We start from the raw sequence: 57,671 nt of genomic DNA, 5'->3' as shown, positions 1-57,671 counted from the left end.
CACGCGAGCACCCCGACGTGAAGCGGATCGTGCTGGGCCACAGCATGGGCGGCGGCATCGTCTTCGCCTACGGCGTGGATCACCAGGATCGTTACGACCTGATGGTGCTCTCCGGGCCCGCGATCGCCGCCCAGGTGGGGCTGCCGTACGTGCTGACGCTGATCGCGCCGGTGGTGGGACGCCTGATGCCCGGGTTGCCGGTCACCGAACTTGATGTCAACGCGATCTCGCACGACCCGGCGATCATCGCCGCGTACAACGCCGACCCACTGGTGCACCACGGCCGGGTGCCGGCGGGGATCGGGCGGGCGCTCCTGGGCGTGGGGAAGACGATGCGCCAGCGCGCGGCGGGTTTGAAGCGTCCGGTGCTGACCATGCACGGCAGCGATGATCGGCTGACGGCGCCCGAAGGCAGCGTATGGCTGTCCGAATCGGCGCCCGATGCCACGCTGAAGATCTGGAACGGCCTGTATCACGAGATCTTCAACGAGTTCGAGAAGGAGCTCGTGCTCGATGAGGTCGTGGGCTGGATCGACGCCCGGCTCTGACGCTCCTCTGCGTTGACACGCCGTGTTCTGCGCCGCTTACTCGACGAATGCGTCAATAGACGGCGTGTCGGCGCAGTGGGGGTGGGTCCGCTAGCGGCGCATAGCCGAGAGATCGCGGAATTCGTGGGTATGCGCACCGGACTGCCAGTCGATCCAATGTTCCCAGCGCCGCATCTTGCCCCGCTGCCAATGCCGATCCACGGCGGGGGCGATGTGGCGGGCAATCTCTACCGCGGCGACGAACGGCGCGCGTGCGACGAGTGCCGCAGTTCCGATCCACCCGTTGGGAATCCGGTAGAGCCTGCGGTTCCACGGCAGCATAAAGAGCCTCGTGAAACCTGCCTGCAGCTGCAGATGAAATAGCCCTCGGAGCCGATTGGCCGGTGACGCGCCGGAACTCGGTGTGAACGAAGGAACGAACGACTCCACCAATTCGCGGGAGGCGTGCCCACCGTCATAGGCGCGGGTGGCATCGAAGTGGTACAGGATGCGCACGGCGTCCGCGACCGTCTCGGGGTAAATGTCATCACAGCGGACGCCGAGTAGGTAGCCCAAGTATCGACAAAAGTGCAGGGCGGCAATCATTTCCGATCGTGTGGTGAGGTATCCGACGGCCCATAGCCCAAGGCCGGGGGCCACACTGCCGGCGATCAGTGTCAGCAGCATCTCCGATTGGCTGATTGGCTCACCCCATTGCTCGCGGCGCCATTCGGGGTGTTTGCGAACTCCGCGACGCACCGAAACGTGCATGACGCGGATCTTCATGGTGATCTGTCGCGCGACGGAGTATCGATCTAGCGTGGCCCCGGGTCGCGCGCACTCCAGCCACCACCGGCTGGTTTCAAGATGGCGGTGCATCGCACCTTGACCTGCGTAACCGCCCGCCAGTGAGAGCGGAGTCGCTAGCCAGCCTTCGGTGTAGGTATCCATGGTGCCCGCGTTCGCGATGGAGCCCATGTCGTAGCCCCACCGCCTCCACACGGCGGCCCCGGCCTCGATGAGCTGCGGGTCGGCCCAGGACGGCAACGTGTCGAACTCGGCGAACAACGCCCGCATCGATTCCGGTGCGTCGTCGACGGCGTGGATCCCCTCGGTCAGGGCTCGGTCGAGCAGTGCGCGGCCGCGTTCGGGGCCGATGTCGCCGTAGTAGACCTCTTCGACGAATCTCTCGGCGACCGGATCGGTTATCCACAGGCCCGCGCCGTACTGGCGTACCACCTCCTCGGAAGGCATGAGATCGAAGCCGGACCACCGCCGCAGGGCGTTCCGCACTTTGGTGTGCGCCGGTGCCGGGTTCGCCAGATTCTCCGCGTATGCCGCAGGTAGCAGGGCGTTCTCTTGCAGGGTCACGCGGCCTCCACTGTCTGCGCATGGCTGGTATCGGGGATATCGAAACACAATGCGGCCAACGTGACAATCAATGTTGTCAGAAATTCTGAGCATGCTGCTCGCGCAGGTATGTCGCCGCTCTGGCCTAACCTGGCTTTCGTGACAGAGGACAAGCAGCTCTCGCGGATCGCCGCCCTGCTCCGTCAGGCCGAAGGCACCGATAACGCGCACGAGGCCGAGGCCTTCATGGCGGCGGCGCAGCGGCTCGCCACCGCAACCTCCATCGATCTGGCGGTCGCCCGGGCGCATTCGGTCAAACGTGATGCGCAGGCGCGGCCCACCCAGCGCACCATCACGATCGGCGAGGCCGGCACCCGGGGCTTGCGCACCTACGTCAACCTGTTCGCGCTCATCGCGGGCGCCAACGACGTCACCTGCGACGTCGCGTCAAACTCCACCTACGTGTATGCCTACGGCTTCGCCGAGGACATCGACGCCGTGCACGCGCTGTACGCGAGCCTGGTGGTCCAGATGGTGCGCGCCTCGGACACGTACATCAGTTCCGGGGCGCACCGTCCCACCCCGACCATCACGGCCCGCCTGAACTTCCAGTTGGCATTCGGAACCAGGGTGGGGCAGCGGCTGACAGATGCTCGCCAGGAGGCGCGCGCCGAGGCCGTCAAGACCGAGAAGCGGGGCACGGGAACCGAACTGGTGCTGCGCGACAAGGAAATCGAGCTGCGTGACTTCTACAAGGGCGCCTCGACGGCGCGGGGTCGCTGGCGTGCGGTGAGTGCTCAGGCGGGATACTCCTCGCATGCCCGCCGTGCCGGTGATCGTGCGGGCCGGCGAGCCAGGCTCGGTGCGAGTCCCGAGTTGGCGGGGGCTCGAGCGGCATTGGACAAGAACTGAGCGATCAGCCGCGCCCTCGGGACACGCAGCGCGCCAAGGTGTACGCCGCGGAGGAATTCGTGCGCACCATCTTCGAGCGGGCGGCCAGTCACAGTCAACGGGATATCGACTTCTTCGGTACCCGGCTGACCCTGCCGCCCGAGGCGCGTTTCGCGTCGGTCGAATCGGTGCAGCGTTACGTCGACGACGTGCTGGCGCTGGTGGACAGTAGATGGCCCGCCGGGCCCGTCACCGTGCGCGCGCGGCGCGGTGCGACAGCGGCACACTACGAGCGCGACGGGGAAAGAGCGGCCATCGCCGTTCCCGATGACCGCAACGGAAGCGCTTGGGCCATGCGTGAACTGGTGATTCTGCACGAACTGGCGCACCACCTGTGCCCGTACGACGGCCCGGCGCACGGACATGATTTCGTGGTGCTGTATCCCGAGCTGGCGGGACTGGCGATGGGGCCGGAGGTCGAATTCATGCTCCGGACCGTCTATGCCCGCGAGGGTGCGCGCTAACGCACCACCGCGATCGCCAGGCCGTCCCAGCCCTTGACACCGACCGTCTGCAGCGCGGTGGCATCGACGCGGGGATCGGAGCCCAGTCGTTCCAGCGCTTCCCGGGTACCTTCGGCATTCGGGCCTTCCGCCGAGATCCAGCGGATGACGTTGTCCACGACAATGACGGCTCCAGGCTGCGTCAGGCGTAGCGCCCAGTCCAGATAGCCCGGATTGTTGGACTTATCGGCGTCGATGAACACCAGATCGAACGGCCCCTCGACCGCGGGCAGCGAGTCCAGCGCAGCCCCCACCAGTACCTGCACCCGATCCCCGAAGCCCGCCTCGGTCAGGCTCGCCTGTGCGACGGCGGCATGGTTGGGATCGAATTCGAGGGTCACCACCGCACCCTGGGGCCCGACCGCCTTGGCGAGCCATGCGGTGCTGTATCCGCCGAGCGTCCCGACCTCCAGCACCCGGCGAGCCTTGGCGATCGTCGCCAGCAGGTACAGGAACTTGCCCTGCGTCGCCGAGACCGCGATATCCGGAAGACCACCGTCCTCCTGCGCCTGCCGAATATGGTTCAACTCGGCGGCGTCGGTAGCGACGGTGCGCTCCAGGTAGTCGTCGATCTCTATCCAGCGGGTGTCTGCATCGGCCATGATTCGACACTACGCCGCATCGAGGCCGTGGCGCCCAACGTAATTCGTGTCAGCCCCGTAGCGCGGAGATGAAGATGCGGGGGACTTTCAGCAGGCTGGGCTTACTGGCGAAATTGACCAGTAGTTCGCCAGTGCCTGCCGCTGTGGCATTGCTCACGAACCACGGCGGCTTGGGGGACAGGGCCCATTCGCCGTGTGCCACCGACCGCGGGAACGGCCGGAACGGTCCGCGCACCACGGTGCGTTCCGGCTTTTCCACCAGGAACCCGTTGTGCACCACACCGATTCCGCTTTGCACGTCGTTGAGGACGTGGCCCGGGTACGCGCCCCAGGTGGCAGCGGGAGTCAGGTAGCCCACGCCGGTCCAGGCGTTGATGGCCACGGTGCCGTACCGCAGGTCCTCGACCAGGGTGTCGAAATCCGATCCCAGCGCCTTGATGCTGTCCGGGTGCGCGAGCACGTTCACGCCGAGGGTGCCGACGAATTCGTCGTTGGCGACCCGGGTGGCCTCCCGCAGGAACTCCGTTCCATCGGAATCCAGTTCGATGACACCCAGGACCGGTCCGAAGTATTCGGTGCGCAGCAGGGCAGTGCGATCGTCGGGATCGACCACGAGCACTCGTGCACCGTTTTGCCCGTGACGCTCGGCATCGGGGTAGGACCGCTGCGCACCCGCCACCCGATCATCGGAACCGGGGTAGTAGGCGGGACGTGCCGGTGCCTCGTCGAGGGCCTTACGCAGTGCGGTGAGGAATTCCTCGCGCTGCGGCCACGCCTTGGACAGCACCACGACCTGCGAGGCAATGCAGTTGTAGCCGTTGTTGTGCAGTCGCTGGGTGGCGATGTGGCGGGTCTGGAACTCGATATCGGACGCGTTCCATTCCCCGGGCACCACGATGGTCGGCGAGACGCCGCCCAGCTCGCTGGTGATGGCCTTGTCCAGGACCGGCTGGTTGGCGGCCTTGCGCTGGGCACCCTCTTCACCGGTGCCGAAGACGATCGCGTCGTGGGTGATCGCACTGCCGGTCATATGAACGTGGTCGACCAGCTGGTGGTGCACCAGGTAGGTGCCCACGTCGGCACCGCCGGTCAGGATTCGAACCGCACCGATTTCGATGAACGGCTGCAGCACCTTGGTGAACACCGGCAGCAGCGGATCGGTGATGGGGTTGAGCTTGAGTGCCACCACGCGGTTGTTGGCGAACAACTCGTACAGGGTGTCCAGCGGCGCGATCGAGGTGATGTTGCCGGCGCCGAGTACCGCGCCGACACCGTGCGTGTGGCTGGGATCGCGCTGGGCCAGGCCTGCGGTGCGCAGCGCCTCGGCCTGGTCGACACCGGGCTGCAGCCACAGCTCGGCGCTGAACCCGGACAGCAGTAGGCTGTCGAAGACGTTGAGCGGCAATACCGAAACGGTGGTGCGGCCGCCGGGGGTCACGCCGAACTTGGCATCGCGCAGCGGGCTGTGTCCGGCTTGGAGCTGCTCCAGGCTGGCGATCAGGGCGGCAAGGGCGCCCGCGACGGCGTAGGGACCCGAGATCCATTCCTCGCCGACCAGCGGAGACTGCGGATCGAGCTTTTTGATCTGGAAGGCCGCAGCCTGGACCCACTGCTGCGCGTTGTCGATCACGCGCTGGCGGGTATCTGCCAGCAGTTGCAGTCGACCGGCCAAAGATGTCTTGGCCCAGGTTTTTTCACCTTCAGCCAAGTCCTGCAGTGCCTGATCTACCGGGGATTCGATCTGTACATCGGTCATATTTGTGGCTCTATTGCCATGAATGTGGATGACCTCATGTGTGGTATGGGAGTTCGAGGGTCACCGGTCCGCAGACGAGCATGATCATGGCGAGCGCGTTCTCGGCGTTGTGGAAGCCGTAGGCCCTGCGGATGATCAACCGGACCTTGTTGTTGAGCCCTTCGTGGCGGCCGTTGGCCAGTCCGCGCTCCACCGCGGCTTGGATGCCATCGAGGTGTTTGTTGATGGTTCGGCCGACCTTGACGAACTGCGGGATCCGGCACCGCTGCGCCCATGAGCACCATTTCCCGAGCATGTCGGTGACGGTGTCGGCGTCAAGATCCCCGGCGAACACCGCCCGCAGCGATTCCTTCAGTTCGTAGGCGCGGACCAGTGCGCCGCCCTCGCGTTTGAGCTGGGCGAGGGTGGCTTTCTGTGTGTCGGTGAGGGATTCGGGGTTCTTCAGCAGCGCCCAGCGGGCTCCCTTGTAGGTTTTGGCGATCTGCTTGTCCGACAGTTTGCGCGCGGACTGCCATACCTGACGGCGAACGTCGTCGAGGGCGTCGGTGGCTAGTTTGACGACATGGAACGGATCGAAGCAGATCACCGCCTGCGGGGCATGTGCGCGAACGGATTTCGCGAATGCCGGCCCGAGGTCCATCGACACGGCCTCGATCTTCTTCGCGCCATCGGCGGGTAGGGCCGCGGTGAAGAACGCGTCGAGAGTGGCTGCCTTCTTGCCCGGCGCACCCCACACGATTGTGCCGGTGTCGTGGTCGGACACCAAAGTCAAATACTTGTGGTGCTTGCGCCAGGAGATCTCATCGACGCCGATGTCGACCAGCCCGGCCAGCCGGTCGGGGTCCAGTTTCTCGGCCACGACGCGCGAACACATCGCCCCGACGGTGCGCCACGTGACGCGGCAGAACGTCGACACCGTCTTCTTGTCACACTTGGCGGCCAGCCAGACCGCAAGGTCCTCGAAGTCGCGGGTGAACCCCGATCCCGGCCGCGCGAACGGCACTGACTCGGCCAGGACACCGTGCTCGGGGCAGCGCAACCGACGTCGCCGCAGTTTGAGCACACATACCCGCCCACTGAGGTCCAGGTGCCGCCACGCCGAATCCACCATCCGTGTGTCGTAGCGGTGCCGGGTACGGAAATCGCAATGCGGACAGGACATCACCCGCTGTTGCGGGCGCACCCACACCGTCACCTTGTCGCCGCACTCGACGTCGCGGACCGTGGTCTTCGGCAGGTCGAGGACACGGTTGAGTAAAGTGGTCGCGCGCACGGGCAAGCTCCTTGGTACGAGGTGTAGGAGCTTTCGAACCTATGAGCTACCCGTGCGCCCAGACCACTCCGCCACGCGAGACATAGCACACCCCACCCGACCCACATTCATGGCAATAGAGCCATATTTGTCAGCTCACGCTCTTGTCGAATTCGAGGAGTGCGTCATGGTGGTTGTGACGGTACGGGGTGGGACCAGAGCCCTGTTCCCGCTTCGCCAGAATCTGAGCGTACTGCTCAAACGGGGTGATCTTGTCAAACTCCTTGCGGGCCTGCTCCGGGGTGTAGGTGACCGGGTTCTTGGCCGGAATGTCCTGCAGCACCGGACCCAGAATGGCGGTGGTGTGCGGAGTGGTGAAGTCCAGGATTGCCAGCTCGAGCTGCGGGCGCGACGCGATTAGCCTCAGGAAGGGGCGCACCACCGCCCGGGCGGCCGCGTCTTGCCAGCGGCGCTGCGGGATTCCGCCGAGCAGACGCATCCAGTCGGGCATCGTCGCGATGATCGCGCGGCGCATCGGGATGTTGAACAGTCGGCGCAGCCAGCTCGGAACACGTTCCGGCAGGATGTGATAGCCCAGGTCAACGAGGTAGTTCATCATGCGCTGAGCGACCTCGGAGCCGACCAGATCGGGCCGGAAGCCCTCGAAGTAGGCGCGGATGCCCTCACGGGTACGTGGCACGTCGTCGGGGTTGATGGTCTGGAACTCGGCGGCCCGGGCACATTCCTCCCAGTACTGGGCCTCCTCGGCTTCGGACAACTTGCCGGGACCGAACATCTCGAAGGTGTAGAGGATCGAATGCCACGCCGTGAGGTGGATCCACAGCTGCGAGTGCGGATCGTTGGCATCGAACGGGCGCTTGGTGATCGGCTCGGTGCCGACGGCCTTGGAATGGATCTTCACCAGAATTTCGGCTGCGTCGAGCACGGACTTTGCATCGCCGAACGCCACCAGCGCGAAGTACTGCATGGTGCGGTCATAGCGCAGCCGGGTGCGGGCGTAGACCTGGCCGGTGGCGTCCACCGCGGCGGCCAGGAAGGGATCTAGGTGCTCGATGGTGACGGCGCGGGAGAACCCAAGCAGCATCGAAGTGGGGTAACTCCAGACCTTCCAGGTGACCGAGCCCGGGCCGAAAAACCCGTAGTCCTCGGCGGGCGGCAGGGGCTCGGGCGCAGCGGGCAGCCCGGCGGCTCTCCGGAACGTGGTTACCGCATCCATCTTTGGACGCTCCCTTCAATTCACATGGTACGCGCCGTACCAGTGGCAGATCGTACGTGATGTACCACTTGATTGGCTAGAGTGAGGCACGTGCAACCGGACGGTCAGGACGTCACTCTCAGCAGATGGAGCGGGCAGCGAGAACGCCGCCGCGCCGAGTTTGTCGACGCGGCCCTGGTGGCGATCGCCGAACACGGGCCCCAGACGTCGACCGAACAGATCGCGGTACACCTCGGGGTCACCCGCACCAAGCTCTACCGGCACTTCACCGACGCTGCCGACCTGCAACGCGCCGTAGCGCAGCGGGCCAGCGACATGTTGATCGCCGACCTGGCTCCGCTATGGGAGCCGCATGGGTCGATGGCGCAGATCATCGATGCCGGTGTCGGCGCTCACGCCCGCTTCCTGGTCGGGCACCGGAACCTTTATCGGTACCTGGCCCATTGCTCGTTGGCGGAGAATTCCGAGGCGCCTGATGCGATCACCGACATCAAGCTGTCAGTTGGTACTCATCTGGGGCAGGTTTTCGCGCTGTATCTGGACGCGTTCGGTGTCGGAGTCGAATCCGACATCCTCGCGATGGGCATCGTGGGCATGGTTGAAACGGCAACCAGCCACTGGCTGGACTACCCGGGGACCACATCGCAGGAGCGCCTCATCGCCGATCAGGTCCGGTGGATCTGGCTGCTGGTCGACGACACCCTGCGCGCGGAGGGTGTTTACGTGGACCTGCACGAGCCCCTGCCGCCACCGGATGAGATCGCCCGGAGCGCGGAGCAATACCGCGACCCGGAGCGAGTTACGGCGAACGGTCGTTGACGCACTGCGGTGCGATCCGGAACTGATTGCCGCCGTTGCGTTTAGCTTCATACATGGCGATGTCGGCGCGGCTGATTAACGACTCGATCGCTGATTGCGGGTCGGCGGCGGTCACCGCGATAACAGAATCAGTCGCGATGCCAATACTGGCGGTGACAGCCAGGTCCGTAGGGGCACATGTTGCGATGCGATCACCTAACGCACGGGCGAGATCGGATATCGACTCCGCCGCGCACAAGGTGATCACCAGGAACTCATCGCCGCCGGAACGTCCGACAATCGTCCGCGAATCATGTTGTTCGGAAAGGGCTTCCGCACATTCGATGAGGACTCTGTCGCCGGCGTCGTGGCCGTGCGTGTCGTTGACCAACTTGTATCGATCAATATCGACGGTGGCGACCGCAACGACTCTTCCGTGGGCAATCTCGTCACCGGCGACGAGCGCTCTATGTTTGCGTTGCCATTCGTCGAAGATTCCGCGCCGATTGAAGATCCCGGTCAAGGGGTCGCGCCATGAGGCCATGGCCTGCAGCCGGACCATGGCGATGCCGAACTGAATGACCACCGGCACCAGTACGACTACCAGCATCTGGCAGATCGCCATGGCGATTACTCGCGCGACGATCTCAGCGGGCCCCGGTACGGCAAGAGGAACGGCCAGGGCGCAGATCACGGTGATGCACCAGATGGCGTGCGCAAGAAGCTGTCTGTTCCCAAGGAAGAAGCTCACGTACGCACCTATCGGGGTGAACAGCATGGCCGTGCCGAGGGAAAGATCGGTCGACAACTGAGATGCCGATGCGGCGATACCCACATCGGCAAAGGCCACAAAGATCATCGACTCGGTGCGGCTGGCCCAGGACCCGACAAACCAGCGCAATGCCCAGGCGAGTGATCCTATTGCGCACACCCCGACCACTGCCCGGCCAAACAGCGTTGTGGGAGCCGCGTTGCTGAACTGCGCCACTACGCATATGGCTGCGAAAACCAATGCATACCAGCCGATGAGGGTGCGAAGTGACCGATCTAGCCCGTTTGCTTCGAGGTAGCTCTGTAGCCACCCGGGCGGAACCGGCTCGGTCCACCATTTCCGCAGAAATTCCATCCACGGACTGTTGGCCGCACGATCGTGTGGCCCTGGGTGCGCCGGCCCGCCCATCGGAGCGGGGCTTACCCGCAGACCGCTCCGACTGCGGCCGACTGCACCAGCTTGGTGTACTTCGCCAGCACGCCGGTCTTGTAACGCGGCGGCAACGGCTCGAATCCCTTGCGCCGCTCGGCGATCTCCGCCTCGTCGACCAGGAGGTCGAGCTTGCCATTGGCGACATCGAGCCGGATGCGGTCACCGTCCTTGACAAAGGCGATGGGTCCGCCGTCCACAGCTTCCGGTGCGATATGTCCGACACACAGGCCGGTGGTGCCCCCGGAGAAGCGCCCGTCGGTCATCAGCAGCACGTCCTTGCCCAGGCCGGCACCCTTGATCGCGCCGGTGATCGCCAGCATCTCGCGCATGCCGGGGCCGCCCTTGGGGCCCTCGTAGCGGATCACGACGACATCGCCGTGCGTGATGGTGCCGTCCTCCAGCGCATCGAGTGCGGCGCGCTCACGCTCGAAAACCCTTGCTGTGCCCTCGAATACATCGGAATCGAAACCAGCCGACTTCACCACCGCGCCCTCGGGGGCCAACGATCCGTGCAGGATGGTGATGCCGCCGGTCGGGTGGATGGGATTGTTCATGGCGCGCAGTACCTTGCCGTCGGGATCTGGCGGGGCGATGTGGGCCAGGTTCTCGGCCATGGTCTTGCCGGTGACCGTTAGGCAATCACCGTGCAGCAGGCCGGCATCCAGCAGTGCGCGCATCACCACGGGCACCCCGCCGATCTCATCGACGTCTTTCATCACGTGGCGGCCAAAGGGCTTCACATCGGCCAGGTGGGGCACCTTGTTGCCGACGCGGGTGAAGTCCGCCAAGGACAGTGGCACCTCCGCTTCGCGGGCGATGGCCAGCAGGTGCAGCACCGCGTTGGTGGATCCGCCGAACGCCATCACCACGGCGATGGCGTTCTCGAAGGCTTCCTTGGTGAGGATGTCGCGTGCCGTGATGCCGCGGCGCAGCATCTCGACAACGGCCTCGCCCGACTTGTGCGCGTACTCCTCGCGGCGCTTGTCGATGGCGACGGGGGAAGCGCTGCCGGGCAACGACATTCCCAGTGCCTCAGCCGCGCTGGCCATGGTGTTGGCGGTGTACATGCCACCGCAGGCGCCCTCACCTGGACAGATGGCGCGCTCGATGATGTCGACGTCCTCGCGTGACATCAGGCCGCGTGCACAGGCACCGACTGCCTCGAAGGCGTCGATGATGGTGACTTCCTTCTCGGTGCCGTCGGTCAGCTTGGCCTTGCCCGGCATGATCGAGCCGTTGTACAAGAACACCGAGGCCAGGTCCAAACGTGCTGCGGCCATAAGCATTCCGGGAATCGATTTGTCGCATCCGGCAAGCAGCACCGAGCCGTCGAGACGCTCAGCCTGCATCACGGTCTCGACGCTGTCGGCGATGACCTCACGGGACACCAGCGAGAAGTGCATACCCTCGTGCCCCATCGAGATACCGTCGGACACCGAGATGGTGCCGAACTCCAGCGGGTAGCCCCCGGCTTCGTGCACGCCGCCCTTGACCGACTGTGCGAGGCGTTGTAGCGACATGTTGCACGGGGTGATCTCGTTCCAGGACGAGCCGACGCCGATCTGCGGCTTGACCCAGTCGTCGTCCCCCATGCCTACCGCGCGCAGCATCCCGCGTGCGGCGGTCTTTTCCAGGCCGTCGGTGACGTCGCGGCTACGGGGCTTGATATCGGGCTGCTGGGGGGCTGACATGGGGTTAAGTATCCCCCGCCGGTGCAAACCGGATTGCGCAGGCTTCGGCGCGCCCTCTCCCGGCGAAAACGTGCGCTACGAAACCGCCGCAAAACGGTGAGTCGGCAGCAATGATGGCCGGTATGCCATTCATGCCGGTCAGCGACTCGATGTTTCTCATCGGGGAAACGCGGGAACACCCCTTCCACGTCGGCGGCCTCCAGCTGTTCAAACCGCCTGTCGACGCCGGTCCGGATTACGCCGAGGTGTTCTACGAGCAGTTGATGTCGACCACCGAGGTGTCCTCGGACTTCCGCAAACGTCCCGGACAGCCGTTGGCGGTGATGGGCAACCTCACCTGGATCATCGATGATGAGATCGATTGGGAGTACCACGTGCGCCGCTCGGCGTTACCGCGCCCGGCCCGGGTGCGTGAGCTGCTGACTGTCACCTCCCGGTGGCATAGTTCCCCACTGGATCGGCACCGTCCGCTCTGGGAAATGCATGTGGTGGAAGGGCTTTCGGACGGGCGCCTGGCGGTCTACACCAAAATGCACCATGCCGTGATCGATGGCGTAGGCGCCTTGCGGATGATGATGCGCTCACTGTCCGATGACCCCGATGCCCGCGACTGTCAGGCGGTTTGGGCCCCGGCCAAGCGGCGCGCCAAGAGCAGCATCGTGAGCACGACCAACACCTCGGCGCTGGATCTGGTCAAGGGAGCCGCGGGTGCGGTGCGACAGGTCGTGTCGATTCCGCCCGGTCTGCTCAAGTACGGCAGGCACGCATTGTCGGACCCGCAGCTGGTCAGGCCGATGACGGCACCGCACACCATCTTGAATGTCTCGATCGGCGGCGCCCGGCGCTTCGCCGCGCAAACCTGGTCGATGGCGCGGATCAAGGAGGCCGGCAAGGCACTGGGCGGCACGGTGAACGATGTGGTGCTCGCCATGTGCTCGGGCGCCTTGCGCACCTATCTCGAGGAGCAGCACGCGTTACCCGACAAGCCGCTCATCGCCATGTGTCCGGTATCGATCCGGGCCGAGGGCGATCAGAACGCGGGAAACTCGATCACCGCGCTGCTGGCCAACCTGGCGACCGATAAGCCAGACCCGTTGGAGCGGTTCAGCGCGATCCGCGATTCGGTACAGGCGGCCAAGTCGGTGCTTTCGGAGATGACACCGCTGCAGCGGATGTTGGTGGGGGCGCTCAATGGCGCACCCGTGCTGACCGGTGCCGTGCCGGGGTTGGTGGATCGGACCGCCCCCGCGTTCAACGTGATCATTTCCAATGTCCCCGGCCCGCGCACCGATATGTTCTGGAACGGATTCGAGATGGACGGGTGCTACCCCGCGTCCATCCCGATCGACGGCGTGGCGCTGAATATCACGTGCACCAGCAGTGGGTCGTCGATGCATTTTGGACTCACCGGATGCCGCACGAGTGTTCCGCACCTGCAACGCATCCTTGCGCATTTGGAGGAGGCGCTGACGCAGCTGGAGGAGTCCGTCGCATAGGCGTTGGTACCCACCAGGGGTATGCCATCGACGATTTCGTACCCTATGGGGGTATCTGAGCTACCATGGTGGCATGCGAAACCGTACTCGGACTGCCATCCTTGCCGGCGCTGCCGCCGCAGTGCTGATTTTGTCGGCTTGTAGCTCGGACAACAAGGGGGACGGCGCGAATTCCGAGCATTCGGGACATTCCGGCATGTCGGGGATGACGACGACGCTGGATACCAATGCCGCGGCCCCGGTGTCGGACCACAATGACGCCGATGTGACCTTCGCGCAGCAGATGATCATGCATCATCAGCAGGCCGTCGAGATGTCCAAGTTGACCGAGGGGCGTACCCCGAACCCCGCCGTGCTGGAGCTGGCGAAGAACATCGAGACGGCGCAGCAGCCGGAGATCGACACCTTCACCGAGTGGCTCAAGACCTGGAACCAGCCGCTGATGCCCGCAGGGCACGACCCGGCGGGGCATATGCCTGGCATGGTGGACGCACCGGTGCTAGACCGGATGAAGACTCTCAACGGCGAGGTCTTCGATCAGCTGTGGCTGCAGTCGATGATCGCCCACCATCAGGGCGCCATAGCCATGTCGAATGCGGAACTCTCCGGAGGCCAGTACCCTGCGGCAAAGCAGTTGGCGCAACAGATCATCGATAATCAGCAGCCTGAGATCGACACGATGCAGGGCCTTCTCAAGGGGTAAAGGGACATGAGCACCAAGACTTCGACCGGACACGGTTACTCGCTGAAAAAGGATGACTACGCCAAGCGGCTCCTGCGCATCGAGGGACAGGTGCGTGGCATCGCGAAGATGATCGACGAGGACAAGTACTGCATCGACGTGCTGACCCAGATCAGCGCCGCGCAGAGCGCGTTGCGGTCGGTTGCCCTCGGACTTCTCGATGAGCACCTGGGTCATTGCGTGACCAACGCCGTCGCCTCCGGTGGTGCCGACGCCGACGAGAAGCTGGCTGAGGCCTCCGCGGCGATTGCCCGCTTGGTGCGCAGCTAGGAATCGAGCGCGGCAACGACCATCTGCCGCAATACGGTTCGGGTCTGCGAGGGTGCCGAGCGTCCGGCGCTGTAGGGCGTCGAGTTCATCAGGCCGAATGCCGCGTGTGCCTTGATGCGCGCGTCCGACTCGTCAAGGTCTGCGTCGCTCTGGCACAGCACCTCAACCCATGCCTCCACATAGCGGCGCTGGTACTGACGCACCTGGCGGCGGGCGTTCTCGGGGAGTGAATCGAGGTCGCGGTCCTGCACGCGGATCAGATCGCTCTCGCTGAGCGCGAAGTCGAGGTGAAAATCGATGAGGCCATCGAGGGCCTGCCCGGGGGTCTCCGCGGCGTCTGCGACGGCTATGCCGCCTTCCAAGAGGCGACGGCTGATATCGGTGAGCAGATCCACCAAGAGCGCTTCCTTGTTGGGGAAGTGTCGGTAGATCGCGGGACCACTGATGCCGACCGCAGAACCTAGATCCTCCAGCCGCACACGCGCGTATCCGCGCATGGCCAAGAGGCGGGCGGCCGCGCGCAGCAGTTGATCACGCCGGTCGGCCTTGGCGCGTTCGCGTTTGTTCGGGGTATCCGACTCGGGTATCAGGTTGGTCATCGAACCTCCGTCGTGGCCCGCTCTAGACAAAACAGTTAATCGAGATTAGCCTAATCCTAGTTAATCGTCATTAACTGAATCTCAAACTTCGGAGCTGGGTATGACTCTGGTTGGTGAGCAGAACAGGGCGGAGCACGTCCGGCTGGTCGCCGAGCTGCGGGAGCGGCTCGCACGTGCGGCGCTCGGCGGGAACGAACAGTCCAGGCAACGTCATGTGGGCCGCGGCAAGCTGCTGCCCCGTGACCGGGTTGACGCACTGCTCGACCCGGGTAGCCCGTTCCTGGAGCTGTCGCCGTTGGCGGCCAATGGCATGTACGACGACGACGCGCCCGGAGCCAGCATGATCGCCGGTATCGGCCGTGTCTCGGGCCGTGAATGCGTGGTTGCCGCCAACGACGCGACGGTCAAGGGTGGCACCTACTACCCGATGACCGTCAAGAAGCACCTACGGGCGCAGGAAGTCGCGTCGCAGAACCGGCTGCCCTGCATCTACCTGGTGGACTCCGGCGGCGCCTTCCTGCCCAAGCAGGACGAGGTGTTCCCGGATCGCGAACACTTCGGCCGCATCTTCTATAACCAGGCCACCATGAGCGCCAAGGGAATTCCGCAGATTGCCGCGGTGCTGGGCAGCTGCACCGCAGGTGGTGCGTATGTGCCCGCGATGAGCGATGAGGCCGTCATCGTGCGTAAGCAGGGCACGATCTTCTTGGGCGGCCCGCCGCTGGTGAAGGCCGCCACCGGCGAGGTGGTCACGGCCGAGGAACTCGGCGGCGGCGATCTGCATTCCCGTACCTCAGGCGTGACAGATCATCTGGCGGAGGACGACAAGGACGCGCTACGGATCGTGCGCCGGATCGTCTCCACCCTGGCGCCCAGAACCGAGCCGCCGTGGCCGGTCGCGGAAACAATTGCGCCGGAGCGCGATCCGGGCACGCTGTACGACGTGGTGCCCACCGATCCGCGTATCCCGTATGACGTACACGAAGTGATCGTGCGGCTCGTGGACGGCGGTACCTTCACCGAGTTCAAGGCGGAGTATGGCAAATCGGTCGTCACCGGCACCGCACGCCTGCACGGGCATCCGGTGGGGATCATCGCGAACAACGGCGTGCTGTTCGCCGAAAGCGCCATGAAGGCAGCGCATTTCATCGAGTTGTGCGATCAGCGGCGCATTCCGCTGCTTTTTCTGCAGAACATCTCTGGCTTCATGGTGGGCCGCGACTACGAGGCCGCCGGTATCGCCAAGCATGGGGCGAAGATGGTCACCGCGGTGGCGTGTGCGCGGGTGCCGAAGCTGACCGTGGTGATCGGCGGCTCCTACGGGGCAGGCAACTACTCCATGTGTGGCCGCGCGTACTCGCCGCGATTCCTGTGGATGTGGCCGAATGCCCGCATCTCGGTGATGGGTGGAGAACAAGCGGCCTCGGTGCTGGCCACGGTGCGTGCCGATCAGAGTGCGTCCTCGGGCAAGGAATTCACCGAGGCCGAACAGGAGACCTTCAAGGCTCCGATACGCGAACAGTATGAGCAACAAGGCAATCCGTACTACTCAACGGCGCGCCTCTGGGACGACGGGGTGATCGACCCTGCCGATACCCGCACCGTGCTCGGTTTGGCGCTGGGTATTTGCGCCAACGCACCCCTTGAACCGGTTTCCTACGGCGTCTTCAGGATGTGACCACGTGACATTGCAGAGTGTCCTCATCGCCAACCGCGGCGAGATCGCGGTCCGCATAGCATCAACACTGCGGGCCATGGGAATTCAATCCATCGCTGTGTATATCGACGGAGATACCGATCATCTCGATGCCTGCGATACCGCCGTACGTCTCGGCGCCGACTCCTCGGGCTATTTGGATATCGACGCGATCATCAGCGCGGCCAAGCAGACCGGGGCGCAAGCGATTCACCCCGGATACGGATTCGTCTCGGAGAATGCTGATTTCGTCCGGGCATGTCAGGCCGCCGGGATCACCTTCGTCGGTCCACCTGCCGAGGCCATGGATGCGATGGGCGACAAGATCAGGGCCAAGGACACCGTCGCGGCGGCCGGTGAGCCGGTCGTCCCGGGCAGCGTGGGCGCGCTCTTGGACGCGGAGCTTATCGTCGCCGCCCAGGAGATCGGGACGCCACTGATCATCAAGCCGTCCGCTGGCGGCGGCGGCAAGGGCATGCGTGTGGTGCACGATCTGGGTGCCGTCCCCGAAGCGCTGGTCGCATCCCGCCGGGAGGCCACCGCGATCTTCGGCGATGACACCCTCTTGGTAGAGCGTTATCTCGCGCGCCCCAGGCATATCGAGGTCCAGGTCTTCGGTGACACCCACGGCAATGTGGTGCACCTCGGCGAGCGTGAATGCAGCCTGCAACGCCGGCACCAGAAGGTCATCGAAGAGGCGCCCTCGCCGCTGCTGACCCCGCAACTGCGTGCTGCGATGGGCGAGACGGCATGTCAGATCGCGCGCAGTGTCGGATATTTCGGCGCCGGAACTGTCGAGTTCATCCTCGACAGTGATGCTCCCGAGTCCTACTACTTCATGGAGATGAACACCCGGCTCCAGGTGGAACATCCGGTCACCGAGATGGTGACCGGCATTGACCTGGTGCAGTGGCAGATCCTCGTCGCATCGGGAGGACGGCTCCCGCTTACGCAGGAGCAGATTACGCTGACCGGCCACGCGATCGAGGTCCGCGTCTACGCCGAGGACCCGGCCCGCGGATTCCTTCCCACCGGTGGAACTGTGGCGCTGGCCCGGTTTTCGGGCAGCGCACGCACCGATACGGCATTGTCGACGGGATCAGTGGTGGGTTCGCGGTTCGACCCGATGCTGGCCAAGGTCGTAGTGCATGCCGCCGACCGCATGACCGCGCTCGCCGAGGCCGATCGTGCGCTCGCGGAGACGCGCGTACTCGGGGTGGGCACCAATATCGATTTCCTGCGCGCTCTGGTGACCAATCCTGTGGTGATATCTGGTGATATCGATACGGCGTTGCTCGACAAGATCGCGGCCGAGTACCACCCGCCCGTCGCGCCGCCGTGGGTGTGGGTCGCCGCGTCCGCTGTGCTGGACGGCGAGGCCGGGGCTGACACGTTGTGGGACGGGAAGTCCGGATGGCGGGTGGGCGCCCACGCGCCGCGATCCCATCGGCTACGCATCGGGGAATCCACCGAACTGGTCCGGCTCTGGGGCGACCCGGTCACCGCTGTCGGTATCGGAGACGGCGAACAGGCGCCGGGCCGAGTGCGCTGCGCGACAGGGCAAGTGAGCGTTGAGCTAGCCGGTCAGCTGCATCGCGCCGATGCTGTCCGGGCGACCGGTTCGGCGTGGATCGCCACCGAGGATGGCACCTGGCACGCGGATGTCGCACCCGAGCCACGACTGCGGCACCTGGACGGTGACGACGAGGACGGCGAGATCCGTAGCTCCATGCCCGGAGTTGTGCGTGTGGTTTCGGTGAGTACCGGGACCGTAGTTGAACGCGACGCCCCGGTGGTGGTGGTCGAGGCCATGAAGATGGAACACACTCTGCGCGCACCGATCGCCGGAACTGTGAACGTCTCCGTGGCCGTCGGCGACCAGGTGGCTGTCGACCAACTGCTGGCCACCATCCATCCGACTGCCAACCCCGAGGAGGGGCGATCATGACTTTCAGTACCGCAGAACTGCCCGATGAGTACGACTCGCTGCGTAAAACCGTTGAGGAATTCGCGAATTCAGTCGTAGCGCCGGCTGCCGCGCATCACGACGCCACCAAGACGTTCCCGTACGCGGTGGTGGCGCAGATGGGTGACATGGGGCTGTTCGGTCTGCCGTTCCCCGAAGAGTACGGCGGTATGGGCGGTGACTACTTTGCCCTCTGCCTGACGCTGGAGGAACTGGCGCGGGTGGACCAGAGCGTGGCCATCACCCTTGAGGCGGCCGTGTCGCTGGGCGCCATGCCGATTTACCGATTCGGAAACGAAGAACAAAAGCAGCGTTGGCTTCCCGAACTTTCCTCCGGAAAGTCCTTGGCCGCTTTCGGTTTGACCGAGCCGGGTGGTGGTACCGATATCCCCGGATCGATCCGCACCCGGGCTGTCGAGGACAACGGCAGCTGGGTCATCAACGGCTCCAAGGCGTTCATCACCAACTCCGGTACCGACATCACCGCAGTCGTGGGAGTCGCCGCGGTGACTGGACGTTCCGCGGACGGATCGCCGGAAATCTCGGTCATTCATGTGCCTGCCGGCACACCGGGGTTCACCGTCGAGCCGGGCTACGACAAGGTGGGTTGGCATGCCTCGGACACCCATCCGCTGAGCTTCGATGACGTCCGGGTGCCCTACGAGAATCTGCTGGGTGAACGTGGCCGCGGATACGCGGGATTCCTGCGCATCCTCGATGAGGGCCGGATCGCGATCGCGGCCTTGGCCACGGGAGCTGCCCAAGGATGCGTCGATGAGAGTCTGCGCTACGCGCGCAGCCGCCCGGCCTTTGGCAGCGCGATCATCGAGTATCAATCCGTCTCGTTCAAGATCGCCAGGATGCAGGCGCGTGCGCACACCGCGCGGCTGGCCTACTACCACGCCGCGGCACTGCTGCTCGCCGGAAAACCGTTCAAGACCGAGGCCTCGATTGCCAAGCTGATAGCCAGCGAGGCGGCCATGGACAATGCCCGCGACGCCACCCAGATCTTCGGGGGAGCGGGGTTCATGAATGAGTCTCCGGTCGCGCGCCAGTACCGAGACAGCAAGATCTTGGAAATCGGCGAAGGTACGAGCGAGGTCCAGCTGATGCTCATCGCCCGCGCGCTGAGCCGGTAATCTGTCGGGGGTACTTAGCTGGACGGGTGCCCCCTGGCTCTCCTTTGGCACCCCAATGTCAGGATTCGCATCACATACCCCTATGGGGTTATGAATGTGACCATTTCTAATCAACGGCGATTATGCCTGCTCAGGGGCTATTTTCTTGAGCGGGTGAAACATCGTGTTGCCTGGTGGCGACCTTCCCTATGACACACTGGATGTGTCGTGTCTACAGGAGTGAGCATGCTTGTCTTAACTCGTTGGTTCCGGCGCGCCCTCGTCAGCGGTATCTGTGTCGCAGGACTGCTGGGTGCCGGGGTAGTTCCTGCACTCGCCGATCCGGGCGATCCCCCCGATCCGGGTATCGAAGAGCCGGGGCCTCCGCCGCCCCCGCCGTTGCCGTGGGAGTTGCCGCCGCCACCCCCGCCAGCTGCCGATGCGCCGCCGCCTGCCGAGATTCCGCCGGCACCGGTGCCGACCACCCCGCCGCCCGGGGCGCCTCCCACGGGAGATGTGCCCCCGTTGCCGGTGGGCCTGCTCAAGAACTCACCGAACAACGGCGACGTTGTCGGTGTGGCCCAGCCGGTGACCATCGTGTTCGCGGCTCCGGTGACGGATAAGAAGGCCGCCGAGGCCGCCGTGAAGATCACCTCGTCGAAGCCCGCGCCGGGTTACTTCTACTGGTACACGGACCAGCAGCTGCGTTGGAAGCCGACACAGTTCTGGCCCGCGAACACCGATGTGAACGTCAACGCCGGTGGCACCAAGTGGAGCTTCAAGGTCGGCGACGCATTCGTGTCGACTGTGGATGACGCGACCTACACGATGACCGTGACCCGCAACGGCGTCGTCGAGCGCAGCATGCCGATGTCGATGGGTAAGCACGACAAGAAGCACGAGACCAAGAACGGCACGTACTACGTCAGCGAGAAGTTCCAGAAGATGGTGATGGACTCGTCAACGTATGGGGTGCCGGTGAATTCCGCTGAGGGCTACAAGCTGGACGTGTACTGGGCGACCCGCCTGTCGAACTCGGGCATCTTCGTCCACGCTGCACCGTGGTCAGTCGGTCAGCAGGGCAAGAGCGACACCAGCCATGGCTGCATCAACTTGAGCACCGAGAATGCGACCTGGTACTTCAACCAGTCGCATCCAGGTGACCCGGTGATCGTCAAGAACTCGCCGGGTGGTCCCTACAAGGACTACGACGGCTACGACGACTGGCAGCGTTTCTAGCGTTCCAGCACAACGAGAAAGCCCCCGGCTCACTGGCCGGGGGCTTTCTCGTTGCGGTGTTGCCGTCAGCTCCAGATGCGCACGCGCTGATCGGCTTCCAGGAACAGCTCGTCCTCCGTGGCGAGCGCGAAGGCCTCGTAAAACGCGTCGATATTGCGCACCACGCCGTTGCACCGGAACTCCGGCGGCGAATGCGGGTCGACGGAGAGGCGCCGGATCGCCTCGGCCTCACGGGCTTTGGTGCGCCATACCTGCGCCCAGCCGTAGAAGACACGTTGCACACCCGTCAATCCGTCAATAACCGGCCCCGCGTCCCCGCCCAACGAGATCTCGTAGGCCAGCAGTGCGATCGAGAGACCGCCCAGATCCCCGATGTTCTCTCCCACGGTGAAGGCGCCGTTCACATGTTGATCGACCAGCTCGCGCGGGACGAACTCGTCGTACTGCTTGATTAATGCCTTGGTGCGTACCCCGAATTCGTCGCGGTCGGTGTCGGTCCACCAGTTGACCAGGTTGCCGTCACCGTCGTACTTGGAGCCCTGATCGTCAAACCCATGCCCGATCTCGTGGCCGATGACGGCCCCGATGCCGCCGTAATTGGCGGCGTCGTCGGCATCGGCGTCGAAGAACGGAGGCTGCAAAATAGCTGCGGGGAAGACAATTTCATTCATCCCCGGGTTGTAGTACGCGTTCACCGTCTGTGGAGTCATGAACCATTCGTCGCGATCGACGGGTCCTGCCAGCTTGGCCAGGCCCCGATCACACTCGGCGGCCGTGGCGCGCCGGACGTTGCCCAGCAGATCGTCGCGACGGATGGTGATCGTCGAGTAGTCGCGCCAGGTGGCCGGGTAGCCGATCTTGGGGGTGAACTTGTCGAGCTTCTGCAGGGCCCGCTCACGGGTCTCCGGTGTCATCCATTCCAGGTCGGCGATGCTGGCCCGGTAGGCCTCACGCAGGTTGTCGACGAGAATTTCCATGCGTGCCTTGGCATTCGGAGGAAAGTGCCGGGCGACGTAGAGCTGCCCCACGGCCTCGCCGAGCAGCGACTCGACCACCGCGACACCGCGCTTCCAGCGATCGCGAATCTGCTCGGTGCCCGATAGCGTGCGCCCGTAGAAATTGAAGTTCTCATCCACCAGCGGCTCGGTGAGATACGGTGCGCGGGCGCAGATCAGCCGCCAGTTCGCCCACAGCTTCCAGTCGCTTAGTGGCTCCGCCGCCCAGAGTTGGGCGAAGGTGGTCAGATAGTCGGGCTGTCGTACCACCAGTTCGGTGACCTGGCCGGTGGTCGCACCCAGCCCGGAAATCCATCCGGCCCAATCGAATCCAGGTGCAGTCTGCTCCAGGTCGGTGAACTTCAGCAGGTTGTAGCTCAGCTCGGCGTCCCGGCGCTTGACCACATCCCAATGCGCCGCGGCGATCTTGGTTTCCAGAGCCGCGATCCGCGCGGCGGTGTCGTCGTGGTCGCCCGCGCCGAGCACCAAACCGAACATCGCGGCAATGTGTGCGCGGTACGCGTCCCGGGTGGCCGCGTGCTGGTCCTCGCGGTAGTACGACTCGTCGGGCAGGCCCAGCCCGGACTGGCTGACGTGCAGCAGATACCGAGAGGAGTCCTTGGCGTCGGTATCCACGTAGCAGCCCACACCACTACCGACCCCGGCCCGCTGTAACGCACCCATGGCAGCGGCCAAGGCGGTGACGTCGGGCGCCGAGGCGATCAGATCCAGCTCCTGGCGCAGCGGAGTCAGGCCGAGGCTGGACACGGTCCCGGTATCCATGAAGCTTGCGAACAGATCACCGATCTTCTGCGACTCCGTGCCGTCGGCGGCCCCCGAGTCGGCCGCCTGGGTGATGATCTCGCGTACTTGCTCCTCGGCACGGTCGAACAGAGTCCGGAACGCGCCATCGACGGCACGGTCGGCCGGAATGGCGTATTCGGCGAGCCAGCGACCGTTGACGTGGCCGAACAGGTCATCTTGCGGGCGGATGGATTCGTCGCGATAGCTCAGGTCGATACCGGATTTTGGCAGCACGGATTCTGTCGTCACCCGTCCATGGTGGCACGGGTCGTAGGGTGAGGCCCGTGAGCAAAGAGGCGACCGTATCCGGTCTTGGCAACGGCGACGGACCCGTCTTCTCCCGGTACGGAGTGCTGTCCGCGGTCCTCGGCGCGATCACGGTTGTCGCACTGGTGCTTTCGATACTCATCGGTGTCGGGCATCGCAGCCAGGTCGCGCGTGACCGCTACGACGCTCGTGTACTCGATACCGCAGTGACCTGGGTAAACACTTTGATCAACATGAAAAAGAGCAACCTCGATGCCAGCGTGCAGACGCTGCAGGACGGTACCGCCGGCCAGTTCAGTGATCACCTGGGCGAGATGATCGCGGGTGCGGTGAAGCTCGCCCGGACGGTCGACGCCGATGCGGCAGGCGAGATCGATTCGGTGACCATCGAAAGAACTGAAAGGGAAGCCCAGGCTCGGCCCATCCCGGATGAGGACACTGGCTTGCCATCCGTGGAACGGACAGACCGGGTCATGGTGGTGGCCACCTCGGTGACCCGCGACGCCAATGCCTCCCCGAAAGTCAATCAATGGCACCTGCGCCTTGCCGTATCCAAGGTGGGGGACCAGTTGCTGATCACCGGCTTGGAGCTGCTGCGATGAGTCGAAACATGCTGCGAGTCATCATTTTTGACGTATTGGCCCCGTTGGTGACGGTGCTGGCGATCGTCGGGCTTGGGGTAGTGCTGCGCTGGCCGACCTGGTGGGTGGTGGTGTGCACGGCATCCTGCCTGCTGATCGCGCAGGCTATGGCGATCAATGCCTATCTGGCCCGGCGAGATTCGGTGACCGTCGGTACCGACGACGACGGGCCGGCGCTACGGACCGGCATCGTCGCCTTGGCGGCGGCCTCGGTGCTGGCGCTAGCCGTCGTGGGTTATCGGCACTGGACGGTGCCCGACCGCGAGGGGAACGCGGACCGGGCGGCTGTCACCGAGGTAGCCGCGACGGTGGCCGAGGCAGTGGTGAGTTTTGCCCCGGGTAGTCCGGATGCCTATGTGCGTAAGGCCACCGAGGACATGACGAAGGAGCAGGCACAGTCCTTTGGACGCGATTTCGGCCGGGCGACTGCCGAACTGAAGGCCAAGGGGATCTCGCAGCAGGGCGAGACCATCTCGGTCGGCATCGAGGCGCTCGGCCCTGAGGATGCGGTGGTGGCCACGTTGGTTCGGCGCACCAGCGTGGCGGCCAAGACGCAGCCCGAGGAATCTGTGCTTGCCTTACGGCTGACGCTCGCCAAACATGACGGTCGCTGGCTTGTGGACAACATCGCGCCGATCGACCGTATCGGTGCTCAGCAGCCCAGGGGCTAGCGCGAACCGAGGCGTGCGAATTCGATTTCGGTGCACCGATCCATGACCACCTGCAGGCCGGCTTGAGCCGCCGTGTTGGCGGCGTCCACATCGACGAGGTCGAGTTGGAACCACAGCGTGCGGGCACCGATGTCGATGGCCTCGTGCGTGATACCGGCCAGCTCCTCGCGGCGGCGGAACACGTCAACCAGGTCGGGCGTTTCCGGTAGCGCGGCGAGACTGGGATAGACGGTCTGCCCGTCGAGCTCCGTGATGGTGGGGTTCACCAGAAAGATCCGATAGGGACTGTGCTCGGCCAGGTAGCGATAGACGCCGTGGCTCGGCCGATCCGGGTTGGCCGAAACTCCCACAATGGCAATGGTCTTGGTCTCGCGCAGGATCTGAGCGATGGTGGCGTCATCGGGTGTGGTCCACACGGTGGTTCCTTCCCGCCATGGCCATACCCGAAAACTCGAGTGACAGGTGTTGGCACGGCACGGTAGACATGGGCATGTGTCTGAGCTGACCCTACGCACCATTGCCGACGAGGACGACTATGAGTCGTACATGAACACGGCGTACTCGGTATTCCTGCGGGACCCGCAGAAGGATGAGATCGAGGTCACCCGCAAATTCACCGAGCTGGACCGGATGATGGGCTTCCACGACGGGAAGAAGTGGGTGGCGACGGCGGGGGCGTTCAGCCGTCACGTGGTGCTGCCCGGTGGGTCGTTGGTACCGGTTGCGGCCGTCACGGCCGTCACGGTGGCTCCGACGCATCGCCGTCGGGGATTGTTGACCACCATGATGCGCCACCAGCTGGCAGACATTCGCTCGCGCGGAGAGTCAATCGCCATGCTGTTCGCTTCGGAAGCATTGATATACGGCCGATTTGGTTACGGAGTTGCCACTGAATCGGCGGAGCTGTCCGGGCAGGTGCGGGAGCTGGCCTTTCGGCCCACCGTCGATCTGGGTGACGGCACCCTGGCGGAGGTCGATGCCGAAACCTTCCTGGCGTCGGCACCCGCGGTCTATGACGCCGTCATCCCCGCGCTACCGGGGCAGATGGCCCGCACCCCCGAATGGTGGGCCTCCTGGACGCTGGACAGCGAGGAATTGCAAAAGGAAGCGGGCAAGGTGCGCTTCGTGTTGCACCACGAAACCGACGGGACAGTCAGTGGATTCGCCATCTACCGGCCGAAGCCGGGCTGGGGCGACGCCGGGCCCACGGCCGAGCTGCACGTACAAGAGGTTCTGGGTACCAACCCACGTGCCTACGCCCGAACATGGCGCTACCTGCTGGATATGGATCTGGTTCGCAAGATCAAATATCACGGCGCCTCGGTACACGAAGAGCTGCGCTACCTGGTGGCCAACCATCCGTCCCTGGAATGTTCGGTGAGTGACGCCATTCAGGTGCGATTGATCGATATCCCCCGGGCGCTGTCGCAGCGGCGATATTCCGCCGATGTGGACGTGGTGTTGGAGGTGACCGACGATTTCCTTCCGGAGAACTCGGGACGTTTCCGGCTGCGCGGGGGGCTGGACCATGCCAGCTGTGAAATCACTACGGACGAAGCAGATATCGCGCTGACTGTGCGCGATCTGGGGTCGATCTATATGGGTGGGGTCAGTCTGCAGGTGCTGGTCAACGCCGGGCTGGTCACCGAACTGCGCGCAGGGGCGGTGCAACGGGCCGCCGTCGCATTTGGCTGGCCCGTCGCACCCAGTGCGCCTGACGACTTCTAGTCAAACCCCGAGTCGCTTCGCTCCTGCCCGCCGGATCTAGTTGTCGTGGCCGGGACGGCCCATAGGTCCGATCGGGCCGGGGCCGTTCCACCCGTCATCCCAGCTGCGATGCCAGCCGCCGCCGTGGTGTCCCCAGCCGCCACCACCGTGGGTGTGCCACCAGATGGCACATGCGATGCGCAGGGTGATGAACAAGAACAACAGCACCAGGCCGGTCAGCAGGGCGATCTTGCCGAGCAGTTTGGCGCGGTCCGAGGATTCCTGTGCCCTGTCGTATTGGCCGGTGATCCAGAACTGGGTGACGTTCAAGGCGTTGGTGAACGCGCTGAAGGCCAACGGCCAGAAGAAGATAACGGAGGCCACCGCCCAGCCCACGTTGGTGGGGGGAGGCTTCGGCGGCCCGGCTGGAGCCGTCGGCGCGGGTGGGGGTGGGGCAGTGGGCGTACTGATGACGCCGGTCGTTTCGTCGGATTTCGTCTCGTCGCTCATGGGACCGAGGTTAGGCCGATTTCAGGCACCCTGCCATAACGATCGGGATGCTCCCAGGGAACTGACATTGGGTACGCAGGTACCCGGATGTAACCGGCGGTGCGTGCGCCTGGGCTATCCGCGCGGCCGGGTGCGCCCGAACCGGCGAGCCACACGTCGCATCCTGACCAGCATCGCGACCGACGGGCTGCTGCTACCCGCCAGATACCCGGCAAGCTCGCCACTTGGAACACCTATGCGTGAGGCAAATTCGGCCTGGCGCAGGCCCGATGCCTCGAACAACAGGTTGATCTCGTTGGCGGCCTCGCGCCGCTCCGCCTCGGCAAGGTCATCGCGGGCCCGGATGAGAACTTCTTGCAGCGCGGTCGAAATGCCGTAGAGCTCATCGGAGCCCACCACTTCTTCGACCTGGCGGGCAGTACGGCCGAACGGATCGCGCTTGAGCGCGTGAACGATCGCCTGCCAGTCGGAGAGATCGCCGCTTTGCAGGGCGCCCAGTATCTCGGCGGTGGTCCAGTGAGTGACCGGCTTGTCAGCGCGTGCGGGCTGCTCAGGCTGGGCGGAGTCGGTGGCGCCGGATCCCGAAGGCTCATCGGGCACTTCGGGGGAGAGGGCTGGCGCGTCGCTCGTGACCGTCACCTCGCATCCTCCAACATCGCCACCGCCACGGACAGGCACTGCCTGCGCACCGTGAGGGATTCCATCGCACCATCACCAGGTTTCGGGTCAGCGAGCCGGCGTACCAGCTGACTGGAAACCCACCTCTGATTGGACTGTACACAGTAATGCTGATCGATCCCGGCGAGGACCTTCGCCGCCGTTCGTGGCTCCATCGTTGAAGCGAGCCTGGCGAACTCGGCGTAATCGCGCCCGGCGTTGCGGCGCATCAAAAGCAGCCCCTGCATGCGCAGGGCTTCGGCATCGGTGGGCACCACGCAGTTCTGTCCTGTCGGCAGCTTCACCTGCGTGATTTCCACCGGCGTGACCCGAGACAGAGGACCCGGCATGGCGACCGTGTCGGTGTCCGTTTCGTTTTTGCCGGCCTGCAAGGCCTCGAGGGCCACAGTCAAGTTGTCGCGCCAGCGGTCGGCGAGCACGGCCTGCGTGTCGGGTGCGGTGACGGTGCCGCCGTCGGCGAGGCGCTTGAGCCGTGCGGCAGAGACGGCGATGGCGTGGTAGTCGATGCGCGGCTCTTCGAAGCCGGATCCTTGAAGTCGCAGCGCGCTTTCGCTATGCGGTCCGGGAAGCTCATCAACACAGGGGGTTTCGAAGTCAACGGTCGGGAGTATGCGATCCAGCCATCCCGGCAGCCACCAGTTGCGCTTGTTGAACATCGCCATCAGCGCAGGTACCAGCACCAGCCGCACCACTGTCGCGTCGACGGCGATCGCCACCGCGCACGCGACGCCCAGTTGCGCCACCAACGGCATTCCGACGAAGGCGAATCCGATGAACACCGCGATCATGATCAGCGCGGCACTGGTGATGGTGCGTGCACTGGTGCGGACCCCGTAGGACACGGCGTCACCGCAATCCCCGGTGCGCAGATACCGTTCGCGTACGCGGGCCAGCAAGAAGATCTCGTAGTCCATGGTGAGACCGAAGGTCAGCGCCAGCGCCAACGGCGGGATGCTGCTGTCGATATTGGCCTTGTGGAAGCCCAGGAATTCCAGCCATCCCCATTGGAAGACGATCACCAGGCTGCCGTAGGCGGCGGCCACCGAAAGCACCGTCATCACCACGCCCTTGAGCGCCAGCACCGGTGATCGCAGGGTGGCCAGCAGCATCACGAATGCCAGGACACAGACAAAGGCGAACACGCCCAGTAGCGAGTGCTCAACGCGGGTGTCGTAGTCGAACAGCAGTGCCGTCGGGCCGCCCACATTGATATCGGCACCCGAATTCTTGAGCGCATCGGGCACATTCGTGCGCAGCCAGCTGACGGTGTCGCGTGCGGCGTTCGCCTCGGGATCCACCGACAGCACCGCCGAGATCAGCGCGTCGTGGCCGCCGGAGGAGAACGAGACGTCGGAAACCCGCGCGATGTTGGGGGCCTGCGCGATCGTCTCCTTGGCGGTCGCCAGCGCCTGTGCGTGGTCCGTGCCTGCCGCGTCATCCTTGAATGTCAGCAGCACCTGGACCGGTCCGAGCGCGCCCGGCCCCATCGCCACGGCCGCGGCATCGATTCCTCGGCGGATCTCGTGCGACGAATCGAACTGGCGCAGCATGCTATTGGAGACATGCATTTGAAGACTGGGTGCGGCCAGCGCGAGCAGGAATATAGAGGCGCCCAGTGCGGAGAGCCATGGCCGGCGCATCACCTGTTGGGTCCACTTGCGCCAGAACGGTATTGAATGCTTGCGCAGCGGCGAGACGCGCAGGAATCTGGACTGGTTGGCGGCGGCCTTGCCGAAGATGGCCAACAACGCGGGCATCAGCGTGGTGGAGGTAAGGACAGCGATGGCGACCACGATGATGGCGCCGGAGGCCATTGATGCCAGAGCGGGAGTGCCGATCAGGTAGATACCGGCGAGCGCGGCGATCACCGTCAGACCGGAGAGCGTGACGGTGAGCCCGGACGTGGCCATGGCCCCCGCGATGGCTTCCTGCCGGTTCTTGCCGGAGTTCAGCTCCTCGCGGTAGCGCATCAGGATGAAGAGGGAATAGTCCACCGCGACGGCGAGGCCGATCATGGTGACCGTCGGCAGGGCGAACACCGAGATGGTGGTGATATTCGACAGGGCGAGAACTATCGCCACGCTCAGGGCCACCGTGCACACGCCCAGCAGTAAGGGCAGCGACGCCGCGGCAAGAGATCCGAAGGCCGCGATCAGCACGATGAGGATGACCGGGATGTTCCACTTCTCGGCCTTCTTGATGTCACCGGCGATCTGTTCGGTCATCGCGGCACCCAGCGCGCCCTGACCGATCACATACAGCGATACCCGGCCCCCGGCGATCTGCCCGGGCTGACCGCCCTGCACACCTATCTTTTTGCGAAGGCTTTTGGCGATATCGGTGGCGCCGGTGTTGTCGAAGCCAATCCGCAGCGTGACCACGAACGGACGGTCGGGTTGCGGGGTCAGCTGCGGCGGGATGGGCTCGATGGAGACTTCTGGGATCTGCGCGGCCACCTGCTTGAGGTAGTCGACGGCCGCGGTCATATCGGACACCGTTGCGTCGGGACGGGGTGCGGCGACCAGTGCGAGGGGGGAGGCGCCGTGCTCCCGGAAGCCGGTCTCCATCGCATCGTGCACCTTCAGTGACTGCGATCCCGCCACCTCGAATCCGCCACCGGTGAGCTTTTCGCCCCGGCCCGCCACCAGTCCTACTGCGGCGACAATAAGAATCAGCCAGACAGCGACGGTCAACCATCGGTACCTACGGAGGTAGTCGCTGGTGCGCATCATGACTGACTGCACGGTGATTCCTGTCGTTCGGTGTGACGCACGCAGTCTCCTGTGGCGTGGTCGTGATGCTACAGCAACGCGACCACCCTCGCCCCCTGTCTGTATATATCGCGACAACCTGCGGTGACGTGTTTACTAACAGCCCGCCTTGGCGAAAAACGAGTGGTGGCTGGACGTGCTCTTCGCGCTCTCTGGCAACGTTGTGGCGGATCAAAAACGGGATCTTGAAAATCAGAATCTGGCCGACGATAAAGAGTGGGTAACGCTCTGGTGAAGGCGCGCGCCCGTGTTTCGAAATGGCGCCCGATTTCGATACGTTGGCTGTAATCCCGCAACCAAGTAGGAGGAATGTCATGTCAGCCACAACCTCGCGGCGCGCGGCCTATGGCTTGCTGAGCGCAGGTGTTCTCGCTGGCGGGCTCGCGATGAGCGCCCTGGCACCGATTGCCTCGGCCGAACCGGTCCCCCCGACTCCCGCTCCGGCTCCGGCGGTTCCCGCCGCGCCCGCACCCGTTGCCAACGCTGCTGCTCCGGCCGCCGCGACGGTGAATCCGGCGACACCCACCCCGGACGGATGCCAGGCCAGCAAGATGACCAAGACAGTGGGCAACGTCGTGCAGAACGCGGCGACGTATCTGGAGCAGCATCCGGACGTCGATGCGGCGTTCACCGAGATCAAGGCCGCGCCGCAGGATCAGATCGCCACCAAGACGCAGAGCTACCTGGTGTCGCGTCCCGATGTCGCCGCCTCGCTGGGTGGCATCGCCGCACCGCTGAATGAGCTGCGCACCAAGTGCGGTCTGCCGCTGGACCTGGCGCAGGTGGTCAACGGTGGTGGCCTGAACCCGGCCGCCATGGGTGTGAACCCGGCCTTGTTGACGGCGCTGTCGCAGAATCCGGCCGCTCAGCAGGTGGCGCAGAACCCGGCAGCCCAGGCATTGGTACAGAACCCGGCAGTGCAGTCGGCCATCCAGAACCAGGCGCCCGCACCGGCCGCGCCGAACTTCCCACAGGGACCCGGTCCGGCGCCGGGACCGGTGCAACCGGCGGCTCCGGCCGGCCCCGTGGGGACGGGCCCCGCGCCCGGACCGCGCGTCTAGGACCCACCTACGTAAATCGAGTGCGAGCCTGGCACGGGATTCTCAGATTCCCGCGCCGGGCTCGCACTCGGCGTTTTAGGGGCTAGCGGTTGACGGCTTCCTGGCCTGTCGCGGCGGCGATGTCGTCGTGACGATTGAGATAGCGCACCGACAGCAGTACGGCGGCATAGCCGGCGAGGGGCACCAGCACAGCGGCGAGACCTTCCATACCGCCAGCTTGCGTGTGCGCCGGGTGGCTATCCAAGCGTGTTGACGAGATCCTGACGGGGTTCTTCAGCTTTTTGAGACGCGGGCGGCGATCGCGCGCCAGCCCAGCAGGAACAGCGCGGTGACCAGTGACGCCACCACCACAAAGCTGAATGCCACTCCCTGGTTGCTCAGCCTGCGCAAGATCATCCCGAACAGCACGGTGCAGACCCACACCGTGATGCCGGTGGGTGTTATCGACGCCGGGCGCGACCAGCCCCTGCTGAGCGCCCAGCCGGCCCCGGCGCCCGCGAGGAACGGCCAGGCCGTCTGCCACACACCGAGCAATGTGATGCCCTCGGCATGGCTGCGGCGACCGATGGTGCAGAAAACGAAGATGCCGACGACATCCAGTACCACGGCAAGCAGTACCGATGTCGCCGGCTTCTTCGCGAGTGAATCCGGTTGTGCGCTGGGCATTCCCCGACCGTAGCGGGTGCCGCGCGGGCGATCAGTTGGAGGGTGCCTCCGGGTGGCCGGCTTCGATGTTGAAGGTCAGCGTGACCTTCTCGCCGACCAGGCCGGCGCCGCCGTTGATGCCGAAATCGCCGCGGTTGATGGTGGTGCTGGCTTCGAACCCGGCGACGCTGCCGCCCTGTACTCCGGGGCCCACGCCTTCCAGGGACAGGTTCAACGCGACGGGCTGGGTGACGCCGTGCAGGGTCAGCTCGCCGTCGACGATGAAGTCCTCGCCGTCGGCACGCACTGAGGTGGAACGGTAGGTCGCGGTGGCGTGATTGTCGGTGTCGAAGAAGTCGGCCGAGCGCAGGTGGGTGTCGCGCTGGTCGTTCCGGGTGTCCACCGAGGCCACGTCGATGGTGGCGGTCACCGAGGGGGTGCCGTCTTCGGAGACGGTGATTTCGCCGCTGAAGTCGGTAAATGAGCCACGGACCTTCGATACGCCCAGGTGGCGTACGGAGAAGGTGATATCGGAGTGAACCGGGTCGATGGTCCAGGTTCCGGCGGCGAGTGCGGGGGTAGTGGTGGTCATGAGTGCTCCTCAAGTTTGGGTCGGACACTCATGCTAACCGGACTGAGGTCCGCTTTATTTCGGGGGATCCGAAGAATTTTTCGGCGGTGCGTCCGGCGCAGCTCCGGCGTCGGGTTCGGGGTCCTTCGCCGACCCGGGCTTCGCGTCCGGATCGATCTGGCTCTCGTCGCGGAACAGGAAGAAGAAGATGACCCAGCCGATCGCGGAGATAAAGACCCAGCTGACCGCGCGGTAGATGAGCATCGCCGAGATGGCGTCGGGCAGCGTCATCCCGGAGGTCACCAGACCGGGTACCAGGAATGCCTCGACCACCAGCAGACCGCCGGGCATCAGTGGGACCGATCCGGCGGCACGCGCCGCCGCATAGGCCACCATGACACCGACCAACGAGGGGCGGCTGCCCACCGCGTACGCGGCGAAGGCGAGGCAGGCCACATCGGCGATCCAGTTGAACAACGACCAGCCGAATGCCTCACCGAGGGCGCGGCGGGTCAGTGTCACCGCCTCCATCTGCTTGAGCATCTCGCGCCAGCGGGCCACGCCCATCATCGGCGGCTTGCCGCGAAGGTCGTTGACCCAGCGCAAGACCCGCACGCCGATGCCGTCGAGCATCTCTGGCCGAGAGGCCACTGCCTGAGCCAGCACCAGAATGGCCAGCAAGCCACCGATGCTGAAGATCAAGGAGAACGGGTTGGTCTTGGCGCCCAACAGGAAGGCGCCGCCGAGGCCCAGGATGGCCAGCCCGACCGCCTGTAGCACCCCAGACATCACCAGCTGCCACGATGCGACCACCGGCGTGGCGCCCCACAGGCGCTGCTGCCTATAGATAAAGGTGGCCGAGAGCACCGGCCCGCCCGGCAAGGTAGTGCTCAACGCGTTGCCCGCATAGAAGGCGGCCTCGGAACGCCACTGCCGGATCTTCACGCCTGCCGAGCGCAGCAGCGTCCGCTGGATCTGGGCGAAGCTGTGCATCGACGCCATCGCGGCCAGCGCCGCCGCCAGCACCCACCAGGGATTCGCGGTCTTCAGGCTGCGCCAGGCCCGGTCCAGCTGGTCGGAGACGAACCCGATTTCCACCGCGAGCACAATCGCCAGCACGGCCAGGATCGCCCAGCGGATCCACCAGTACTTTCCGCGGCGCTTGATGACGGGTTGGGGAGCGGTGTCCGCTTCGGGATCGTCCGAGCACGAATCCGGGCCGTTTCGGTCGGGCGGCGTACAGCCGCCCTCGAGACGGTCACGATCTCGGTCGTCGGACGGGGGCACGGGCACCACAGTAACGGCGTAGGCTGGTCACTTCTTTCAGGTTCCCGCAGGCCACGCCAGGTGTGTCGCCCTGGTGCGGCCCCGGAGCAGCACAGAGTCGCCGTGATCCCAGTGTTTCTGTTCGTCGGGGTCGGCGAAATACAGCGCGTTGGTGGACGCCAACAGCCGGCTGGGCCGATGTTTGGCGAGCTCGGTCAGGCGGGAGGCCTCGTTCACCGGATCGCCGATCACCGAGTACTCGTAGCGTTCCGTGGCGCCCACGTTTCCGGCGACTGCCAGCCCTGCGGAGACGCCGATCGCGAACTCGAACGGATGCGGGAAATCCTCGCTGAGCCGCTCGCGCAACTCGCGGGCGGCGGCAAGGCATGCGGTGGTGGCATCCGGACGGTGTAGCGGGGCGCCGAACACCGACAGTGCCTCATCTCCCACGAACTTGTTGACGAATCCGCCGCGGCTGTCGACCACCTCCACCACAATGCGGAAGAAGTCGTTGAGGATGGTGAGGACCTCTTCGGGGTCGCGATCGGCGGCCATCGAGGTCGACCCGATCATATCGACGAAGAACACTGCGACATAACGACTTTCGCCGCCAAGATTCGTGCCCAGTTGCAGCGCTTGGCTGGCGACGTCGGCGCCCACATGCTTGCCGAAGAGTTCACGCAGCTGGCGGCGCTCCTCGCCGACCTGCATCATCCGGTTGAATCCCGCCTGCAGTACGCCGAGCTCGCTGCCGTCATAGACCTCGACGCGTGCGTCGAAATTGCCTTGGGCCACCTCATTGATGGCGGTGCGCAGCTGGCGCACCGGGTCGGCCAACTGTCCCGCGGTGAGCAGGGCCAACAGGTAACCGCCGACCAAGGTGAACGAGACGATGGCCACGACGGTGATGGCAAGTGCCCTGATGGACGTCAGGTCATCGGGTTTGAGGGCTGCCATACCGCACAGGGCGATGACGCCGATCGCTGGCGACAGGGTGCCGATCCACCAGCTGAGCCGGATTCGGACGAACACCGACGGGGCGAATCTTCCGTGGAATTCACTGGCGCTCAACGCCTTTGCTGCGATGGGCCGCAAGATGCGCTCGCCCAGCAGGTAGGTCAACCCAAAACTTCCGGCGGCCGCCTGGGTGCTGCCGATGATGGTCGCCAGCGTCCACTTGGAATCGTGCTCGATGCCGGCCCCGATGAAGATGGCGGCGCCGACCGCCCAGAGTGCGAGGTGAACCAGTGACTGTTGCAGTGGAGCCGTGAGAGCGGTGCGGAGTTCGAGTGCTGTCGGCGGCCCACCCCGGCAGTACCAGCGTGCCAGGCGGTGTTCCATGTGTAGCGCCCAACTCACGCTGGTAAGCAGCGTGAAGCCGAAGATCACCCAGAAGATGGGTGGACCGTTCTCGAAAATCCAGTCGTCGGCCGGCCGTTTGAACGGCATGACGTTGCGCAGGAAATAGAACAGTGCGAGCGCGGCCGCGCCGTTGATACCGATCATCGATGCCACGAACACCGTCCAACGGGGGCCCAGCACATGCATGGCCCGAAACCATTCGCGCAGCCGTTCCATCACCCAGGTATTCCGATCGGTCTACTCCCGTTGTACTCCGATTTCTCCGACATGACGAAGCATGCCAGTTCTTGTTGCCCCGCAGCATGCGTATGCCCAGGCTGGGCTGGCGTGAGTGCTCTGGGGACGGTGGTGCCACGGAACCTACTGCGCGGTAGGGTTCGGTCCATGACGCAGCGCAGCATGCCCGCTCTCGATGGTGTGGAGCACCAGTACGTGCAAGCCGGGGACGTGAAAATCCACGTGGCCGTCGCCGGCCCGCAGGATGGACGACCAGTGGTGTTGTTGCACGGCTGGCCCGAGAACTGGTTCATGTGGCACAAGGTGATCCCGGCCTTGGCCGCTGCCGGGTATCGGGTGCATGCCATGGACCTGCGGGGTGCGGGCTGGAGCGAGGTGGCTCCGGCCGGCTACGAGAAGGAGCAGTTCGCCTCCGACGTGCTGGCCGCGGCCGACGCGCTGGGGCTCGATTCCTTTGACTTGGTGGGTCACGACTGGGGCGGCTGGACGGCTCAGCTGGTCGCGCTGAAGGCACCGTCGCGCATTCGGCGGCTGGCCGTGCTCAATATTCCGCCGGTATGGCAGCAGCCAGGCCGGGTGGCCCGGCATGCCCACAAGCTGGCCTACCAGCTCGTGGTGGGAGCTCCGGTCGTCGGGCCCCTCTCCCACCTGTCGCCGACTCTGTGGTGGTTCATTCGCCGCAGCGGTATGCCCAAGGAGTCGGTGGACTTCTTCCGGAGCTGTTTCCGTGATCGCGACCGCCGCGTCGCCGGGTCCAAGATCTACCGGTCCATGGTGGGCAAGGAGTTCGCCAACCTCGCGCGCGGCCCCTACGACGACCAGAAGCTCACCATGCCGGTGCGGGTGCTGTTCGGGCTCGACGACGTGGCCGTGCACCCCTCGCTGCTCGATGGTTTCAAGGACCATGCCGACGATCTGAACATCACCGAAGTGCCGAACTGTGGGCACTTCATCGTCGACGAGCAGCCCGAGTTGGTGGTGAAGTGGCTCTCGGAGGTGCTGGCCGAGCCCGCGCCCAAGGGATAGTTGCTGGGTTAGGCTCGCCCCATGACGCACGTTGACGCCGCCGAGTCGGTTCATCCGTATGTGCGCAAGGGGGCGGCGTGGGCCTGGCGCCTGCTGGTGCTGCTTGCCTTTGGGCTCACCTCTTTGTGGCTGTTCTGGCACCTCAAGACGATCACCATCCCGCTGCTGTTGGCGCTGATGGCCTCGGCGCTGTTGGTTCCGACGGTCAATTACCTTCAGCGGCGCAAGATTCCGCGCTCGCTGGCGGTGGTGGTGGTGCTGCTCACCGGCACCGCGGCGATCGTCGGGATCTTGACGTTCGTGGTGGACCAATTCATCAAGGGTCTGCCGGATCTGTCGGCTCAGCTGACCAACAGCATCGAGTCGCTGAAGAACTGGGCGATACACAGCCGGTTTCACATCAGCGAGGATCAGATCGGCAAGGCCGGCGACGCACTGGTCAACACCATCAAGGACAACCAGGGCAAGGTCACCAGCGGAGCGCTGGCCACGGCTACCACCGTCACCGAGATCATCACCGGCGCCGTGCTGACCCTTTTCACCACCATCTTCTTTCTGTACGGCGGCAAGGAGATCTGGGAGTTTGTCACCCGGATCTTCCCGACGGCGGTGCGGCCGCGGGTGCGCCGGGCCGGGGCCCTGGGCTTCGGATCGCTGATCGGCTACGTGCGCGCCACCGTGGCGGTGGCACTGGTTGACGCCATCGGTATCGGCGTGGGGCTCGCGGCCTTCAGTGTGCCGCTTGCGCTTCCCCTCGCCTCGCTGGTGTTCCTGGGGGCCTTCATCCCGATCATCGGTGCTGCCATCTCCGGGTTCGTCGCGGTGTTCATCGCGCTCATCACCAAGGGCGCCTTCACCGCCGCCATGATCTTGATCATCGTCATCGTGGTGATGCAGGTGGAAGGCCATGTGCTGCAGCCGCTCATCATGGGCCACGCCGTTCAGATCCATGCTCTTGCCGTGGTGCTGGCCATCGCCGCGGGCGGTGTGTTGGGTGGCATCATCGGAGCGCTCCTCGCGGTACCCACGGTCGCGGTGCTCAATACCGCGATTCGCGCGCTCATCGAACCGGATGATTCCGATGATCCGTATCTCCTTGAAGGGGAAGAGGAAGCGGAAGTCTTCGATCCGGAGATGGTGCGCGATGGCGGGCCACCTGCCGTCAGCGCCAAGCCCGGCAACGGAGTGCCGGAGCTGGGCCCGGCTCCGCCCAAGGACTGACGAATTCACATGGCATCCGGAAACGGAACCGTCCCACGGTGGATGAGCGGTAGCGATCCCACAGCGTCGCTCTGGCGTGCCGCACAAGTGTTCCGGTTGGCCAGTTTCGGGTATGCCCTGCTGGCATCGCAATTGGCCTCGTATACCCACTATGACCGGCAGGGACTGAGCTGGGCACTGTATGCCGGGATGGCGATATGGACGGGATTCGCGGCGGTCGCGTTGTCGCGCAACTGGTTCCGGCGCTGGCAGGTGGTGCTGTGCGATCAGGCGATAGTGATCGCGCTGATGCTCGCCGGGCGCTTGGTCGTCGATGTCCAGTGGTACAGCGGACACCAAACCCTTCCGACGACGCTGTGGGTAGCCAACGCGGTGGTGTCGATGGGCTTGCTGCGGGGGCAGCTCGCCGGTGTCATTTCCGGTTTCGTGCTGGCGGCGATCAGCATTGCCGCGCGTGGACTGCCGGTCAGCGCGTTATGGCTCGATGCCACCATGCCGGCATTGGTGGTGGTGGGGCTCGCGATCGGGGCGGCGTCGACCACCGCGAAGCGCACCTTCCACGAGCTGAGGCGCGCCGAACGGGCGGCCGCGGCCGCGATCGAGCGCGAACGACTGTCCCGTCAAGTCCATGACGGGGTGCTGCAGGTGTTGTCCTATGTGAAACGCAGGGGCACCGAGATCGGCGGTCCGACGGCTGAATTGGCCGCCATCGCGGGAGAACAGGAGATCGCGCTGCGCGAGCTCATCTCCGGTGCGACCCAGACGACCTTCGCCGACGACGAGTTGGTGGATCTGCGTCCGCTGCTACGCACGCAAGCCAGCACCACGGTCTCTGTCTCCGCCCCGGGCTCACCGGTGCTGATCGGCCAGCACATGGCCAGTGAACTGGCGGCTGTGGTGCGTAGCGCATTGTCCAATGTGGCGTTGCACGCGGGACCGGAAGCGCATGCGTACGTGTTGATCGAGGACCTGGAGGACTCGGTGGTGGTGACGGTGCGCGATGACGGCAGCGGTATCGCCGACGGGAGGCTGGATCAAGCCGAGCGGGAAGGGCGGATGGGGGTGTCTCGGTCCATTCTGGGCCGGGTCGCAGACCTGGGCGGGGCCGTCTTGCTGGAGACAGCCCCGGGAGCCGGCACCGAATGGGAGATCACGGTTCCCAAGTCTCAGGAGGTGGGGGTATGACAGAAGGAATTGGGCAAGAACAGATTTCGGTAATGGTCGTCGATGACCATCCCATGTGGCGGGACGGGGTTTCTCGTGACCTGCAGGCGGCTGGGCTGCGGGTGGTGGCCACCGCTGACGGTGTCGCGTCATCGGGCCGGATCGCGGCGACGGTGAAACCCGATGTGGTGTTGATGGATATGCAGCTGACGGACGGAGACGGCGCGCAGGCCACCGCCGCGGTGCTGGCGGCGTCGCCGGACAGTCATATCTTGGTGCTCTCGGCGTCCGCTGAACGTGAGGATGTGCTGGAAGCTGTGAAGGCTGGCGCAACCGGCTACCTGGTCAAAAGTGCTTCGGCCGTGGAGCTTATCGACGCGGTGAAGGCCACCGCCAAGGGGCAGGCGGTGTTCACACCGGGTCTGGCCGGGCTGGTGCTCGGTGAATTCCGGCGCATGTCGAGCGCGCCGGTCACGGATGCCGACGAGCCCCCCCGACTCTCCGATCGAGAGACCGAGGTGTTGCGGCTCGTGGCGAAGGGATTGAGTGCCAAACAGATTGCCACCCGTCTCTCGCTGAGTCACCGGACCGTCGAGAACCATGTGCAATCGACCCTGCGCAAGCTGCAGCTGGGTAATCGGGTGGAGCTGACGCGATACGCGATAGAGCACGGGCTCGACGAGTAGGCCCGCGGCCGCGAGCTATCTACATATGTGCATATAGCAAACAGCTCAGGCATGAGGGTACGCGTCGGGAGCAGTGATGCGGGACCTGGTGCTTCGGTGGTAGCGGCCGGTGGTCGGCAATCCGGGGCGATTTTGGGCAATGCGGGTGTGGTGGCGCGGCGGCAACCAGCCGGACCGGCTTCAGGGTTGAGAACGCCCCCAAAAGACCGTGTTCACTACGTAATTCGCTGCGGAATCGGCGTGGGTGCAGACGGGCCCGCTATCACTTTTCGCTACATGTGACTCTACTCACAGTACACCGATCGGTGTGATTTAGAATATGACCGACTATTCAATTAACGATTGATCATTTATCGTCAACGCTCATTGGCGCCGCAGCCCTTCGTGCGCCAGCGAATGCCGGTTCACCGAGGAGTCTGGAATGCGTCGTGCGCTGTGTCTGGGTGCGTCGTGACAGCACCCGGCGGACGAGTGGCGGCCGATGACGGCGCCGCGGCAATCCAGGACTGGGCCACCGGATATGTCAGACGCCACCCGCTGGAGTCCCTGAGCACGGTCGGGGAACAGTTCATGCTGGGCGTCCGCACGATCCAGTGGTTCTTCGTCGATCTGTTCACCGGGCAGTTCCAATGGCAGGAATTCGTCAGGCAGGGTGCCTTCCAGGCCGCCACCGCCGTCATGCCGGTCATTTTGGTGACCCTGCCGATCGGTGTCACTCTGTCGATCCAATTTGCCCTGCTCGCGGGACAAGTGGGTGCGACGTCATTGGCGGGGGCAGCCAGTGGCATCGCAATCATCCGGCAGGCGGCCTCTTTGGTGGCAGCGGTGTTGATGGCATCGGCAGTGGGTTCGGCGATCACAGCCGATCTCGGTTCGCGCACCATGCGTGAAGAAACCGACGCCATGGAGGTTATGGGTGTCTCGGTGATTCGGCGATTGGTGGTGCCCCGATTCGCGGCGGCGATCATGATCGCGGTGGCGCTGACCGCAGTGGTCTGCTTCGTTGGATTCCTTGGTGCATACCTGTTTAACGTCTACTGGCAAGGTGGCGCACCCGGCAGTTTTGTGTCCACATTCGCATCCTTCGCCACCCCCGATGACATGGTGCTGGCGGTGGTGAAGGCCATCATCTACGGCGCCATCGTGGCCGTAGTGTCGTGTCAGAAGGGTCTGTCCACCCGGGGCGGACCCATCGGTGTTGCGAACTCCGTGAATGCCGCGGTGGTCGAGTCGATCTTGCTGTTGATGGTTGTCAACGTCGCGATCAGCCAGCTCTACATCATGATGTTCCCGCGGACGGGGCTGTGAGATGACGGTATCGAGCTATCTCTCACCGGGGCGCCGCCCGTTCATTCTCATCTACAACAGGATCCGCCGGCCGTTGATGCGGTTCGGCCATATGGTGGCCTTTTTCTTCCGGGCGCTGGGCGGCATCCCGGTGGTGTTGCGGCAGTACCCCAAGGAGTTTCTCCGCCACCTCTCCGATATCGCCTGGGGCAATGGCTCCTTGGTGGTGGGTGGGGGAACCGCGGGAGTAGCGCTGGTGCTGGGGGTCACCGCGGGCGCGCTGGTGGCCATCGAGTCGTACAACTTCTTGGACCTGCTCGGTCTGGGACCCGCCACCGGCATCATCAGCTCACTGGCCAGCACCCGCGAACTCGCACCCATCATGGCCTCTTTGGCGTTCGCGATGCAGGCGGGTTGCCGCTTCACCGCCCAACTGGGTTCGATGCGGATCGCCGAGGAAATCGATGCCATGGATTCGGTTGCCATTCGGCCGATTCCGTTTCTGGTGACCACCCGGCTGATGGCCGCCATCATTGCGGTCATTCCGCTGTACCTGGCCTGCCTCGCGATCAGCTACCTGTCCTGCCAGGTGATGGTGGGGATTCTCAGTGGCGGCTCGGTGGGGTCGTATCTGCACTACTTCGGTATCGGCGTCAGTGGCATCGACATCGTGTACTCGATCATCAAGACGGTCGTGTTCGTCTGGATCGCTTCGACGGTCCAGTGCTACTACGGCTTCTATGCCAGCGGTGGTCCGGAGGGCGTCGGCATTGCCGCCGGGCATGCCATGCGCTCGGCCATCACCGTCGTGGTGATGGTGAACATGTTGCTGACCATGGCGCTGTGGAGCGTGGACGCCGGCGCCAGGCTCGGTGGCTAGATGCCGAACCCCTTCGAGGTGGATGGGCGCGGCCCATCCGGTAACCAGCTGCTGACCCTCGCGGTTGTGACGCTTACGTCGATCGCGGCACTCACCGCTGTCATGCTCTTGAAATCTGCAGGACGGCTTAATGATTACGTTAGCGTGGTCGCCGACCTGACGAATGTCGGCGACGGACTGCCGCAGAAGTCGGACGTGAAGTATCACGGCGTGCTGGTCGGCGAGGTCGACAATGTGACCCCGGCGACCGGCCACCAGCCGAACTATGTGTACATCAATCTGAAACCGGAGTACGCCGGGTCGATTCCGTCGACGGCTACCGCGCGCGTGGTGCCGAGCAATGTGTTCGCGGTGTCCTCGGTGCAGCTGGTGGATCGCGGGGCCGGTGCGCCCATCCGGGCCGGGGCTCACATCGCCGAAGATCAAGAGCTGCCCACGGTGCTCTTCCAGACCACGGTGAGCAAGTTGCGCGATGTCCTCAATGCCACTGGCCGTGGCCGCGATGACAATTCGGTGGGAATCCTGGCCGCGGTGGGAGCTGCCACCGACAGCCGCCGGACCAAGCTACTCACCGGTGGTGCCCAGCTACACAGGCTCATCGACGAGCTGAACGCGATTGTCGCCACCGATACCGGGCCGTCAACGGCTTCGGCACTTCTTGACGCCGCCGAGGGCCTCAAACACAGTGCTCCCGACCTGCTCGACTCACTGCACCAGGCCGTGCAACCCATGCAGACCCTTGCGGAAAAGCGCGAGCAACTGACGGCTTTGGTACACGCCGGGCTGACCACAGTGGGCACCAACAAGCAGGCCTTTGACAACCACACGGACCAGCTCATCGGCATCACCACCGGGCTCACCCCGCCGATCGGCGTCTTTGCCAAGAACGCCGACAAGTTCGTCCCGATCTTCCGGAACATCAACAAGATGTCACGGAACTGGTTCGAGCAGATGTGGATGGCGGACCGAGACCTTGTCAACATGCCGATCGCTGTCACCTTGGCGCCGAGCTACACCTACACCCGCGCCGACTGTCCTCGATACGGAGACCTGAAGGGCCCGAGCTGTTTTACCGCCCCCGAGCAGGTAGTGCGGCCGGACCTTCCCGAGACACTCCTGCCGCAGAACTACAAGCCACCCGCGGATCTGGCGCCGCCTGCCGGCACGGAGATCGGCCCCAACGGAAACCTGGTCGCGGTCGGCCCTCCGCGAGTTGTTCCCCCGGGCGGACCGAATCTGGCCGACCCCAACCCGCCGCTACCGCCGTGGCAGCCCTACCCGTTGCCCCGAGTGCCCGGTACCACCGATCCCGACGACCTGGAGCCGCCACCGGCACCGGCCGTGCCCCCGATACCGCCCGCGCCGGTGGCTCCCGGTGGTATCAACGGGGCGGGCCGGCCCGCCCTGGCCCCTGCCTCGTACGGCGGAAACGTCGGCCCCGTCGGCAGCCGTGGTGAGCGGGACCAGCTCGGTGTGATCGCCGGTGGCTCAGCGACTTCCGCCACTCAATTGCTACTCGGCCCCGTGGCCAGGGGAAACGCAGTGTCGTTCGTCAAGGAAGGAGCCTGATGAGATTCCGTGGTCCATTGATCGGTCTGACGGTCTTTATGACGGTGGCCCTGACGCTCGGCTGGTTGGTCTACGCCACGCTGCTTCGTGAGGTATCGGGAAGCACCACCGCCTATTCGGCGCGCTTCACCGACGTGTACGGATTGCGTGAAGGTGACGACGTGCGCATGGCCGGTGTGCGGGTCGGTCGCGTCGAGAAGATCGAGCTGGTGGACAACGAGCAGGCCCGAGTCGACTTCGTGGTCCAGAACGAGCAGCGGTTGTACGGCAACACCATTGCCTCGGTGACCTACCAAAACATCGTGGGCCAGCGCTATCTGGGCCTGTCGCCGGGGAAGTCCGGCGACCCCGCCAGCAGCACAGTGCTGCCGGCGGGAGCGACCATCCCGGTCGAGCGCACCGACCCGTCTTTCGACGTCACCACCCTGCTCAACGGATACGAGCCACTGTTCAGCACCCTCTCGCCCGAGCAGGCCGACAACCTCACCAAGGGTGTGATTCAGTCGCTGCAGGGAGACAACGCGTCCATCGTCACCCTGATCAGCCAGACATCCACGCTGACAAAGACATTCGCAGGACGCGATCAGGCGCTGGGTAACGCGATCACCAGTCTGAACACCGTGACCGGCAATCTGGCGCAGCAGAACGAGAGCTTGGACAAGGTGCTCACCCAGACGCGCCAGATGGTGTCGGATCTGGACGCCAGGCGCCCCGAGCTGGTGTCCTCGGCGGGCTCGCTGGCACAGACCATGCGCCGCCTGTCGAAGATCACCAACGACGTGTTTCCGTCGCTGGACGAGATCATCACTCGACAGCCAGGATTCAGCAAGCATGTGGTGGGCATTGAACCGCAGTACGCCTTTCTTGGGGACAACCTGCCGATTGTGCTGAAAGGCCTGTCGCGCTTCTACTCCGAGGGCGCCTTCATCAACGTCTACATGTGCGATCTGAACATCACCGGCTTCTTTCCCGGCCTCAACGACGTGATTCCGATCATCGTCAACGCGGCGACCCCGGGGAACGTGGCTCAGTACACCCCGCGATGCAGGAACATGGCTAATGGCTGAGCTATCCAGGTGGCAGAAGATCAAGAACCGGCCGGTCGAGACCTATAACAAGACCTGGCTGGGATTCATCGCCATCGCGGTCATCGCGAGTCTTATCGGTGCGATGCTGCTGGTGAAGGCGATGGGCCTGGGTTACGTGAGTTACACCGCCGAATTCGTCCAGGCAGCCTCACTGCGGCCGGGTCAGCCGATCACCGTGGCGGGCATCCCTGTCGGGAACGTCACGAGCATGAAGCTGGTGGGCGATCATGTCGAGGCCGGGCTGAAGGTCCGTGACGACATTCGTCTGGGTAAGGACACCAAGGCCTCGATCAGGGTCACCACCATCTTGGGGTCTCGCTACCTCGATGTACGGCCCAGGGGCGCGGGATCGCTGCCGGGTAAGACAATTGATCTGGCGCATACCGAGGTTCCCTACGATCTGCAGGCCGCGCTGGCAGGGGCGACAAATACCTTCGAGCAGGTCGATTTCGACAAGGTGGCGCAGTCCCTCAGCGTGCTGGGTACCCAGTTGCAGGGATTGCCGGATGTCGTTCCGCGCGCGATGGAGAACATTCAGTCGCTGTCTTCGGTCATCGCCGATCGGCGCGACCAGTTGGGCACATTGCTCAAGAGCACCGAAAAGGTGACCAGCACACTGCGGCGGCAGCAGTCCGGTATCGGAGTCCTGATCAATCAAGGGCAGGACATCCTCGAAGAGATTGTGACGCGCCGCAACACCTTTCATGCGATGCTGCAGTCATTCACCAATCTGGTTGAGCAGCTGAGCAAGGTTGTGGTCACGGACCGCGCGCAGCTCAACGCGATGCTTAAGACGGCACGTGAACTCTCGGACATGCTGGGTAAACACGACGACTTGCTGCGTAGCCTGTACCCGATCGCGCCGGTTCTGATACGCGGTATCGCCAACTCCACCGGCACCGGCAACGCCGTCGACATCAACCTTACGAACGGTTTATTGGTCGATTCATGGATGTGCGCGATCAGCGGGCGCGCCAAGCAATTCGGAATGATCCCGTACTTCAAGGACTGTAAGTGATGAGCATGGGCGGCAAAGGCAGACGGCTGATCGCGGCAGTCGGTGCGTCGGCGGTATTGGTCGGCGCCATCGTTGGGGTGGGCGTGTTTTGGGCGAAGTCGGCGACCGACCACATCACCCTGACTGCTCAATTCGAGAGCGCCTCGGGTCTTTATGAATCCAATGTGGTTGCCGTGTTGGGCATGCCGGTGGGCAAGGTCACCAAGATCACGCCCATGCCGGGTTACGTCGAGGTGCAGTTCACCGTCGACAAGAGTGTGCAGGTGCCCGTCGATGCGCAGGCAGTCACGTTGTCCACATCGATACTGACCGACCGTCAGGTGGAGTTGTCGCCGCCGTACCGCGGTGGTCCCACGCTGAAGGACGGCGACACCATTGGGCTGGATCACACCAAAACCCCGGTGGAGTTCGACCGCGTGTTGGGCATGCTGGACCGACTCTCGTTATCTCTCAAGGGTGATGGCAAGGGGCAGGGGCCGGTGGCCGATGTCATCAACCCGGCGGCCCGGGTTGCCGACGGCAACGGAGAGAAGATCAAGGCCGGCCTCGGCGAGTTGTCCAAGGCTTTGCGGTTGAGCTCGGAAGGGGGAACGACCACCCGCGAGCAGCTGACGGCCATCATCAAAAACGTCAGTTCGCTGTTCGACGCGGCAGCCGCCAACGATGGCAAGCTGCGTGAATTCGCCTCCACAGTGCATCAACTGAGCCAGATCCTCGATGAGGAGGCATTGGGCACCGGTTCTACCGGCCGTAGGTTCAACGAACTGGTCAAGCAGGCCGGTGACATCGTCGAGGCGAATCGCGACCACCTCAAACAGACCATCCTGAATTCGAATACCGCTCTCAAGGCGGTGGTTGACCATGAGCGGGATATCTCCGAGTGGATCGACGTCCAACCGCTGGCCTGGGACAACATGTACAACGCCGTGGACCAGGACAACAAGCGGTTACGGGTTCGGTTCATGACAGACCGCCTGCTGTTCGAGAGCCAGATGGACAAGGAGATCTGCAACATGATGGGGCTGCGCCAATTGGGCTGCAGCACTGGAACATTGCAAGACTACGGACCAGATTTCGGCTTGACCTATGTGCTGGACGGACTCGCGGCGATGGGGCAGAAGTAATGGCGGCGCGGACGGCACGGATGGTGCTGACAACGTTGATGACTGCCACCATCCTCAGCGGATGTGCCACCAACGGGCTGGGCGACCTCCCGTTACCGGCGCCCGGTATCGGCAGTGGGGGATACCGCCTCACCGCGCTGTTCGCGAATGTGCTGAATCTGCCCGACAGTGCGAAGGTGAAGCTGGCCGGCGCCGACGTGGGACAGGTCGACGAGATGCACGTGCGCAACTTCACGGCCGTCACCACGCTCCGGATTCTCGAAGGTGTCCGACTGCCCAAGGGAAGTACCGCCGAGTTGCGTTCGGCCACACCACTCGGCGATGTCTTTGTGTCGATCCGGCCTCCGGAGGGGGCGATCATCGATGGCCCGTTGCTCAAAGACGGGGATACGATCGGCCTGGACTCCACGACCGCCGCCGCGACCGTGGAGTCTGTGCTCAGCTCGGCCGCATTGGCCTCCAATGGCGGCGCGGTACGCAACTTGACCAACGTGGTCAATGGTTTCGGTAAAGCCACCGGTGATCAAGGACGAGCCTTTGGTGATCTGCTCAACGACTCCAATCGGCTACTGGCAACGCTGAACTCGCGTTCGGCGCAGATTTCTGAGGCCCTCACGCAGACATCGCAATTGGCCGACCAGGTAGATGCCAAGAATCAGGTCGTCACCGATATCGTGAAGGCGGCCGGGCCGGCGACGGAGACCTTGGCCTCCAACACGGCGCAGCTGTCCGAACTGCTGTTGATGCTGGGCGACACGACGCGCCAGCTGCAGAAATTCCCGTCGATAGCCGGCACCGACACCAGTGGCCGCAGCATCATTGCCGACGCGAACACGGTGGCCAAGGCGTGGAATGACGTGGCGCTGGATCCCGACACCAGCCTGGCGGCATTCAACCGAATTTTTCCCACGGCTATCAAAGCGACTGCGGGAAATGCGCTTTCGCTGCATGCTTCGCTGGATCAGCTGGTACTCGGTTCGATACCCGACGTGGGTTCCTACGCCGATATCGGCATGCATGGGCCCAAACGCTACAACTGGGCGCAGCTGGCGGGCTCGGTCAAGTACACGCTGTGGCGTCTGCAGGAACGGGTCGTCGGCAAGGGTGCGTTCGGACAAGACACTCCGGTGCGGCCCAGTCCCACCGAGCCTGGTGTGATCGAACCCGTCCCACCCGTGGCGGCGGCGCCGGGACCAGGGCGATGATCAACGCCGTCGCGAATGTTGTGGTTGGCGCGGTACGCGCCGGTCACCGCCAGAAGTCGGCACTGTCGACATTGGCGCTGGTGCTCACCTTGGTGCTGGCGGTGACGTATCTATGCGTCGGGGCGTTGCGCGCCAACCCTTTTGCCTCCACGTACCGAGTGACGGTGAAGTTGAGTGAATCGGGTGGACTGCTGCCGCGTCAGGATGTCGCGCTACGCGGTGTCAAGATCGGCACCGTGGACACCCTGCGAATCACTCCGCAGGGTGTCGAGGCAACGGCCGAGATCCTGTCGAAGTACAAGATCCCCACGGCGGCCAGGGTGCGCGTCACGGGTCTGTCGGCCGGTGGTGAGCAGTACATCAACTTCGAAGGCACGCCGGGCCAGCAAGGCCCGTATCTGGCAGACGGCAGCGTGATCAGCGACGGAGTGCAGGTGCCGGTGACGTTGGCCAAATTGCTGGCCGACGCGGACGGGGTGCTGGCCCAGGTTGATCCCAGGAAGCTTGCGACCATCAAGAAAGAGCTAGGGCTGAGCAAGGAGGGCCCGCGCAAGCTCACCGAGATCATCGACGGCGGCACCTTTTTGTTGAGCACTCTTGATTCGGTGCTGCCCGAGACCACCAAACTGCTCAAAACCAGCCGCGTGGTGCTGACCCTGGCCGCCGACAAGAGCGCCGGGATCCAGGCGACCGCGGACAGCTTGGGCCGGACGCTGCGTGGTGTGTCGAGGATGCAGAACGGCTATCGCACACTCATCGATCAGACACCGAAAACCCTGAGTGCCGTCGACAATCTCTTCAGCGATAACTCCGACACCATGGTGCAGCTGCTGGCCAGCTTGGCCACGACGTCGCAGATGCTCTACGTGCGTACACCTGCCATCAACGCGTTCTTCCCGAACTATCGCGGGTCTACTTTCGGTGCGATCGCAGACACCATGCGCGACAACGGCATCTGGGTTACCGCCGACCTGTATCCGCGGTATGCCTGTGACTACGGCACCCCGCGGGTCCCGCCGTCATCGGCCGATTTCCCCGAGCCGCCGGTGCATACCTACTGTGCCGATGACGATCCGGCGGTACTGATTCGTGGGGCGAAGAACGCGCCGCGGCCCGCGGGAGACGACACCGCAGGGCCGCCCGCGGGAGCTGATCTGGCCAAGACCACCGATCCGACCCCGAAGGGCAGGTTCACCGTCCCGACTCCTCCGGGCGGTCCGACACTGCCCATCGAACCTCCGCGGTGATCGAGGCACGCGGTGGGAGCGATAGATGGATGAGGAAGGCGACGCGACCGCCGCGCGCAAGCGCCTGCCCAGGGGGCAGGGCTGGCAGTTGCGTCAGCAGATCATCGACACGGCGCTGGATCTCATCCTCAGCTCGGGTGAGGCGCGTGCCCCGTCGGCGCGTGAATTGACACGAGCGCTGGGCATCACCGCGCCCTCGTTGTACCGGCATTTTTCGAGCACCGACGAATTGGCCGACGCTTTGTGTGCGCGGTACTTCGAACAGCTCGGGGAAGAGCTGCAGCGGGCGACCCTCAACATCTCCACGGCGCTGGAGCGGTTGCACGTGCTGGGGCTGGCCTACGTGCGGTACGCGGCGGAGAATCCACTGCTGTACCGCTTCGCCACTGCCAGCCCTCCCCGGCTCGGCGCGGAATCGGACGAAATACTCAGCAGCTCAGCTTTTTTGCACCTACGAGATGTGGTGCAACAACTCGTCGATGAAGAACGGTTCCCCCGCGGCAACACACTGCGATCAGCATTGCAGCTGTGGGCGACGACGCACGGTGTCGCCTCGCTGTTGGTGACGAGACCGCACCTGCCGTGGGGTGAACAGGAGTCGTTCGCATCCCGCACCCTGCGAGCGGCATACCTCGGGCATGTCATGACCCAATTCTCAGATCGCGCGGGCAGCGGTGATGAGTAGAGCTACCTAGCACCGTGAGAAACCCCTACCGGCGGCGGTAGGTCTACGTGTTCACCTCGCAGCGCGTACCCAGCACGCTGAGAAGCATGACAGATCCACAGTTGCAGCAGATGACCGCGACGCTGGACGAACTCGACGGGCGCGAACGGGCGCTGCGCGGCGAGCTCGACGCGCTCCGGGGCCGGATGGTCGAATGGACCCAAGCCGAATACCTGAAGGCCCAGCAGTATTGGGACGACTACCGGCGCACCCAGGGCGCCGTACACCCCGGCGCGCCTGCTCCCGAAACGGCCCCGCCGCCGCGGCCTGCGCGGATGCCAGTGCAGTCCCCTCCCCGCACACCGCCCCGTCCGGAACCGTTGTGGATGCGTGAAGGATTCGCGAGTAGGGCCATGGCATTCGCGGGCGCGGTGGTAACACTTGCCGGTGTGGTCATGCTGCTCGTGCTGGCAGCTAAGAGTGGGTACTTCGGGCCGATACCGCGCATGGTGTCCGGGGCGGTCCTTGCGGGCGCCCTGGTGGGCCTGGGTATTCGGGTGTACTCGCGCCCGGGTGGTCGTATAGGTGGTATCGCCACGGCGGCAACGGGATTCGCGGCAGCATTCTTCGATGTGTTGGCGCTCACCGTGATTTATCACAAAATTCCGGTGGTGGCTGGGTTGGTCATGGCGCTGGCCATCGCGGGAGCCGGCCTGGTGTTGGCGCGGCAGTGGAACTCCGAGCCCTTTGCCGCGGGTGTGGTCGCCGCGATTACGGTGCTGGCGCCATTTCTCACCGACGGGTTCAGCGTCGAACTGGGTGCCTTCGCGCTGGTGTTGCTGATCGCGAGCCTGCCCGCACAGCTTGGCCGGAATTGGCCGGTGCTGCACGCGTTCCGCACCGTTGGCGTCAGCCTGACTCTGCTGGCGGCCATGTATGTGTGCCACACGGCGTCGGTCGCCCTGCTCACCATGTCGGTGGTGGCTCTGCTGGTCACTCTGGTGGGTTCGCTCTGGCTGCTCACCGGTGAGCACGATGACATCACCTCATCGGTGATGGTTGCCGTCGCATCGTCGCCGGTTCTTTACGGTGCGCTCTTCTTCGCGGTGTGGCCGCTGGGCGTGCTGGTGCCGGTCGGTGTCGCCGCGGTGATGGGCGCGGTGCTGCTGCTGGTCAGTGGTCTTCCGTCGCACGCACGCATCAGCATGGCCGCGGTGGCGGGTCTGGCGCTGTTGCAGGCCTCGGTGGATGGTGCGCGGGATGCGCTCCTGGCGGTGGTGCTGTTGGCCATCGCACTATCCTTCTGCGCCCTCGGATACCAACTGCGGGATCGTGTCGCGCTAGTGCTGGGGCAGGTGTTCGGCGCGTTGGGCGCAGCGGTCTACCTCGCGTACGTGCCGCCGGATCTGCTGACCGACTCGATAAGCGCGGTACGACAGGCGGGTCCGCTCTTGGTCGTCGCCAGCGTGCTCATGGCGGCTACGGTCGGGATGGTGCTGGCGGCCGCGCAGCGGGTCGGCTGGGCGAGCCCGCAGTCCGCGTCCACGCGTGGTGTGCTGGCCGGAGTCTCGATGCTGTACTCCGGGACGGCGGCGGTGGTGCTCTCGGGTACCGCGCTGCTGGGCAACAATGATGGATTCTTGCTCGGTCATGGTGCGGCCACCGTGTCCTGGATGGCGGTGTCGGTGGCACTTCTCCTGGGCGGTCTGCGCCGTTACCGTCACCAGAGCTGGTTTACCAGAGCAGGATTCGTGCTTGCCGCGATGGCTGTGGCCAAGCTGTTCCTGTTTGACCTCGCGACCCTCGACGGTATCGCGCGCATCGGGGCCTTCATCGCGACAGGTCTGCTGTTACTGGGTGGCGGCACGCTCTACGCACGTGAATACGCCACTCGCGGTGAGAGTTAACTGACTCGATCTCGGCGCGAAGGTGCGAATCCCGCCCTTTGCGCCGAGATCACGCTCAGTCGGCCGTCAAACCAAAGGTGCTTTCCAGGGCTTTTGTTCGCTCTGCCGCCAGCGATCGTGCATCCCGTCCATACGCATCGCTGCCGACGTCAGGGGAGCCCATTTCGAGTTCCGCGGCGTCCGCATACGAGGTGTCCAAGAGGTCGTGGAAGACCTGCCATTGGTCACCAACGTCTTGGACGGAGTAGATGTCGGCGATGAAACCCTCCGCGGCGAGCGTGCCCTGTGCGTACGCGGACGACAGATCGCGGATCCTGCGCGCCAAATCGGCTTGTTTGGAGAGGTATTCAGTGTCTGGCGAGTCAAGCTCGACGAGCTTGCCGTAACGCTCTTCAAGATGGGGGATTCGTTCTTCGATCAAACGCCGTCGCATTTCTGCCTCGGAGATCACGTGCGTTTCGGTGGGATCACTGGGTTGGTAGGCGGGTACGTAGTCTTCGATGTCCGTGAACATGTCTCGTACCGTCGGGTCGTCGACGGCCGCGCCGGTGATGAATCTGGATCGCAGCGACATGAAGTTACGGGCATAGACCCTCGCGGTGATCGTTCCGCCGAGATACTGTCCGACCAGTTTTCCCAATGCTGTAAAAAACGCGGCTTCCTCGGTGTGATGAGCTTCGTTCGTCATGTCACCAGAACCTTCCGCCGCTAAGTAATCCCTGGTATTGCTGGGGGGTCATTTCCCAGCACGACCAAAACTCGCCATTCGGCCTCTGCATGACCATCTTTCGCGTGACTGGGTTATAGGTAACCACCGCTGGCCCTTGGCCATGGTAGTCGGGCACGCTGATCCTCTTGTTCGCAGGATCACCAAGAAATCCCTCAATTGATTTCTGAAATTTTTCCAGGTTCGCCTTGTTTCGGTTTCCTTCGATTCCAAACATATCCCTGGCGTGCGAATCGAATTTTTTGTCCAGGTTGCTCTTCTTGTACGTGACTTGGAGCTTGGGAGGTTCAGGCGTTTTGGTCTTACCCGGGCGCAGTGGCTTGGGGAGTTTCGCCGCCAACGCCTCCATCGCCCCTTTGAACTTTGTGACCCCTTCGGTGAGCACCCGGCCTGTCTTGGAGAGTTTGGCTGTGGTGACCGCAGTCTCAATAAGATTCTTGATGTACTTGGAGGCCCTTGTGATGCGCCAGGCGGCAACACCAGCGCCCGCCGCACTGGCGATACCGGCAGTGACAAATGAGAGCGCTATTCCCACCGCTATCGATGCAGCTTGCTCGATGAGCATCTGCTCAACAGTGTCCTTGATGTCTTGCCGTAATTTATCCAGTGTTGCCTTGAAGTCCCCGCAACTCGGGCCGATGGCGTCTACTGCCTTGCCGATCTCAATGACGGAGTTTTGGATTTCGCCATACTCAGCTTCGATGAGATCGATCTCAGGACTTTTGTCCTCGACGATAGTGTCTCGTCCGGCCGCTAGGACATCGATTGCCGCGCGTAAATCGTTGTCGGCGAAACTCTTCCAAGCAGATTGGGCGGTGTCGAGTTTCCCGGTATCCCCATTGGGAATCGGGATACCGATTTCACCGACGAGATCGATGACTCCTTGGAGCCCTGTCCCCGAATCGCCGATCGCGGACGGCGGTGCGGCCGCCTGTACGGTCGTCGGTTGTCCCTCGTCGGCACGTTCTTCACCGGGAAGGGACCCCTGGAGCCCATCGGATTCACCCCAGTTGTAGGCGGTTTGCTTTAGCCGGGCCGAAAAGCTGACAAGTGCCGCGGTGGTGCTGTTGATGCCCTCGATGATGTCTTTGGCGGCTGCGTCGTACTCTGCGCCCCACTGCTTTCCGGCGATATCGCTACCGGCCATTGAATCGGTGCCCTCTAGAGCAAGGGTGATGGCACTGGCGCCCTGGGCCAGAAATTTTGAGGCATCGTCAGCGTCGCGGGCGATGCTGAAGTAGTTGCGATAGACGATCTCGGTAGGCATCAGTCAAACATCGATCTGTTGATCGCACGAGCGTCGTCATAAGTCTGCCCAACTCCGCTCAGCCATTTCGACATCTCGCCGAGTACGTCCTTCAGTTCTGCTGCGGCTTTCAGCCATTCCCTCGTGTTCTCGCGGAACTGATCGCCAGCCACACCCTGAAAAGACTGTTCAGACCTGTCGACCTCCGCAGTGACCTTGTGCACTGCTTCGGAGACCTGATCTGAGTACTCGGTCAGAGTCCTCGACGTGTTGTCGATGTGCTCCCTGTCGAACACGAGTCGGTCGATCACGCGTTGATCTGTCCGTCAACACCGGAGATGCCTGTGGCGCTGGTCTGTTCTTGAGCGAGGTAGGCCTCGACATTATTGATGATCTTCTGGGGTATCTCATCCAAGTGCTTCAAGATCTTCTCTGCCTGCGACACCAGAGCCTCGTACTGGTCATCGAACTCGTCGGCGCGATTACCGAGCCATCCCTCCTGCAGGACGGATGCTGCGCTATCGAGGGTCTGCCAACCCTTCTTCGACGCGTCCGCCATCGCACGGACAACCGATGCGGTGATGTGCAGGTCATCACTGTCAATGAGCACGATTCGTCAGCCTCCCCTCGGTATGGCGAAACCCTAACCGGGGCAAATCAAGATCGCCACCCGAACCCGAGATGACATCTACGAACGCAAAAGCCGAGTAACGCCGTACCTGAGTGTCATCTCGGCGGAGGTGCGGGGACCGGGAGCGCCCGAAGCCCGCGGGGGCGTCGCTAGATGCGGCGCCCCTCGCGGCGCAGGAGATCCTGGGCGCTCACACTGCCACCACGGCTGCGGCGGGTGGCCTCATCGGCCTCCTGCTGCTGTTGCGGTGTGCGGTTCTGTCCGGGGGCAGGCAGTGCCTCCGTGGCATCAGCCGCAGGCTTGGCAGGCTGCTCGGGCCGTGGCCGCTGCGCCCGGGGCGGTCCCTGGCGCTGGGGATCCGGCTGCGCGATCGGCATGGCCGTCGTCGCGTCCTCGCCCGGGGTGCCGTTGGCGCGGTTCGGCTGTGCCGGTTGCGGATTGGATTGGGGCTTGGATACCGGAATGGCAGTGGTGGCGTCGCTTGCCTCGGTGGCCGGGGCGGAGCCGGGCTGCTTGGGGCCGCGCAGCTCGCCGAGCCAGGACTCGATCTCACGGTCGGCATTGCGGCGGTCCGGGCGATGGGTGCCTGCTGTGCCGGCACCCACGGCGCTGCTGCGGGTGGTCGGAGCATCCGGGCCGGCCGGATTCCCGCCCGGTACCTGCGTGGTGGGGGCATCGGTGGGAGCAACATTCTTGCCGGGCAACGTCATCCGCGTTGTCGCGGGAGCGTCCGCACTGTCATTGCCCGCCAGGTTGACCGGAGTGGTCGGGGGAGCGGGCGGGGGCGGAGTAGGGCGCGCCGGTGCCGACGGATCGTGCTGACGCGCCGTGGGGGTCGACGGCAGCCGGGTGCGCTCAGAGGCGATCGGCAGCTTGGTGGTGCGCGCGTTGGACCCGACAGGAGACGACGCGGCGGCGATGGCCTGTTCGCGGCCGGTCGGACGCTTGCGTTCGTCGGGCAGGGTGACCTCACCGAGGCCCAGTTTGACCTGAATACGCTTCATCCACGCCGGAGCCCACCAGCAGTCGTCGCCGAGCAGCTTCATGACCGCCGGGATGAGCAGCATGCGGACCACGGTGGCATCCAGGATGAGCGCGGCGATGAGGCCGAACGCTAGATACTTCATCATCACCAGATCGGAGAAGGCGAAGCCGCCGGCCACCACGATCAGGATCAACGCGGCTGCGGTGATGATGCGGCCGGTGTTGGCGGTACCCACCCGCACGGCCTCGGTGGTCGACAGCCCCTGATGGCGCGCCTCGATCATGCGGGACATCAGGAACACTTCGTAGTCACTGGACAGGCCGTAGATGACGACGATGATCAACACGATGACCGGTGCCGTCAGTGGTGTCGGGGTGAAGTTCAGCCACTTGGAGAAGTGCCCGTCGACGAATATCCACGTCAGGATGCCCATCGTGGAGCCCAGGCCCAGGGCGCTCATCACGGCGGCCTTGATGGGCAGCACCAGCGAGCCGAACGCCAGGAACATCAGGATCGTGGTGACGCTGATCAAGACCACGATCACGAAGGGCAGCTTGCCGAAGACGGTGTCGATGGAGTCCTGCTCCAGGGCGGGCGTGCCGCCGACGTACATGGTGACGCCCTTGGGTACCGGAATCTCGCGTAACTGTTTGACCTTCGCCCCGGCGGTGTTCCGGTCGACCAGGGCGTTCTGGATGACCTTGACACTGCTATCGCCGTCTTGCGTGACCGGTTTGCGCCGCTGCCACATCTGAGTCTTGTCGCCATCGGGTTCCACGAAGCCCGGGACCTTCATCGCGTCGGCGCGAATCTGATTGAGCTGCGAGTCGGTGGCACCCTTGGTCACGATGGTGATGGTCTCGGTGCGGAAACCGGGGAACAGGGTGTCGAAATTCTCTTGCGCCTGACGCACGGAATTTGTTGGCGGCAAGTACTTTTCGCTGAATCCACCGAGTTTGAGGTTGCCCAGCGGAATGATGAGCAGCAGCATCACGATGACGATCGGCACGGCGAACACCAGCGGCCGCTGCATGACGTAGACGACGGTGCGTCCCCAGAAGCCGTTCTCCAGCTCCTCGCGCGACTTGGTGCGGCTGAATCGCTTGATGCTCAGCGCGTCCACATGCCGCCCGAGAACGCCGAGGCAGGCGGGCAGCACGGTGACGGCCAGAATCGCGGCCAGCAGCACCGAGGCGATACCCGCGTAGGTCAGCGACCGCAGGAACTGCTGGGGCACGATCAGCATCGGCATCAGGGCCGCGGCGATCAGGGTCGCCGAGAAAATGACGGTGCGGCCGGAGGTGATGACGGTGCGGCGTACGGCGGTTTCGGTGTCGTAGCCTTCCGCGATCTCTTCGCGGAACCGGCTCACGATGAACAGCGAGTAGTCGATGGCGATACCCAGGCCGATCAGCGTGACCACAGGCTGGGCGAAGAAATGCACCGGGGCGAAGAGCGTGATCAGTCGCATGATGCCCAGGGCGCCGGCGATGGTGAGACCACCGACCATCAGGGGCAGGCCGGCAGCGATCACACCGCCGAAGACGAAGAACAGCACGACGGCCATGACGGGCAGCGACAGGACCTCCATGCGCTGCTGATCCTTGCCGATGGTTCCGGTCAGCTCACTGGCGACGGGTTGCAGGCCGGCCAGCTGGATATCGACGCCGTCCATCAAGAACTTGTTCTTGGCGGGGTCGTCGTCCTTATCGGGGTTCGACAGGGCCTTGTAGTTGTTCAGGATGGTGTCGTCGTCGTCGCCCTTGAGGCTGACCGAGACGAAGGTGTGCTTGCGATCCTCCGTCACCATGCGCTTGACGGTGGGGTCGGTGGTGGTGGGGGCGCGTAGCCAGCCGGCCCAGCCGTACACCTGGTCGGGGTTGTCCTTCTGAAGCTGATCGAAGTGGTCGATGACCTTCTTCTGGAAGGCGGGGTCATCGACCGTCTTGCCCTCGGGGGCGGCGATGACGGCGACCACGTGGGTGGTTCGGTCACGCCCCAGGGCGTCGTCGGCCATGACCGAGGCCTTGACTGACTCGCTGTTGTCGGCGAAGAAACCGCTCTGCGTCACGTGGTCGCCGAGCGTGATCCCGAAAAGCCCGGAACCCAGGCAAACCGTGACGAACGCGGCAACGACGATGAACCGATACCGGTACACCATTCGGCCCCACCAGGCGAACACAGAATCTCCTAACTAGCGTCTGTCACGCGCTGAGTTTTTCATGTCCTGGACGTCAGCAACGCCGACAACGGTCGGAATGGCTGCAACCAGGCGCCTTCGTCGGGGAGCGAATCGAGACACACCCGCGGCAATGCTCGGGGGAAAACTCCGGGTATGTCCTCGAGATCGACGAACTCCAGAATATCCGAGGTTAGCGCCCAACTCGCATGTTCGCGAAATCCCAGCACACTGACGGGCACCCCGGCGCCGGCGATTATTTCCAGCGGTTCGCGGAAAGCCTGACCATCTGCCGAGGCCACGAGCACCCCGGCTAGGCCCTCGGCGGACCGCAGCTCGATATGAGCAAGCATGTCGGCGTCGACGTCGCTGTCTTCGTCGATCTTGGGTTTGGCGAATACCGCAAACCCAACGTTGCGCAGCGCCTCGACCCATGGGCGCACCACTTCGGCACTCCCCGGCGCGATATTGGTAAACACGGTGGCCTCGGGTTCGACGAGGCAGTCGGAATGGTCTGTCGAGTACGCGGCGGTGCGCTCCAGCAGCCACCGGCCCAGCGCGTCGAAGCGCGGCCGGTTCTCCGCGGAGGGGCGGCCGCCGAGGATGGCTCCCAGCCCCATGTCGAGGTTCGGCG

53 protein-coding genes (2 of these 53 cut by a window edge) are annotated in these 57,671 nt (G+C 64.3%); 29 read left to right on the top strand and 24 right to left on the bottom strand.

Features of this window, described 5'->3' with window-relative positions; translation table 11 throughout:
• A protein-coding gene (locus ABG82_RS25585; RefSeq protein ID WP_078343640.1) for an alpha/beta hydrolase crosses the window boundary here: on the top strand, positions 1 to 548 show its 3' portion. 271 nt of this gene lie to the left of the window's left edge; only the last 548 of its 819 coding nucleotides appear in the window; its start codon lies beyond the left edge, outside the window; the stop codon is at positions 546 to 548.
• A 90-nt stretch (positions 549 to 638) separates the two neighbouring features.
• On the opposite strand, the gene ABG82_RS25580 is transcribed toward ABG82_RS25585, so the two are convergent.
• Positions 639 to 1,898: an oxygenase MpaB family protein gene (locus tag ABG82_RS25580; protein ID WP_308213259.1), complete on the bottom strand. Its 1,260-nt coding sequence runs from the start codon at positions 1,896 to 1,898 to the stop codon at positions 639 to 641.
• A gap of 138 nt (positions 1,899 to 2,036) precedes the next feature.
• Here ABG82_RS25580 and ABG82_RS25575 point away from each other — a divergent pair, with 138 nt between their 5' ends.
• Both ABG82_RS25575 and ABG82_RS25570 read left to right on the top strand, forming a co-directional pair.
• Positions 2,037 to 2,789 (top strand): DUF2786 domain-containing protein, encoded by a 753-nt coding sequence (locus ABG82_RS25575; RefSeq protein WP_043076388.1) that lies wholly within the window; start codon positions 2,037 to 2,039, stop codon positions 2,787 to 2,789.
• Positions 2,786 to 3,292 carry a TIGR04338 family metallohydrolase gene (locus tag ABG82_RS25570; RefSeq protein WP_078343624.1) on the top strand — a complete coding sequence of 169 codons (507 nt, stop codon included), beginning with the start codon at positions 2,786 to 2,788 and terminating at the stop codon, positions 3,290 to 3,292. Before ABG82_RS25575 ends, ABG82_RS25570 begins: the two co-directional genes overlap by 4 nt.
• Here the strand turns inward: ABG82_RS25570 and ABG82_RS25565 are convergent.
• The 4 genes from ABG82_RS25565 to ABG82_RS25550 all read right to left on the bottom strand — a co-directional run bounded on the left by ABG82_RS25565 (position 3,289) and on the right by ABG82_RS25550 (position 8,178).
• Positions 3,289 to 3,933, bottom strand: a complete 645-nt coding sequence (locus tag ABG82_RS25565) for an O-methyltransferase (RefSeq protein WP_043076214.1) — start codon at positions 3,931 to 3,933, stop codon at positions 3,289 to 3,291. The two genes, ABG82_RS25570 and ABG82_RS25565, sit on opposite strands and share 4 nt — an antisense overlap.
• 49 nt (positions 3,934 to 3,982) lie before the next feature.
• Positions 3,983 to 5,689 carry an aldehyde dehydrogenase family protein gene (locus tag ABG82_RS25560; RefSeq protein WP_043076215.1) on the bottom strand — a complete coding sequence of 569 codons (1,707 nt, stop codon included), beginning with the start codon at positions 5,687 to 5,689 and terminating at the stop codon, positions 3,983 to 3,985.
• Positions 5,690 to 5,723: 34 nt separating this feature from the next.
• Positions 5,724 to 6,962, bottom strand: coding sequence for an ISL3 family transposase (locus tag ABG82_RS25555; RefSeq protein ID WP_043080596.1), 1,239 nt, complete (start codon positions 6,960 to 6,962; stop codon positions 5,724 to 5,726).
• 130 nt (positions 6,963 to 7,092) lie between these two features.
• Entirely contained in the window at positions 7,093 to 8,178 is a 1,086-nt protein-coding gene (locus ABG82_RS25550; RefSeq protein WP_043076216.1) for an oxygenase MpaB family protein, read from the bottom strand.
• Positions 8,179 to 8,259: 81 nt separating this feature from the next.
• Here ABG82_RS25550 and ABG82_RS25545 point away from each other — a divergent pair, with 81 nt between their 5' ends.
• Complete coding sequence (locus ABG82_RS25545; RefSeq protein ID WP_234707970.1) at positions 8,260 to 8,997, top strand: TetR/AcrR family transcriptional regulator; 738 nt, start codon at positions 8,260 to 8,262, stop codon at positions 8,995 to 8,997.
• Here ABG82_RS25545 and ABG82_RS25540 read toward each other — a convergent pair.
• Together ABG82_RS25540 and ilvD are read right to left on the bottom strand one after the other, a co-directional pair.
• Entirely contained in the window at positions 8,978 to 10,102 is a 1,125-nt protein-coding gene (locus tag ABG82_RS25540) for a GGDEF domain-containing protein (protein ID WP_078343626.1), read from the bottom strand. The genes ABG82_RS25545 and ABG82_RS25540 overlap by 20 nt on opposite strands.
• A 65-nt stretch (positions 10,103 to 10,167) precedes the next feature.
• On the bottom strand, positions 10,168 to 11,871 hold the full coding sequence (gene ilvD / locus ABG82_RS25535; RefSeq protein ID WP_043076219.1) for a dihydroxy-acid dehydratase: 1,704 nt from the start codon (positions 11,869 to 11,871) through the stop codon (positions 10,168 to 10,170).
• Positions 11,872 to 11,981: 110 nt separating this feature from the next.
• Between ilvD and ABG82_RS25530 the strand changes: the two genes are divergently transcribed.
• From ABG82_RS25530 to ricR, 3 genes are all read left to right on the top strand, one after another.
• Positions 11,982 to 13,367 (top strand): WS/DGAT/MGAT family O-acyltransferase, encoded by a 1,386-nt coding sequence (locus ABG82_RS25530; RefSeq protein WP_162269213.1) that lies wholly within the window; start codon positions 11,982 to 11,984, stop codon positions 13,365 to 13,367.
• A gap of 73 nt (positions 13,368 to 13,440) precedes the next feature.
• Positions 13,441 to 14,070, top strand: coding sequence for a DUF305 domain-containing protein (locus ABG82_RS25525; RefSeq protein WP_043076220.1), 630 nt, complete (start codon positions 13,441 to 13,443; stop codon positions 14,068 to 14,070).
• A gap of 6 nt (positions 14,071 to 14,076) precedes the next feature.
• The gene (gene ricR / locus ABG82_RS25520; RefSeq protein ID WP_005063731.1) at positions 14,077 to 14,379 is read left to right on the top strand and encodes a copper-sensing transcriptional repressor RicR; all 303 of its coding nucleotides are present in this window, start codon (positions 14,077 to 14,079) and stop codon (positions 14,377 to 14,379) included.
• On the opposite strand, the gene ABG82_RS25515 is transcribed toward ricR, so the two are convergent.
• Positions 14,376 to 14,978 carry an SACE_7040 family transcriptional regulator gene (locus tag ABG82_RS25515; RefSeq protein ID WP_043076221.1) on the bottom strand — a complete coding sequence of 201 codons (603 nt, stop codon included), beginning with the start codon at positions 14,976 to 14,978 and terminating at the stop codon, positions 14,376 to 14,378. The two genes, ricR and ABG82_RS25515, sit on opposite strands and share 4 nt — an antisense overlap.
• A 100-nt stretch (positions 14,979 to 15,078) precedes the next feature.
• Between ABG82_RS25515 and ABG82_RS25510 the strand changes: the two genes are divergently transcribed.
• The 4 genes from ABG82_RS25510 to ABG82_RS25495 all read left to right on the top strand — a co-directional run bounded on the left by ABG82_RS25510 (position 15,079) and on the right by ABG82_RS25495 (position 20,997).
• The gene (locus ABG82_RS25510) at positions 15,079 to 16,656 is read left to right on the top strand and encodes a carboxyl transferase domain-containing protein (RefSeq protein ID WP_043076222.1); all 1,578 of its coding nucleotides are present in this window, start codon (positions 15,079 to 15,081) and stop codon (positions 16,654 to 16,656) included.
• A gap of 4 nt (positions 16,657 to 16,660) precedes the next feature.
• A complete protein-coding gene (locus tag ABG82_RS25505) occupies positions 16,661 to 18,622 on the top strand; it encodes an acetyl/propionyl/methylcrotonyl-CoA carboxylase subunit alpha (RefSeq protein ID WP_043076223.1) in 1,962 nt (653 codons plus the stop codon).
• Entirely contained in the window at positions 18,619 to 19,779 is a 1,161-nt protein-coding gene (locus ABG82_RS25500; protein WP_043076224.1) for an acyl-CoA dehydrogenase family protein, read from the top strand. The genes ABG82_RS25505 and ABG82_RS25500 overlap by 4 nt, the downstream gene beginning before the upstream one ends.
• Before the next feature lie 225 nt (positions 19,780 to 20,004).
• Entirely contained in the window at positions 20,005 to 20,997 is a 993-nt protein-coding gene (locus ABG82_RS25495; RefSeq protein WP_043076225.1) for a L,D-transpeptidase, read from the top strand.
• Between the two features lie 65 nt (positions 20,998 to 21,062).
• Here ABG82_RS25495 and ABG82_RS25490 read toward each other — a convergent pair whose 3' ends face one another.
• Positions 21,063 to 23,045 (bottom strand): M13 family metallopeptidase, encoded by a 1,983-nt coding sequence (locus ABG82_RS25490; protein ID WP_043076226.1) that lies wholly within the window; start codon positions 23,043 to 23,045, stop codon positions 21,063 to 21,065.
• Between the two features lie 125 nt (positions 23,046 to 23,170).
• Between ABG82_RS25490 and ABG82_RS25485 the strand changes: the two genes are divergently transcribed.
• Together ABG82_RS25485 and ABG82_RS25480 are read left to right on the top strand one after the other, a co-directional pair.
• The gene (locus tag ABG82_RS25485) at positions 23,171 to 23,665 is read left to right on the top strand and encodes a hypothetical protein (RefSeq protein ID WP_043076391.1); all 495 of its coding nucleotides are present in this window, start codon (positions 23,171 to 23,173) and stop codon (positions 23,663 to 23,665) included.
• An 8-nt stretch (positions 23,666 to 23,673) separates the two neighbouring features.
• Complete coding sequence (locus ABG82_RS25480) at positions 23,674 to 24,375, top strand: hypothetical protein (protein WP_043076227.1); 702 nt, start codon at positions 23,674 to 23,676, stop codon at positions 24,373 to 24,375.
• Here ABG82_RS25480 and ABG82_RS25475 read toward each other — a convergent pair.
• Positions 24,372 to 24,791, bottom strand: coding sequence for a CoA-binding protein (locus ABG82_RS25475; protein WP_043076228.1), 420 nt, complete (start codon positions 24,789 to 24,791; stop codon positions 24,372 to 24,374). The genes ABG82_RS25480 and ABG82_RS25475 overlap by 4 nt on opposite strands.
• A gap of 76 nt (positions 24,792 to 24,867) precedes the next feature.
• Here ABG82_RS25475 and ABG82_RS25470 point away from each other — a divergent pair, with 76 nt between their 5' ends.
• Entirely contained in the window at positions 24,868 to 26,103 is a 1,236-nt protein-coding gene (locus ABG82_RS25470) for a GNAT family N-acetyltransferase (RefSeq protein WP_043076229.1), read from the top strand.
• A gap of 36 nt (positions 26,104 to 26,139) precedes the next feature.
• On the opposite strand, the gene ABG82_RS25465 is transcribed toward ABG82_RS25470, so the two are convergent.
• The 3 genes from ABG82_RS25465 to ABG82_RS25455 all read right to left on the bottom strand — a co-directional run bounded on the left by ABG82_RS25465 (position 26,140) and on the right by ABG82_RS25455 (position 30,002).
• Positions 26,140 to 26,592: a CD225/dispanin family protein gene (locus ABG82_RS25465; protein ID WP_043076230.1), complete on the bottom strand. Its 453-nt coding sequence runs from the start codon at positions 26,590 to 26,592 to the stop codon at positions 26,140 to 26,142.
• 114 nt (positions 26,593 to 26,706) lie between these two features.
• Positions 26,707 to 27,231 carry a helix-turn-helix domain-containing protein gene (locus ABG82_RS25460; protein ID WP_043076231.1) on the bottom strand — a complete coding sequence of 175 codons (525 nt, stop codon included), beginning with the start codon at positions 27,229 to 27,231 and terminating at the stop codon, positions 26,707 to 26,709.
• Positions 27,228 to 30,002 (bottom strand): MMPL family transporter, encoded by a 2,775-nt coding sequence (locus ABG82_RS25455; RefSeq protein ID WP_043076232.1) that lies wholly within the window; start codon positions 30,000 to 30,002, stop codon positions 27,228 to 27,230. The genes ABG82_RS25460 and ABG82_RS25455 overlap by 4 nt, the downstream gene beginning before the upstream one ends.
• A gap of 353 nt (positions 30,003 to 30,355) precedes the next feature.
• Between ABG82_RS25455 and ABG82_RS25450 the strand changes: the two genes are divergently transcribed.
• Complete coding sequence (locus ABG82_RS25450; protein ID WP_043076233.1) at positions 30,356 to 31,102, top strand: hemophore-related protein; 747 nt, start codon at positions 30,356 to 30,358, stop codon at positions 31,100 to 31,102.
• Between the two features lie 82 nt (positions 31,103 to 31,184).
• Here ABG82_RS25450 and ABG82_RS29190 read toward each other — a convergent pair whose 3' ends face one another.
• The 5 genes from ABG82_RS29190 to ABG82_RS25425 form a co-directional block, all read right to left on the bottom strand.
• Positions 31,185 to 31,310: a hypothetical protein gene (locus ABG82_RS29190; RefSeq protein ID WP_052510913.1), complete on the bottom strand. Its 126-nt coding sequence runs from the start codon at positions 31,308 to 31,310 to the stop codon at positions 31,185 to 31,187.
• Positions 31,311 to 31,375: 65 nt separating this feature from the next.
• Positions 31,376 to 31,768: a DUF3054 domain-containing protein gene (locus tag ABG82_RS25440; RefSeq protein ID WP_043076234.1), complete on the bottom strand. Its 393-nt coding sequence runs from the start codon at positions 31,766 to 31,768 to the stop codon at positions 31,376 to 31,378.
• 31 nt (positions 31,769 to 31,799) lie between these two features.
• Entirely contained in the window at positions 31,800 to 32,339 is a 540-nt protein-coding gene (locus ABG82_RS25435; RefSeq protein ID WP_043076235.1) for a YceI family protein, read from the bottom strand.
• A gap of 54 nt (positions 32,340 to 32,393) precedes the next feature.
• Positions 32,394 to 33,614 (bottom strand): lysylphosphatidylglycerol synthase transmembrane domain-containing protein, encoded by a 1,221-nt coding sequence (locus ABG82_RS25430; RefSeq protein WP_043076236.1) that lies wholly within the window; start codon positions 33,612 to 33,614, stop codon positions 32,394 to 32,396.
• A 27-nt stretch (positions 33,615 to 33,641) separates the two neighbouring features.
• Positions 33,642 to 35,165: an adenylate/guanylate cyclase domain-containing protein gene (locus ABG82_RS25425; RefSeq protein ID WP_078343629.1), complete on the bottom strand. Its 1,524-nt coding sequence runs from the start codon at positions 35,163 to 35,165 to the stop codon at positions 33,642 to 33,644.
• Between the two features lie 165 nt (positions 35,166 to 35,330).
• Between ABG82_RS25425 and ABG82_RS25420 the strand changes: the two genes are divergently transcribed.
• The 14 genes from ABG82_RS25420 (at position 35,331) to ABG82_RS25355 (ending at position 51,269) form a co-directional block, all read left to right on the top strand.
• Positions 35,331 to 36,209 carry an alpha/beta fold hydrolase gene (locus ABG82_RS25420; RefSeq protein WP_043076237.1) on the top strand — a complete coding sequence of 293 codons (879 nt, stop codon included), beginning with the start codon at positions 35,331 to 35,333 and terminating at the stop codon, positions 36,207 to 36,209.
• A gap of 21 nt (positions 36,210 to 36,230) precedes the next feature.
• Complete coding sequence (locus tag ABG82_RS25415; RefSeq protein WP_043076238.1) at positions 36,231 to 37,430, top strand: AI-2E family transporter; 1,200 nt, start codon at positions 36,231 to 36,233, stop codon at positions 37,428 to 37,430.
• Between the two features lie 9 nt (positions 37,431 to 37,439).
• Positions 37,440 to 38,615: a MacS family sensor histidine kinase gene (gene macS / locus ABG82_RS25410; protein ID WP_043076239.1), complete on the top strand. Its 1,176-nt coding sequence runs from the start codon at positions 37,440 to 37,442 to the stop codon at positions 38,613 to 38,615.
• Positions 38,616 to 38,647: 32 nt separating this feature from the next.
• On the top strand, positions 38,648 to 39,280 hold the full coding sequence (locus tag ABG82_RS25405) for a response regulator (protein WP_162269281.1): 633 nt from the start codon (positions 38,648 to 38,650) through the stop codon (positions 39,278 to 39,280).
• Positions 39,281 to 39,730: 450 nt separating this feature from the next.
• Positions 39,731 to 40,588 carry an MlaE family ABC transporter permease gene (locus ABG82_RS25400; RefSeq protein WP_043076241.1) on the top strand — a complete coding sequence of 286 codons (858 nt, stop codon included), beginning with the start codon at positions 39,731 to 39,733 and terminating at the stop codon, positions 40,586 to 40,588.
• A 1-nt stretch (position 40,589) separates the two neighbouring features.
• A complete protein-coding gene (locus ABG82_RS25395) occupies positions 40,590 to 41,447 on the top strand; it encodes an MlaE family ABC transporter permease (RefSeq protein ID WP_043076242.1) in 858 nt (285 codons plus the stop codon).
• Positions 41,448 to 43,016, top strand: coding sequence for an MlaD family protein (locus ABG82_RS25390; RefSeq protein WP_043076243.1), 1,569 nt, complete (start codon positions 41,448 to 41,450; stop codon positions 43,014 to 43,016).
• Positions 43,016 to 44,083: an MlaD family protein gene (locus ABG82_RS25385; protein ID WP_043076244.1), complete on the top strand. Its 1,068-nt coding sequence runs from the start codon at positions 43,016 to 43,018 to the stop codon at positions 44,081 to 44,083. The genes ABG82_RS25390 and ABG82_RS25385 overlap by 1 nt, the downstream gene beginning before the upstream one ends.
• A complete protein-coding gene (locus ABG82_RS25380; RefSeq protein WP_043076245.1) occupies positions 44,076 to 45,122 on the top strand; it encodes an MlaD family protein in 1,047 nt (348 codons plus the stop codon). Before ABG82_RS25385 ends, ABG82_RS25380 begins: the two co-directional genes overlap by 8 nt.
• Positions 45,123 to 45,127: 5 nt before the next feature.
• Entirely contained in the window at positions 45,128 to 46,246 is a 1,119-nt protein-coding gene (locus ABG82_RS25375; protein ID WP_407661895.1) for an MlaD family protein, read from the top strand.
• Positions 46,246 to 47,451, top strand: a complete 1,206-nt coding sequence (locus ABG82_RS25370; RefSeq protein WP_043076247.1) for an MlaD family protein — start codon at positions 46,246 to 46,248, stop codon at positions 47,449 to 47,451. Before ABG82_RS25375 ends, ABG82_RS25370 begins: the two co-directional genes overlap by 1 nt.
• Positions 47,448 to 48,698, top strand: a complete 1,251-nt coding sequence (locus ABG82_RS25365; RefSeq protein ID WP_043076248.1) for an MlaD family protein — start codon at positions 47,448 to 47,450, stop codon at positions 48,696 to 48,698. Before ABG82_RS25370 ends, ABG82_RS25365 begins: the two co-directional genes overlap by 4 nt.
• A 25-nt stretch (positions 48,699 to 48,723) precedes the next feature.
• Complete coding sequence (locus ABG82_RS25360) at positions 48,724 to 49,383, top strand: TetR/AcrR family transcriptional regulator (protein WP_043076249.1); 660 nt, start codon at positions 48,724 to 48,726, stop codon at positions 49,381 to 49,383.
• Between the two features lie 47 nt (positions 49,384 to 49,430).
• Entirely contained in the window at positions 49,431 to 51,269 is a 1,839-nt protein-coding gene (locus tag ABG82_RS25355) for a DUF2339 domain-containing protein (protein ID WP_043076250.1), read from the top strand.
• A 55-nt stretch (positions 51,270 to 51,324) separates the two neighbouring features.
• Here the strand turns inward: ABG82_RS25355 and ABG82_RS25350 are convergent, their stop codons facing one another.
• The 6 genes from ABG82_RS25350 to ABG82_RS25325 all read right to left on the bottom strand — a co-directional run.
• Positions 51,325 to 51,957 (bottom strand): hypothetical protein, encoded by a 633-nt coding sequence (locus ABG82_RS25350; protein ID WP_043076251.1) that lies wholly within the window; start codon positions 51,955 to 51,957, stop codon positions 51,325 to 51,327.
• A gap of 1 nt (position 51,958) precedes the next feature.
• On the bottom strand, positions 51,959 to 53,263 hold the full coding sequence (locus ABG82_RS25345) for a colicin D domain-containing protein (protein WP_043076252.1): 1,305 nt from the start codon (positions 53,261 to 53,263) through the stop codon (positions 51,959 to 51,961).
• The gene (locus tag ABG82_RS25340; RefSeq protein ID WP_043076253.1) at positions 53,263 to 53,553 is read right to left on the bottom strand and encodes a WXG100 family type VII secretion target; all 291 of its coding nucleotides are present in this window, start codon (positions 53,551 to 53,553) and stop codon (positions 53,263 to 53,265) included. Before ABG82_RS25340 ends, ABG82_RS25345 begins: the two co-directional genes overlap by 1 nt.
• Entirely contained in the window at positions 53,550 to 53,852 is a 303-nt protein-coding gene (locus ABG82_RS25335; RefSeq protein WP_043076254.1) for a WXG100 family type VII secretion target, read from the bottom strand. Before ABG82_RS25335 ends, ABG82_RS25340 begins: the two co-directional genes overlap by 4 nt.
• A 170-nt stretch (positions 53,853 to 54,022) precedes the next feature.
• Positions 54,023 to 57,040 (bottom strand): MMPL family transporter, encoded by a 3,018-nt coding sequence (locus ABG82_RS25330; RefSeq protein WP_043076255.1) that lies wholly within the window; start codon positions 57,038 to 57,040, stop codon positions 54,023 to 54,025.
• Between the two features lie 38 nt (positions 57,041 to 57,078).
• A protein-coding gene (locus tag ABG82_RS25325) for an NYN domain-containing protein (RefSeq protein WP_407661894.1) crosses the window boundary here: on the bottom strand, positions 57,079 to 57,671 show its 3' portion. 85 nt of this gene lie beyond the right edge of the window; the window shows 593 of its 678 coding nt (coding positions 86-678); its start codon lies off the right edge, out of view — the gene reads right to left on this strand; its stop codon occupies positions 57,079 to 57,081.

This window comes from Mycobacteroides immunogenum (assembly GCF_001605725.1).
Classification (GTDB): Bacteria; Actinomycetota; Actinomycetes; order Mycobacteriales; family Mycobacteriaceae; genus Mycobacterium; species Mycobacterium immunogenum.
This window is presented reverse-complemented; position numbering and strand designations above follow the sequence as displayed.

Bases quoted from the DNA above. Each gene is read 5' to 3' on its own strand.
- ABG82_RS25350 (WP_043076251.1), bottom strand. From the start codon at position 51,957: ATGACGAACGAAGCTCATCACACCGAGGAAGCCGCGTTTTTTACAGCA.
- ABG82_RS25515 (WP_043076221.1), bottom strand. From the start codon at position 14,978: ATGACCAACCTGATACCCGAGTCGGATACCCCGAACAAACGCGAACGC.
- ABG82_RS25345 (WP_043076252.1), bottom strand. From the start codon at position 53,263: ATGCCTACCGAGATCGTCTATCGCAACTACTTCAGCATCGCCCGCGAC.
- ABG82_RS25530 (WP_162269213.1), top strand. From the start codon at position 11,982: ATGATGGCCGGTATGCCATTCATGCCGGTCAGCGACTCGATGTTTCTC.
- ricR (WP_005063731.1), top strand. From the start codon at position 14,077: ATGAGCACCAAGACTTCGACCGGACACGGTTACTCGCTGAAAAAGGAT.
- ABG82_RS25495 (WP_043076225.1), top strand. From the start codon at position 20,005: ATGCTTGTCTTAACTCGTTGGTTCCGGCGCGCCCTCGTCAGCGGTATC.
- ABG82_RS25420 (WP_043076237.1), top strand. From the start codon at position 35,331: ATGACGCAGCGCAGCATGCCCGCTCTCGATGGTGTGGAGCACCAGTAC.
- ABG82_RS25380 (WP_043076245.1), top strand. From the start codon at position 44,076: ATGGCTGAGCTATCCAGGTGGCAGAAGATCAAGAACCGGCCGGTCGAG.
- ABG82_RS25550 (WP_043076216.1), bottom strand. From the start codon at position 8,178: ATGGATGCGGTAACCACGTTCCGGAGAGCCGCCGGGCTGCCCGCTGCG.
- ABG82_RS25440 (WP_043076234.1), bottom strand. From the start codon at position 31,768: ATGCCCAGCGCACAACCGGATTCACTCGCGAAGAAGCCGGCGACATCG.
- ABG82_RS25525 (WP_043076220.1), top strand. From the start codon at position 13,441: ATGCGAAACCGTACTCGGACTGCCATCCTTGCCGGCGCTGCCGCCGCA.
- ABG82_RS25370 (WP_043076247.1), top strand. From the start codon at position 46,246: ATGGCGGCGCGGACGGCACGGATGGTGCTGACAACGTTGATGACTGCC.
- ABG82_RS25385 (WP_043076244.1), top strand. From the start codon at position 43,016: ATGAGATTCCGTGGTCCATTGATCGGTCTGACGGTCTTTATGACGGTG.
- ABG82_RS25365 (WP_043076248.1), top strand. From the start codon at position 47,448: ATGATCAACGCCGTCGCGAATGTTGTGGTTGGCGCGGTACGCGCCGGT.
- ABG82_RS25375 (WP_407661895.1), top strand. From the start codon at position 45,128: ATGGGCGGCAAAGGCAGACGGCTGATCGCGGCAGTCGGTGCGTCGGCG.
- ABG82_RS25480 (WP_043076227.1), top strand. From the start codon at position 23,674: ATGCTGCGAGTCATCATTTTTGACGTATTGGCCCCGTTGGTGACGGTG.
- ABG82_RS25390 (WP_043076243.1), top strand. From the start codon at position 41,448: ATGCCGAACCCCTTCGAGGTGGATGGGCGCGGCCCATCCGGTAACCAG.
- macS (WP_043076239.1), top strand. From the start codon at position 37,440: ATGGCATCCGGAAACGGAACCGTCCCACGGTGGATGAGCGGTAGCGAT.
- ABG82_RS25540 (WP_078343626.1), bottom strand. From the start codon at position 10,102: ATGGAATTTCTGCGGAAATGGTGGACCGAGCCGGTTCCGCCCGGGTGG.
- ABG82_RS25360 (WP_043076249.1), top strand. From the start codon at position 48,724: ATGGATGAGGAAGGCGACGCGACCGCCGCGCGCAAGCGCCTGCCCAGG.
- ABG82_RS29190 (WP_052510913.1), bottom strand. From the start codon at position 31,310: ATGGAAGGTCTCGCCGCTGTGCTGGTGCCCCTCGCCGGCTATGCCGCC.
- ABG82_RS25560 (WP_043076215.1), bottom strand. From the start codon at position 5,689: ATGACCGATGTACAGATCGAATCCCCGGTAGATCAGGCACTGCAGGAC.
- ABG82_RS25405 (WP_162269281.1), top strand. From the start codon at position 38,648: ATGGTCGTCGATGACCATCCCATGTGGCGGGACGGGGTTTCTCGTGAC.
- ABG82_RS25510 (WP_043076222.1), top strand. From the start codon at position 15,079: ATGACTCTGGTTGGTGAGCAGAACAGGGCGGAGCACGTCCGGCTGGTC.
- ABG82_RS25455 (WP_043076232.1), bottom strand. From the start codon at position 30,002: ATGATGCGCACCAGCGACTACCTCCGTAGGTACCGATGGTTGACCGTC.
- ABG82_RS25465 (WP_043076230.1), bottom strand. From the start codon at position 26,592: ATGAGCGACGAGACGAAATCCGACGAAACGACCGGCGTCATCAGTACG.
- ilvD (WP_043076219.1), bottom strand. From the start codon at position 11,871: ATGTCAGCCCCCCAGCAGCCCGATATCAAGCCCCGTAGCCGCGACGTC.
- ABG82_RS25395 (WP_043076242.1), top strand. From the start codon at position 40,590: ATGACGGTATCGAGCTATCTCTCACCGGGGCGCCGCCCGTTCATTCTC.
- ABG82_RS25435 (WP_043076235.1), bottom strand. From the start codon at position 32,339: ATGACCACCACTACCCCCGCACTCGCCGCCGGAACCTGGACCATCGAC.
- ABG82_RS25500 (WP_043076224.1), top strand. From the start codon at position 18,619: ATGACTTTCAGTACCGCAGAACTGCCCGATGAGTACGACTCGCTGCGT.
- ABG82_RS25565 (WP_043076214.1), bottom strand. From the start codon at position 3,933: ATGGCCGATGCAGACACCCGCTGGATAGAGATCGACGACTACCTGGAG.
- ABG82_RS25415 (WP_043076238.1), top strand. From the start codon at position 36,231: ATGACGCACGTTGACGCCGCCGAGTCGGTTCATCCGTATGTGCGCAAG.
- ABG82_RS25450 (WP_043076233.1), top strand. From the start codon at position 30,356: ATGTCAGCCACAACCTCGCGGCGCGCGGCCTATGGCTTGCTGAGCGCA.